Consider the following 57,671-nt stretch of genomic DNA (forward strand, 5'->3'; position numbering starts at 1 on the left):
GTGATTTGGAGCAGTATTACCAAATTGACCCTAAAAACAGCTGGATGCTGGAAGCGGCCAAGAAGAACCTGCCTATCTTCGTACCGGGCTGGGAAGACTCTACCTTGGGTAACATCTACACCGGGCACGTAATCTCCGGCGATATCAAGAATGTGCATACCATGAGAACCGGTATCCAGTACATGATGGAGTTGGCCGAGTGGTACACCCAAACCGCGACTGAGGAGTCTACCATTGGTTTCTTCCAGATTGGCGGGGGTATTGCCGGTGACTTCCCTATCTGCGTGGTGCCTATGCTGCACCAGGATTTACAGCGCACCGGGGTTCCGTTGTGGGGGTATTTCGCCCAGATCTCTGACTCTACCACCAGCTACGGCTCTTACTCCGGCGCGGTGCCAAACGAGAAGATCACCTGGGGTAAACTAGGCATTGAAACGCCTAAATACGTGATTGAGTCTGATGCTACCATTGTGGCACCTTTGGTGTTCGCAATCGTGCTGGACATGTAATACATCCAATAGCTTATTACCAGAAAAGGCGGAAGAATCTTCCGCCTTTTTTTATGCACTCTCGTGTTACTATTTCAATAAATTTTAATAACTTGTATGTAAGACACCATTGACGTACGCTTGAAACTCACTGGTAATCATGCTGATACAACACCTTCACCTTTTTGCCAGGAACTTAGCCAAACAGCGGTTTTTTTACACCCAAACCCTGGGGCTTGCCTTGGTGCAGGCTTCACCTACTTCTTTTACCATCCAAACGCGATCTTCCCACATAACCTTTACCCAAACCACCGAAGCGGAAGCTCTGCATTACCATTTTGCCTTCAACATCCCTGAGAACCAACTAAGCCAGGCCAAAACCTGGCTGCAGGCCCGCACCAGTTTGTTAATGAAAGACGGCGTGGACCAGTTTGTGTTTGCTCCTGGCTGGAACGCGGAAGGAATCTACTTCCAAGATCCAGAGGAGAATGTCTTGGAATTCATCTGCCGCCATAACCTGGCTACTACTTCTGCAGCGCCCTTCGGCCCGGAAAGTATCCTAGGCGTGAGTGAGATAGGCTTGGTAGTACCTGAGGTATCTTCAGCGGTTCATGCGTTGTTCCAGATGACGGGCTTACGGGTTTGGCAGGAAGCAGGTCCAGACTTCAAAGCCGTGGGGGATGAAACGGGCTTGTTTATCGTGGTACAGGAAGGCAGAGTGTGGTTCCCGACCCAAATACTAGCCCAACCTATTAACCTCAGGGTGACCTTTACGCAGCACGGCAAGGAGTATCAGCTACAAGGGGCAGAAGGCAGTATTCAGATCACCGAATTAATTCCGGAAAAGGAGGAAATACTGGCCTGATGCGTGATTAGCCTGTTTTTTCATTTTCCGCTAAAATTTTAAAACCTTCCATGATTGCAAAATCGTAAGTAACGGAGATACAGAATTTTAAACACGAAAGAAAAAATGAGAAAGCACTACCTTCTGTCAAAAATCCTTCTGGTAATTGTAATGGGCGCGTTAAGTAGCTGCCTGGGTTTCGGACACCGCAAATTTGGTTCAGATTACAGTTACGCGGGTGCTTTCCATAAGTACCGGACCTTCAATTTCATCACCCACGCCTCTGAAGAAGACAGCACCACCCTTAAGAACTACGAAGTGCTGAAGAAATACATCAGGGAGCGGCTGGAGATTCAGGGGTACGAGTACAGTGACAAGAAACCGGATTTGCTGGTGAGTTACTACATCTATTACAATGACCTGAACATGAAGGGATACGAGCAGGAGGAGTTTGACATTTGGCTCGTGAACAACGAGGAACCCAACAACAAAGAGCATGAGGCGTACCGGCCCATTAAAATGTACATGAGCCAGGGCACCCTGCTGGTGACCTTGCTGGACCATAAAAAGCAGAACGCCGTGTGGCAGGGCTATACCTCCGGGGTACTCTCAGACCCTTCCACCGAGAACACCGCCTACCTTAACCGGGCCGTGAGGACCATCTTTGACCAGTACCGCGTATTCCGGAAAGGCTACCTCCGAGAGAACTCCTCGGCCAACTAAGGTCCTGCCAGGCTTTAAAAATTCTTATTCACATAAAGTGGGTTTTGCAGTCGATTTTTCTAAATCGGCCGCAAAACCCACTTTTATTTTATAGCTTGTTCCCCAAAAACAGCCCTAAAAAGAAACGTGAACGCATAGGCTTACAACCTCATTTGACAAGCCGCGTTCCTGTTCTTGAAAAAACCGATTCAGAGTTAATGACGCTTCAATCATATCCCCTAGAACCCACGGCACAAGAACGTGCAGCGGTTCAACAGGCCGTGGAAACTTATGTCCAGAATTTCTTAACCCAACTTCCTACCCTGCCCGCCTTTGTGGACACGCCGGAGAAAGGAGCCGGTCTGCTGGAAAGCCCGCTGGAAGAAACACCCATCCAGATAGAAGAGGCTTTGGGCTTGCTGCAGCGGGAGGTAGACGTACCGGGCATCAACTCTGCCTCTGGCGGACACTTGGGCTACATTCCGGGAGGTGGGTTGTATTACTCAGGCTTGGGGGATTACCTGGCCGCCGTCACCAATAAATACGCCGGCATCTTCTTCTCGGCTCCTGGCGCGGTGCGCATGGAGAACATGCTGCTCCGCTGGATGGCTAGCCTGATAGGCTTTCCGGCAGACGCCGCCGGTAACCTCACCTCTGGGGGCAGCATCGCCAGCCTCATTGCCTTGGCCACCGCCCGCGATGCCCAGAAAATCACCAGCCGCATTATCCCCGATGCCGTGGTCTACACCACCGCCCACGCGCACCATTGCCTAGACAAAGCCCTCCGGATTGCCGGACTGGGGGAATGCCCGGTGCGGCACATCCCCATGGATGCTCAGTACCGCATGCAGGCCGAGGCTTTGGAGAGTGCCATCAAAGAAGACAAAGCGGCTGGCTTGAAGCCTTGGCTCCTCATTGTCTCAGCGGGCACCACCGATGTGGGCGCGATTGACCCTTTGAACGAACTAGCCCAAATTACCAGAGAACACGGGCTGTGGTACCACGTGGATGCCGCTTACGGTGGGTTCTTTGCGCTGTCACCTTCCGGCAAACCAAGGTTAGCGGGAATTGAAGCAGCCGACTCTGTGGTGATGGACCCTCATAAAGGTTTGTTTATTCCGTATGGCTTAGGCGCGGTGCTCATCAAAAACAGGCAGCAGACCGCCGAGACGCATCATTACTTAGCCAACTATATGCAAGATGCCCTCTCCGCCACAGAGGAAGCTTCCCCGGCAGACTTGTCACCGGAACTGAGCAAGCATTTCAGGGGGCTTCGGTTGTGGCTTCCATTGAAACTACACGGGGTAGCTGCTTTCCGCGATGCTTTGGAAGAGAAATTGAACTTAGCGCAGTATGCTTATCAGCAATTACAGCAAACGGCTGGCTTTGAAGCACCGGTGGCACCGGAGTTATCCGTGGTGATCTTCCGCTACATTCCAGAGGCTATCACAGACGTGAATGAGTTCAACCAGAAGCTGATCAAAGCGGTGCAGCAAGACGGTCGGGTGTTCCTTTCCTCCACCCTCCTGGATAACAATTTCATGCTTCGACTGGCTATACTTTCCTTTAGAACGCACCAGGAAACCATTGACCTGGCTTTGACCATCCTGCGGGAAAAGGCCGCGGAGTTGGAACAGGAACTAAAAGGTTAGAGAAGCTCTGCCCAATTAAAGTTTTGGCGATGAGGTTTACTGGATTGGATTATTTGGTGGTAGAGAGTTTGGTGACATCCTTCGTCTCCACCTCCACTAAGGGGAAGACACCGTTTTTCAGGAACAGGTCACCGTTTTTGGTAAGCAGCGTAAGGTTGTCCAGCTCTACCTTCCATTGGTAGTTTTTATGGTTCAGATACACCATGGCCTCGGCCACCATCTCAGGCGTGGTATCTCCCAGCGCCAGGGATAAGTGCGGCATCCAGACCTCAGGATGGTAATAGGGGTTGATCTCGTTGCTTAGGAGGCAGACCGCCTTGTAGAGCTGGTTATGGAAATGGTTGACGTTGGCCGTCCGGAGGACCGGGATGTACAGCACCGGTTTGTCGCCGGGGAAAATGCCCAAGCCGGTGGTATTGATCCGGAACCGGCAGCAGATACCCGCCGCGTGCCCCAAGGTCTTTTGCAGGTTGTGCAGACTACCGTCATTCACCGTAAGCCAGGTAATGTGCGGATAAGGGGTTTTCTGCACCTCTTTCAGCCCGAATTCCCGCTCTAAGCCATAAATCAGGTTGTTCATCCGATCTGAATGTTCGGCATCGAGCAAAGAAACAATAGCTACCATATTCTATAAGATTAGCGTTTTGGGCTGATTCTCCAAAATAACGACAGAAACGGTGAAACGTTGATAAAGATTGAGAAATGTTCTTCTAAACCTTGGCATTTCAGAATGAAGGTAATTTAAGGACTTGTTCATGGTGTTAGTTCATTTATAAGCCTAAGCTGATTCCTTACATAATGTTTTGATTTGCGCCCTTCTTTAACAAAACTGCCATAAAACCCCCTGCCCACTTTCCTTTCCTCCCAGCTATTCTCTCCGGATTGCGGCACGATTCCCAATGGTTTTGTGTTAGACAGAAGCCAACTTTACCCTTAAAGCACCTCGGTTGGAAAAGGCGGACGCCGATTATTTTCAAAGTGTTACCTTTGCCCTCCGATACTATTTGATCCATGATTTCCATTAACAACCTCAACTTCCATTTCGGGAGCCGCACGCTGTACGAAGACGCCAACCTGCACATCAAACCCAAAGACAAAATCGGGTTGGTGGGCCTGAACGGGACCGGTAAATCCACGCTGCTGCGCCTGCTGGTTGGCGAATACAAGCCTGATGGTGGCAGCATTCAGATGAGCCGCGACACCACGCTGGGTTTCCTGAACCAGGACCTGCTGTCTTATGACACCCACGAGAGCATCCTGAACGTGGCCATGCAGGCGTTTGAGGAAGCCATGACCCTGCAGCGCCAGATTGACGAGGTGCTGCACGAGATGGAAACGGATTACCAGGACGAGCATATTGACAAACTGGCCCGGCTGCAGGAGCATTTTGAGGCGCTGGACGGCTATAACATGCAAATCAAGGCCGAGGAGATTCTGGAAGGTCTTGGATTTACCACGCAGGAGTTGCAGCAACCCTTAAAGACGTTTTCCGGAGGATGGCGCATGCGCGTAATGCTAGCTAAAATCCTTTTGCAGAAACCCTCCCTCCTATTGCTGGATGAGCCTACCAACCACTTGGACTTACCTTCCATCAAATGGATTGAGAATTATCTCAGCGCCTATGAAGGTGCCTTGGTGATCGTTTCCCACGACCGCGAGTTTCTGGACCGGACGACCAACGTGACCGTAGAGGTTTCCGGTGGTAAACTGAACGTGTACGCCGGCAACTACAGCTTCTACCTGGAGGAAAAAGAACTCCGCAACGAGATCCAGAAAGGCGCCTATGAGAACCAGCAGCAACAGATAAAACAGGCTGAGCAGTTTATCGCCCGTTTTAAGGCAAAAGCCACCAAAGCGAAGCAAGCCCAAAGCCGCATGAAGGCGCTGGACAAAATGGAGCGCATTGAAGACGTGGCCGCCGATGCTCCGGTAGTGAATTTCAAGTTCCAGTTCACCGTGCAGCCCGGCCGCAACATCCTGCGCTTGGAGAACGTGGCCAAAAGCTACGGCGAGAAGCTGATCTTCAAGAACACCCACGTGAACATTGAGCGCGGCGACAAGATCGCGCTGATTGGGGCGAACGGAAAAGGAAAGTCCACGCTCATGCGTATCATCGCCGGAGATGAACCTATCAAAGGCGAGCGCCAGCTGGGCCATAACGTGATCATGGCCTTTTACGCCCAGCACCAGTTGGAAAGCCTGAACGTGGAGAACGAGATCCTGCAGGAGATGGTACAAGCGGGCAGCCGCCGCACCGAGATGGAGTTACGCGGCGTACTGGGTTCCTTCCTTTTCACCGGCGATACCGTGTTCAAGAAGATCAAAGTCCTTTCGGGGGGTGAGAAAAGCCGCGTGGCCCTGGCCAAAACGCTGATCTCCGAGGCCAACTTCCTTCTGCTGGATGAGCCTACGAACCACCTGGACATGCAATCGGTGAACATCCTGATCCAGGCGCTGGAGCAGTACGAGGGTACGTTTGTGGTCATCTCCCACGACCGGTACTTCGTGGAGAACGTGGCCAACAAGATCTGGTACATTGAGGACCATGAACTGAAGGAATACCCCGGCACGTACCACGAGTACGAGTACTGGATGGACCAGCGCGAGAAAACCGGCAAACGCCAGTCGGCGCAACCGGCCGCCGCCGCAAAAGCCCAGCCTAAACCTAAGCCATCGGCTAGTCAGCAGCAGGAGTTGGAGCAGGAACTGAAGAAGATCAACCAGAAACTGAAGCAGATTGAAGGCCTGGTGAACGATCTGGAAGGCAAACTCAAGAACTGCGAAAGCAAACTGGCCCTGCCCAGCACCTACTCAGACCCGAACGCGTTGCACGAAGCCACGCAGCAGTTCAACAAAGTCAAAGCCCAACTGGACAAGGAACAAACCACCTGGGAACAACTCATGGAACAGGTAGACGAGCTGGAAAGCCAACTCAAATAAAGATCCAAGAAAACCCCATCGCCCTAAAAGGCCGGTGGGGTTTTCTTTTAGGCCTGTTTTTATAAAATTGGCTTATAAACAGATTTTGCGGGCAAGGGTTGCAGATGGTTCATCGTTTAGAAGAGAAGTTTGCTTAAACTTGAAACCACGAAAACCTTGGCCCCGCGTTTAGCAGTATCTCACCTGAACCCGGGCGCCATCGCCTCCTTTTGAAACCTATTACATGATACAAAACCCAAACTGGAAACACTGCCTCCTGGCTTTTGCGATAGCAGCTTCTTCTATTACCGGCTGTGTGCCGGTGGAATCTACGGGCACCGGAGGCGCAACTACCTCGGGCACCGGTTCCGTCAGATTTGAAGATGCTGTCTACGCGCAGGATGTCCGGTCTGTGCAGTTCTATTCCAGAAGCCTCAACGTGGGCGATGTGCTGGCGCCGCCGGTGGTGCCCATTGACCAGTCCAGTCCGTTGGTGCTGGAGTTTGACCGCATGACCGCTCCCCGGAGCCGCGCCGTGGTGAAATTCTACCACTGCAACGCCGATTGGCGGCCCTCGCAACTGCAGCCGCTCCAGTATGTGCAGGATTACAATGAGTTCTACATCATGGAGGTGGAGCCCTCGGCGGGGACCAAGGTGCCGTACTGGCATTACCGCTTTCAGCTGCCGCGCGTGAAAATCAGCGGAAACTACCTCATGGAAGTCACCGAGGAAGGCGGCAACCTGCTCTTGAGCCGGCGTTTCTCCATCTTTGAGGAGTTGGTGAACGTAGGCCTGAAACCCGTGGCCACCCCCGGCGCCGGCGACCGCTACGTGCGCCAGCAGCTGGACTTTAACATCTTCTACGCGCAATACCCGCTGGTGAACCCGGCCCAGGAGATCAAAGTGGTCATGCGCCAAAACCACCGTTGGGACAACGCCAAATACTTCTCCCGCCCTACGTTCATTCAAGATTCGCAGCGGCGCCTGGAGTACCAATTGTTTGAACCCGAGCAGGCGTTTCTGGGCTTGAATGAATTCCGGGCGATTGACACGCGCAGTGAGCGTTTCAGCGGTTTTGGGGTGGAGCGCCGCGATGTCTCGGCTAACCCAGACCGCGTGTACGCCATCACCGGCCGCAGCCGCGCCCGTGAAGCCTACAGCACCCAGCCCGACGCCAATGGTAAGTTTATTTTCGGGAGCCGTGAGTACGGCAACGCCCCTCTCAATGCCGATTACCAGCAGGTCACCTTCTCGGTCCAGGCTTTAGAACCAGCCCCCGGCCCCGTGTACATCTTCGGAGGCCTTTCTGACTGGCAACTGCAGGAGCCTTTCAGGATGACCTACGATGCCGAGAAGCAGGCGTACACCGGCACCGTGTTGCTCAAGCAAGGCTACTACAACTACTATTTCGCGATGAAAGGCGCCAACGGCCAACCAGACCCATGGTACTTTGAGGGCAGCCACTTCGCCACCGAGAACGTCTACGATGTCCTGGTCTACTACCGCCCCCCCGGGTCCCGCGCCGACCAGATCATCGGATACTCCACCATCCAGTTCAATCCGCAAAAATAAAAACAGCAGCGCCTATCTTTTTCAAGAAAGGCGCTGCTGTTTTAGGGTAGTTCTAGGGAAAACGGTTCTAAAACAAACCATGTAGCGGCGTTACACCGTAACGCCGTGGTTCTTCTCTGCAGCTTACATACAAACCCTGGAAAAGATTATATGAAAAGAGGCTTGCGGGACTGGAAGCAGTTTGTTTCATGGATACACGGCGTTACAGTGTAACGCCGCTACAATGGGCTGTTTTCATAAAAACAGGCTTAAAATGGTTATCGGCTTTTAGCCGCCAGATAGGTAGCCAGTTTCTGCACCAGGACTTCGTTGATACGCACGTAAGACTCCTGGGTCCAACCGGCGATGTGGGGCGTCAGAATTACCCTTGGATGCTCCATTAAATACGTCAGTCTTTCCTGCTGGTCCGAAGAGAGGGTTTTGAGTTTCTCGTTTTCCAGCACGTCCAAGGCCGCACCCAGCACTTGTCCGGTTTTCATGGCGTCTACCAGGGCCGCATGGTCCAACACCTCGCCGCGGGCGGTATTCAGCACCCACAGCGGATTCCGGAATCTGGCCAGCATTTGGGCATTCACGAAGTGGTGATTCTCTTTGGTGTACGGGATGTGCAGACTCAGCACCTGAGCCTTCTCCTGGATTTCCTCCAAAGAAGCCAGCCGCACGTGCGGGAAAGGGTTCTCTACCGGCTCTTTGTCATAGGCCAGCACCTCGCAGTCGAAGCCCATCAGCCGCTTGGCGAAGGATTTTCCCATGTGGCCGTAGCCAATGAGCCCGACGGTTTTGCCGCCGATTTCCTCGCCCCGGTTGTCTTCCCGCAGCCATTGGCCTTCGCGGATCTGGCGGTCGCCGCGGGTAATTTTCCGGAACAGCGCAAGCAGCAGGCCCAAGGTATGGTCGCCCACGGCATCGCGGTTGCCTTCCGGGGCGTTGATCAGGGTGATGTTGCGGGCTTCCAGCACGCCATCGTCAATGTTGTCTACGCCGGCGCCGGCCCGGGCCAAGATCTCTAGGTTGGGGGCATGTTTTAGAAAATCGGCCGTGATTCGCATTTTACTGCGCACCACCAGCATTTGGTAATCTTTAACCAAGGCGGGGACTTCTTCCTTTTTCACATCCGGCACATAGGTCACCTCCACCCCCAGGTTTTCCAGCATGGGTAGCAGGCTCTCGTGCATCAGGTCAATTACAAGGCAACGGAAAGGAGAAGTAGCGGATGAGTCCATAGCAAAGGTGTTCAGGCCCAAAAGGCCGCAAGCGTTTCGACAGGTTTAAAGATTGAGCAGCAGGTGCGCTACCAAGAAATACACGGCCAAGCCCAGCAGGTCATTGGCGGTGGTAATGAAGGGCCCGGCGGCTACGGCCGGATTCACCCCGTACTTATCCAGAATCATGGGGGTGACCGTGCCCATGAACGAAGCCAGCAGCACCACGCTGAACAGCGCCACGGCCACTACCACCGACAAGGTGACTTGCACGCCTAACAGCAGATTGAACCCCAACACCAGACTTGACATGACCAAGCCGTTGATAATGGCGACCAGCAGCACCTTCACTATCCGGGAGGTGAAATTGTCAAACAGGATAGTTTTGTTGGCGAGCGTCTGGATAATGATGGACGAGGATTGGATGCCCACATTTCCGCCGGTGGCTGTGATAAGTGGCGTGAACATGGCCAGCGCCGGAATAACAGAGATATCACCCTCGAACAACCCTATAAACCGAGCGCCCAGCAAGCCACCCACCATGCCTACCATGAGCCAGGGCAAACGGGCGCGCGACAAACGGAATACGCTGTCGTCTTCCTCAATGTTCTCGGTGATACCGGTCATCAACTGGCGGCTGAGCTCGGCCTGCTCCTGGATCACGTCAATGACGTCATCGATGGTGATACGGCCCAGCAGACGACCCTGTATGTTAACCACCGGGATGGCGTCCAGGTCATATTTCTGCATGACGGCGGCTACTTCCTGCTCATCTTTGTAAGACTCAATGGAAATGACATCGGCATCGTAGATCTGGGAGATGGGCGTGTGATCGTTGGAGAGCAGCAGGGTTTTCATGCCCAGGCGGCCTACCAGTTTGTCGCGGTCATCCACCACGTAGATGGCGTAGACTTTCTCCACTTCCTCGGCTTGGCGGCGGATTTCCTCAATGCACTGCCCCACGCGCCAGTTCAGGTTCACTTTGATCAACTCCTTCGCCATGAGACCACCGGCGCAGTCTTCGTCATAATGGAGGAGCTCGATGATATCGGCAACGTGTTCCTGGTCTTCCAGCAGAGCGATGATCTCTTCTTTGCGCTGCACGGGCTGCTCATTGAGCAAATCCACAGCGTCGTCAGAATCCATCTCTCCGATGTAGCGGGCAATCTCCTCAATGGTGAAGTTCTTAAGGAAATTGGTGCGCACGTCAGAGTCCAGGTCGCTGAGGATCTCGGCACCCACCTCGGCGGGCAACACGTCCATCACGTACTTGCTCTGCTCGGTGTTGAGCTCGTACAAGACGGTGGTGATGTCCACGGCGTACATCTCCTCCATGTTGGAGAGAATGAACTCGGCATCGCGGCGCTCAATGGCGTCCTCTATCTGGTCAATGAACTCGCGGGTGATTTCAGACTGCATGCTGCTGGATCAGAAGGGTCAGGTTGATAAAATCGGTGACGGAAAGCTGCTCGGCGCGTTTGTCAAACAGGGTGTCCTGGGCTACCTCTGCGGGTAAGTTAAACGGCTTCAAACAGTTCCGGAGGGTTTTACGGCGGGTGGCAAAACTTGCTTTCACCACCTTAAAGAATAGTTTCTCGTCGCAGGGCAGTTGGGCCACCTCGTTGCGCGTGAGCCTGATGACCGCGCTTTTCACTTTGGGCGGCGGGTTAAACACGTGCTCGTGCACCGTGAACAGGTACTCAATGGTATAAAACGCCTGCAGCAGCACGCTCATGATGCCGTAGGTCTTGGAACCGTGCGGCGCGGCAATGCGCTCAGCCACCTCTTTCTGGATCATGCCCACCACCTCGGGCACCTGGTCGCGGTGGTCCAGCACCTTGAAGAAAATCTGGCTGGAGATGTTGTACGGGAAATTCCCGATGACGGCAAACGGGCCGGTGAACAGCGTTTTAAGGTCAGTTTTGAGAAAATCGGCGAAAAGCACGCGGCCGTCCAGTTGCGGAAAATGCTCGTTCAGCCACGCGATGGACTCCCGGTCAATGTCCACAATGGTAGTCTTGTATTCGGGGTGATTTACCAAAAACTGGGTCAAAACGCCCATACCAGGGCCCACTTCCAGCACTTCCTGTATCCCGTTGGGCAGGCGCAGCGCCTCCACAATATTTTGGGCGATGTTAAGGTCAGTAAGGAAATGCTGACCCAGGTGTTTCTTGGGCTGGACGGGCTTCACTGGTTTTGGTTTCCGTTTGTTAAGGCTATATTGCAGCTCAAAGATACACATCTTATGCGCACAGAACTGACCTACGCTGCAACATTACCCGCGAATACCAGTACCGCCGTGCTGGTGCCGGGCCGCGAGCATCTCCCCGAGGAACTTTTCTCCGCCGATGAGCTAACGTACATCCACCGCCAACTGGAGCTGAAAAGCACCCTGGTGGGCATCAATAAATTCACGCACCAGCTGTACCTGGTGGTTACGGAGCCCAAACGCAAAGGCACCGAAACCCAGGAAGCCCTCCGCAAAGCCGGAAACGCCCTGCACCAGCGCCTACAGGCCGACAAAGTGGACCACGTGGTGCTACTGGACGGCGCTGACGGTGAGGCCTCCCTGTTTGTGGCCGAGGGCCTGGTGCTGAGCAATTATTCTTTCCAGCGGTACAAAACCCAGAAAGCCACCCCTCCTACGTTGACCACGGTCACTATCACAGGCGTTGGCGTGTCGCAGACCCAGGTAACCGATTTGGCCAACTTACTGGAAGCGGTTTACAAAACCCGCGACCTCATCAACACCCCGCCCAACATGCAGACGCCAACCCTTCTGAGCGAGCAGATTCAGGAGATGCTGGACGGTTCTGGGGTTACCACGGAGGTGCTGGATCTGGTGCAGATTCAATCCCTGAAAATGGGCGGATTATTAAGCGTGAGCCAGGCCTCTGACGAGTCGCCCACCTTCAACATCCTGGAGTGGAAACCCGAGAACGCCACCAACGCGCAACCGGTGATCCTGGTAGGCAAAGGCGTGGTCTACGACACCGGCGGCCTAAGCTTAAAGCCCACGCCCAATTCCATGGACTACATGAAATCCGATATGTCTGGCGCGGCTGCCGTGACCGGGACGCTGTATGCCCTGGCGCATAACAAAGTGCCGCTGCACGTGATCGGGCTCATTCCGGCCACCGATAACCTCATCAGCGGCAAAGGTTTCGCCCCGGGCGATGTGATCACCATGCACAGCGGCCACACTGTGGAAGTCCTGAACACCGATGCCGAAGGCCGCCTCATCTTAGCCGATGCCCTGCACTTCGCCAAGCGTTACAACCCAGCGCTAGTGATTGACATTGCTACGCTCACCGGAGCCGCCGCTAGAGCTGTGGGACGGGAAGGCATTGTGATGATGGGTACCGCCGACGATTTGCTGAAAACAGACCTGAAACTGGCCGGGGAACTGGCGCACGAGCGCTTGGTGGAGTTCCCGCTGTGGGAAGAATACCAGGAGCACCTCAAATCAGACATCGCGGACCTCAAGAACATCGGCGGAGCCGAAGCGGGCGCTATCTCGGCGGGCAAGTTCCTGGAGTATTTCACTAACTATCCGTGGGTGCACCTTGACATCGCGGGTACGGCGTACCTGCTCAGCCCAGACTCTTACCGCGGCAAGCACGCCACCGGCAGCAGCGTTCGGTTGCTGTACCATTTCCTCACCTCACAAGCCACCGCTTAATCAATGGAGCAAAAGACCAAGCCCCGCATAGGGATTACCATAGGAGATATCAGCGGCATTGGGCCGGAAGTTGTACTGAAAACCCTTTCTGATAACCGGGTGCTGCATTACTGCACCCCAATTATATATGGCTCCGCCTCGGCGGTAAACAAATACCGTAAGCTGCTGGGGCTGGAGAACTTCAATTTCCAGACCATTCAGTCTTTTGACCAGCTGCACCCCAAAAAGACCAGCGTACTCAACTGCGTGGAAGAGGAGATTGAGTTTACGCCGGGTACGCCTACTCCTGCCACCGGTGCCTTGGCCCGCGCGGCGTTGCTGCGTGCTGCCCAGGACCTGAAGGACGGCCACATCCAGGCGGTGGTAACGGCTCCTATTGACAAAGACAACACCCAGGGCGAAGGCTTCCAGTTCCCGGGCCACACGGAGTTCTTCACCACCTATTTCAATGCACCAGAGAGCCTGATGTTCCTGGTAGCCGATGGGTTCAGGGTAGCTACCGTGACAGGGCATTTGCCTTTGAAAGAGGTCGCGAACCAGATCACCCCGGAACTGCTGATCCGCAAGCTTACCATCCTGGACAACTCCCTGCGCCGGGACTTCGGTATCCAGAAACCCCGCATCGCAGTGCTGGGCCTGAACCCGCACGCCGGCGAGAACGGCTTGTTGGGCACTGAAGAAACCGAGATCGTAATTCCGGTCATTGAACAGTTGAAGAACAAAGGCAACCTGGTGTTCGGCCCTTTCCCGGCCGATGGGTTCTTCGGGACGCGCAGTTACCAGAAGTTCGATGCCACGCTGGCGCTGTACCATGACCAGGGACTCATTCCGTTTAAAACATTGGCGTTTGAGCGCGGCGTGAACTTCACCGCCGGGCTGCCCATTGTGCGCACCTCCCCTGACCATGGCACCGCCTATGACATCGCCGGCCAGAACCGGGCCGACGAGACCTCGTTCCGCGAGGCCTTGTTTGCTGCCGTGGACATCCTACGAGCCCGTACAGGCGTGTAAGCATATATAATAAGTAACCCAAAAGCGTTTCGGGGCTGTTTTCTGTAAAACTGCTTTGAAACGCTTTCGTGTGAAGGACCAAGGTCTAGAAATCAAGTCGGCTATTTGCGAATAAAAGCCGTATGACTGACGGGAGAACTCCGGAAAAGCCAAGTGCCCCAAGGTATCTTGCTCACAATGAACTACTCCTGTTTAAGTGCTGTTTTCCCCGAGACAAGCCCGAAACGGCTATTTATTAACCAGTGCAAAAAAGGCATTTGTATTTTATAATTCAGATATTCTTGCTAATTTTGCGACTTGCAAAAAAAGAGGCAACGTGAAGGAGATTAAAAAATACGATATCAACCTCGTGAAGCTTGGCAACAAAAGCCATAGCTATGAGTTTGAGTTGGACAACCGCTTCTTTGAGTTGTTTGAGCAGGAGCTGATCCTGGGAGGCAACTTAAAGGCAGAGGTAGTGCTGCATAAGTCGGAGCTTCTTTTGCAGTTCGATTTCCACATCAAGGGAACGGTTCGCCTGACCTGCGACCGGAGCTTGGAGGAATTTGAGCATCCCCTGGAAGTAGAGCAAACCCTGCTCCTACGCTACGGTCCGGAGGATTTGGAACTGGATGTGAACGTGCTGCAGGTTACCCCTGACACCCAGTACATCAACATCGCCCAGCACCTGTATGATTACATTGGCTTGGCGGTACCCATGAAGAAACTGGCCCCCAGGTTTTTAGAAGAAGACCAAGAGAGAGAGGATGACCCAGAGGCAGAAGGCCTGCTGATCTACTCTACCGGCTCTGACGAAGATGATGAGGACGGCAATGACGATGATGACGAGGACGGTCCTGTAGACCCGCGCTTCGCCGCCCTTAAAAAGTTAAAATAAGTTTATAACCAATTTTGTAATAATTACCTGAGATGGCACATCCTAAGCGAAAAATCTCCAAAACCAGAAGAGATAAGAGAAGAACGCACGACAAAATCACTCCAAAAGCGATTTCTATCTGCCCTAACACCGGCGAGGTGCACCAATACCACAGAGCGTACGTGGTAGACGGCGATCTGTACCACAACGGTAAAGTGGCCATCAAAAATTATACCTCTGTTGCCTAGTAAAGCTTGCCTAGACAGGCTTTATTTTAGTTACTTGTAGGATAATTTACGAAACACGCTTTACATGAAAATAGCTCTGGATGCAATGGGAGGCGACTTCGCCCCCGAAGCAGTTGTAGAAGGCGCACTTTTAGCGGCTGAGACTTTGACGGATAAGGTTGAGATTTTCCTCATTGGAGACGAAGATACTATCCATAAACTCCTGCAAAAGCACGGCTACAAAGGTTCCAGAGTAAAGGTTGTTCACGCATCCCAGGTAATTGGGATGGGTGAACACCCTACCAAAGCCCTCACCCAAAAACCAGACTCCAGCATTGCGGTAGGGTACGGCATGCTGGCAACCAAAAAGGTAGACGCTTTCTGCAGCGCCGGCAACACCGGGGCCATGCTGGTAGGCGCGGTCTTCAGCGTGAAGCAGGTAGAGGGCATTCTAAGGCCAGCACTGGCCAGTTTTGTACCAAAGCTCACGGGCGGGTACGGCGTCATGCTGGACGTAGGCGCCATTGCCGACTGCAAACCCGAGATTCTGGAGCAGTTTGGCGAAATTGGTTCTATCTGCGCAAAATACCTCCTGGACATCAAGAAGCCCCGCGTGGGCCTCATGAACCTGGGCGAAGAGGAAGGCAAAGGCACCATGGTGACCCAACCCACGTACAAGCTCCTCAAAGAAAACACCTCCATCAACTTTATCGGGAACATTGAAGGACGCGACCTGTTCAACGACAAGGCCGACGTCATTGTGTGTGACGGGTTCACCGGTAACGTGCTCCTCAAAATGGCAGAGTCTATCTATGACATCCTGCAGGAGAAAAAGATGTCTGATCCATTTTTTGACCGCTTCAACTATGAGGCGGTAGGCGGCAGCCCTATCCTGGGCGTCAATGGCAATGCGGTCATTGGACACGGCGTCTCCAGCCCTACCGCTATCTGCAATATGCTGCACCTGGCCAATAAGATGGCGGAGTCGCATATTTCAGAAAAATTCAAGAAACACTTTAGCGCCTAGGTGCGCCCCTTCACCAGACTTTCCTTCAGAACGATATGAGCAAAATTACCGCCGCGATCACCGGTGTGAGCGGATATGCCCCCGAGTACGTGTTAACCAACCAGGAGTTGGAAACCATGGTAGAGACGAACGACGAATGGATCGTTAGCCGCACGGGAATCAAAGAAAGACGCATCCTGAAGGGCGAAGACCAGGGCACCTCCCAGATCGCCATTCCGGCCGTTCTGGACCTCCTTAAGAAAACCAACACCCAGCCAGAGGAAGTAGACCTGCTCATCTGCGCTACCACTACCCCAGACATGGTGTTCCCGGCCACGGCGAACATCATCTGCGCTGAGGTAGGTGCCGTGAACGCGTTTGGCTACGACCTGCAGGCCGCCTGCTCGGGGTTCCTGTTCGCGCTGGCTACCGGTGCCCAGTTCGTGGAGACCGGCAAATACAAGAAAGTCATCATCGTGGGTGCTGATAAAATGTCGGCCATTGTAGACTACACAGACCGCGCCACCTGCATCATCTTCGGGGACGGAGGCGGCGCTGTGATGCTGGAGCCCAACACCGAGGGACTTGGCGTACAGGACAGCATCCTGAAGTCTGACGGAAGCGGCGCCCAGTTCCTGCACATGAAAGCCGGTGGCTCGCGCCGTCCGGCCACGCAGGAAACGCTGGACAGAAGAGAGCACTACGCGTTCCAGGAAGGCCAGCAGGTATTCAAGTTTGCGGTGAAAGGCATGGCCGACGTGTCTGCCGAGATCATGGAACGGAACAACCTCACCGCCGACGATATTGCCTGGCTTGTACCGCACCAGGCAAACAAACGCATCATTGACGCCACCGCCAACCGCATGGGCGTGGGCCCTGATAAAGTCATGATCAACATCCAGAAATATGGCAATACCACCAGCGGCACCATTCCTTTGTGTCTGTGGGAGTATGAAGACCAACTCAAAAAGGGCGACAACGTGATTCTGGCCGCTTTTGGCGGTGGTTTCACCTGGGGATCCATTTATCTGAAGTGGGCCTATGACCCCAAGTAATCGCCTCGTTTTTAAGGCACTTTTCTAAAATAGATCAAAAAATTCGGCTATCTTTGGCCGAATTTTTTTATGTCCAATCGGGAGAAACCCGCAGGCATCTTAAACCGAAACACACTACAAACTATGGCAACTACCGCTGATTTCCGCAACGGGCTTTGCATTGAATTTAACGGTGACCTCTGGCTCATCTCCGAGTTTCAGCACGTGAAACCCGGCAAAGGTCCAGCCTTCGTCCGTACCAAATTAAAGAACATCAAAACCGGCAAAGTGGTGGACAACACCTTCACCGCCGGTGTGAAAGTAACCACGGCCCGCGTGGAGCAGCGCCCGCACCAGTACATCTTCAAAGATGACTATGGCTACAACTTCATGGACATGAATAGCTTTGAGCAGGTGACTTTGAATGAAAAACTGGTACCTTTCGCTGACTTGATGAAAGAAGGCCAGGAAGTGACCATCCTGTTCCACGCCGAAACCGAAACTCCGCTGACCGCCGAACTTCCTACGTATGTAGAGCTCACTATTACGTATACAGAACCCGGCATCAAAGGAGACACCGCTACCAACGCCTCTAAACCAGCCACTGTAGAAACAGGCGCGACTATCTCGGTTCCCTTGTTTATTGGGCAAGACGAAAAAATCAAGGTAGATACGCGTACCTATACCTACGCCGAACGAGTAAAATAAAACTATGAAAGCAAAGGAAATCCAAGAACTGATTGATTTCATCGCGAAATCGGGCCTGAACAAAGTTGACATTGAGACAGAAGAGTTCAAGATCTCTGTAGAACGCGAGGCGAGCCAGAAAGTGAAGTTTGTGCAAGGTGGTGCTCCGGCCCCTCAGGCGCCTGCTCCGCACCTGCCTGCCCCTGCGCCGCTTCCGGCTGCCGCTCCTGCTGCGCCAGCCGCCCCGGCCCAGCCCGCCGCTGATGACACCAGCAAATACATCACCATCAAAGCGCCCATGATTGGTACCCTGTACCGCTCTGCCAACCCAGAGTCACCGGCGTTTGTGAACGTGGGCGACGAGGTGAAAAAAGGCCAGGTGATCTGCATCATTGAAGCCATGAAACTGTTCAACGAAATTGAATCTGAGGTATCTGGCCGCATTGTAAAAGTACTGGTAGACAACGCCAGCCCGGTGGAGTACGACCAGCCGTTGTTCTTGGTAGATCCTAGCTAATGTGCTAAAACTGTAATGTGCTGATGTGCTAATTTTTGTGCGGAGGGATTGCTTTAAGATCAATCTTATACTTCCTTCCTCCCAATCATTGGTTTATCAGCACATTATTTTTATGAATCATTAGCACATGAGCACATCCAACAATTAGCACATTAAACTACATGTTCAAAAAAATACTGATTGCCAACCGTGGCGAAATTGCGCTGAGGGTTATCCGGACTTGTAAAGAAATGGGAATTAAAACGGTAGCCGTCTATTCTACCGCCGACAAGGAAAGCCTGCACGTGCGCTTCGCGGATGAAGCGGTGTGTATCGGCCCTGCTCCGTCTTCCCAGTCTTATCTCAACATCCCTAACCTGATTGCGGCCGCGGAGATCACCAACGCCGATGCCATTCACCCGGGCTACGGTTTCCTTTCTGAAAATGCCGAGTTTTCCAGAATCTGTGCCGAAAACGGCATCAAGTTCATTGGCGCAACCCCGGAGATGATCAACTCCATGGGAGATAAGTCCTCCGCGAAGGAATACATGAAGAAAGCCGGCGTGCCCACCATCCCAGGTTCTGAGGGTTTGTTGGCTTCTGCCGATCAAGGCAAGAAATTGGCGGCCAAGATCAAATATCCGGTGATTATCAAAGCCACGGCGGGTGGCGGTGGACGCGGCATGCGCATCATCAAATCGGCCGATGAGTTTGACAAAGCTTGGAACGATGCCCGCCAGGAAGCCAAAGCCGCTTTTGGCAACGACGGCATGTACCTGGAGAAATTCGTGGAGGAGCCGCGTCACATTGAGATTCAGATTGTGGGGGACCAGTACGGTGCCGTTTGCCACTTGTCTGAGCGTGATTGCAGCATCCAGCGCCGTCACCAGAAACTGATTGAGGAAACCCCTTCGCCGTTCATCTCAGATGAGTTGCGCGAGCGCATGGGCCAGGCGGCCATCGCCGGCGCCAAAGCCATTAACTACGAAGGCGTGGGTACCATTGAGTTCCTGGTGGACAAGCACAAGGATTTCTACTTCATGGAGATGAACACCCGTATTCAGGTGGAGCACCCCATCACCGAGGAAGTAGTGAATTATGACCTGATCAAAGAACAGATCAAGGTGGCCGCTGGCATTCCCATCTCAGGCAAGAACTACTACCCGCAAATGCACGCCATTGAGTGCCGCATCAACGCCGAGGACCCGAAAGCAGGTTTCCGCCCGAGCCCCGGTAAAATCAACGTGCTGCACATCCCCGGCGGACACGGGGTTCGCGTAGACACGCACGTATATGCGGGTTACACCATCCCGGCCAACTATGACTCTATGATCGCGAAGCTGATTGTGAGTGCGCAGACGCGGGAGGAAGCCATAGTGAAGATGAAGCGCGCTCTGAGTGAGTTTGTGATTGAAGGCGTGAAAACCACCATTCCTTTCCACCTGGCCATGATGGACGACAAAAACTTCAACGAAGGTGATTTTACCACCAGCTACCTGGATACCTACGATTTTGCGAACGTTTAGGAACGTTCGTTTATAAAGCAGAAAAGCAGCCTCATGGGCTGCTTTTCTGCTTTATAAACGGCTTACCGTCAAAAAGAACCGCCTGTTTCTAGCCTATTTTAAGAAAACAAGCTGAAAACGGGCGGTTTTACATATAAGGGAAAGCTTATTTCACCATAGATTCTTTGGCAACCATCTCGTCCAGTTCATTGAACCATTGCTCCCCATATTTCCGGATCAACGGCTCACGCAGGAACTTGTAGACGGGCACGCCTAACTCTAGCCCGAAGGAACAGGCCGGGTTGCAGATTTCCCAGCGGTCATAATTCAAAGCCTCAAAACCATCGTACTTGGTGATTCTGATGGGATATAGGTGGCAGGAGATAGGCTTCTTCCAGGAGATTTTACCGTCCAGGTAGGCCTGTTCAATGGCGCACTTGAGGGTGAGGTTTTCGTCATAGATGGCGTAGGCGCACTCGCGGTCCCCGATGGTGGGCGTGCTGTAGTCGCCTTCAAAGTCCTCCACAAATAGGCCTTGTTCATTAACCGCTTGAATGCCCTCCTGAGACATATAAGGCATTACGTGTTCGTAGGCATCGGCTAGGAGGGGCAGTTCGTCTTTGTCAAGGGGGGCGCCCAGGTCACCTTCCACGCAGCAGGCGCCTTTGCATTTCTCCAGATTACAGACAAAGAACTTGTCTTTGAGGTCATCTGAGAGAACAGTATTTTGTAGTACAATCATGAGCTAATTCTTACAGCAGAAAGACAAAAGTACCGCTATTTAAGTTCGGGGGCAAAAAGGGAATAAGAATATTAAAGCCATTGCCAAGAGCGTTTTCAGCCTCTTTTGTAGCAAATAGGTCAAAACGGAAACCTGGCTCCTCCTTTGGTTCAGCCTTGGCCACAGATTGGTAACATTCAGCCAAATTGAATTACCGCAAACTGTGTTAGCCATGGTAAATACCGTGACACCTTACCCAAGTTCCAGCTATAATACACCCTGCGGTCTTATGACTTTCCTACCAAGTATGGCACTCATTTATCATTTAACTATACTAAGATGATTTTGTGGTTTAAAAATGATAGATTGGGTTTTCATATATAGATTTTGTTCAGATGCCCCCTGCCCTGCTGCCTATACTGAAGGTGAAGCTACTTTTCTTTGCGCTCCTTCTTTTCGCCGTTTCTTTTGATGGATTGGCTCAAACCGTCCAATCTGCCTCCCCTACCCCGCAAAACCAGCCCAGCTACCCCATCAGCCTTTACCGGCAGGCCACCAAAACCGAGTCGCACCTGTTGAACGGACCCGAGTACGTGGACTACCGCAAGGTGAACCGCGTGGGGCATCAGTTCTTTCTGCAAGACCAGAAAGCCCCGGGCAGCGTGCTCTATGATGGTTCCTGGTACCATGACGTGCCCATGTTGTATGATCTGGTTTTAGACCAGGTGGTGATTGTTTCCAACGGCTTCTTGATGCAGAAATTGATCCAGGAGAAAGTAGATGCTTTTGTGTTGGGTAAACACCTGTTTGTAGCCGTGACGGCGCAGGACTCTGCCAGTAATTCCGCCCTACCTGTGGGGTTCTATGATGTACTCCACGACGGCAACACCAAACTGCTAGCCAAAAGAATAAAGCTGAGGACCTTTGCCATTGAGGAAATGAAGGAGGTGGAGCATTATGATGTGGAGGACAAGTTCTTTGTGAAGAAAGGCAATGGCTATCACCAGGTTAGCGGCGGTAAATCGGTGTACAAGGTGTTTGGCGATAAAAAGAAAGAGCTGAAGAAGTACGCCCGTGCCCAGAAGCTGAACTTCCGGAAGGCAAGGGAAGCTTCCCTCCTGGCCCTTGTGCTACAGTATGACGCCCTCCAGAAATAACATGAACCTAAGTTCCTTCACCGCTAAGACCTTTTCCCTCTCCCCTTTTGCTTGTATGAATCACCTTTACCGCATCGCGTTTTTCCTTTTAGTGTTGCTCCTGTCGGGGAAAACGGTTTGCAGCGCCCAGGTTGTCCCGGAGACGTTCCTGACGGTGGACCTCAAGCAAGCCCCTTTCCAGGATTTGATTAAGGCGGTGGAAGCCCAAAGCAAGTACCGTTTCTATTTTGAACCCGAGACGGTGGATAGCTTCCTGGTTTCGGTGCAGGCCACGCAGCAGCCGCTGAGCAGTATTTTGGAGAAAGCAGTAAGCGGCACCAACCTGAAATTCGCCATCACAGAGCAGGGCCATGTGCTCTTGACCCAAGGCAAGGACTTTATGGCCAATCTGCCTGATGGCTTTTTCAGAAGAGATACACCAATAAACAGCAGTGGGCAACGTCTGGCCGCAGCGGGCGCAAACACCAAGCCGTACGTAGCTGGGGAAACATCCCGGAAGAAAGCCGTCTCAGAGGCCAAACTCTATGAAATTGGGGTAAAACGCGAAAACGCCACCGGAAACGCCAACCTGGCCGGTCACCTCCGCGATGCCAACTCCGGGGAGCCAATTATCGGGGCCTCGGTGTACATACAGTCGCCATTACTGGCCACCACCACAGACCAGTATGGATACTTCTCCCTCACCCTGCCCGTAGGCCAACACGAACTGCTCATCAGGGGCATCGGGATCAAGAACTCTAAACGCCGCCTGGCTATCTATTCAGACGGAAAGCTGGACATTGAGGTAGAAGAAGACGTGCGATCCCTGAAAGAGGTGCTGGTAGAGGCCGAGAAAGACCGCAACGTGGCCGGCATGCAGATGGGCATGGAGCGCCTGGACATGCGCGCCATCAAACAGGTGCCGACGGCTTTCGGGGAGACCGATATTCTGCGGGTGGTGCTCACCTTGCCGGGGGTAAAATCGGTGGGAGAAGGCAGCACGGGCATGAACGTGCGCGGCGGCTCCACCGACCAGAACCTCATACTTTTCAACGATGCCACCGTTTACAACCCCTCGCATTTGTTCGGGTTCTTTTCGGCTTTCAACCCCGATATCGTGAAAGCGGTGGAACTACACAAAAGCAACATCCCGGCCCGGTACGGCGGACGCCTTTCCTCGGTGTTGGAGGTGACCACCCGTGACGGGAATAAGAAGAAGCTGGCTGGTTCCGGTGGAATCGGGCTGCTAACCAGCCGCCTGACCTTGGAAGGCCCCATTAGCAAAGACAAAACCTCTTTTTTGGTGGCCGGCCGAAGCACATATTCAGACTGGCTGTTAAAGAAGCTGCCCCAGGAGACGTTCAAGAAAAGCTCAGCCTCGTTCTACGACCTCAATGCCCAGATCAACCACGAGTTCGACAGCAAGAACACGCTGTACCTTTCGGGGTACTTCAGCAAAGACAAGTTCCGGTTGGGCAGCGACTCCCTGTACAACTTCACTAACCGGAATGCGAGCGTAAAATGGAAGCATATCTTCCACAACAAGCTGTACAGTGTGCTTACCGGTGGCTACAGCCACTACGGTTATGGCGTGAATGCCGAAAATAACCCGGTAAACGCCTCGAAAATGGCTTTTGAAATGAACCAGGTGAACCTCCAAGCCGATTTCAACTACTTTTTGAGCAGCAAACACACCGTTGACTTCGGGGCCAGTTCCATCCTGTATAACGTGTCGCCGGGCAGTCTGCAGCCAGTGGGCTCTGAATCCTTGATTACCCCGGATGTGCTGCAACGCGAGAAAGCCCTGGAGAGCGCGGTCTACGTCTCTGACCAGATAGACATTTCGCCGCGGTTCTCGCTGTACCTGGGCCTTCGGTATTCCATGTTCAACGCTTTGGGGCCGCGGGAAACCTACCTTTATGCGCCTAACGTGCCCAAAACGGAAAGCAGCATCCTGGACACGCTTTCCTACGGATCAGGCAAGTCGCTGGCAACTTATCATGGGCCCGAGTACCGGCTGTCGGCTAGGTTTGGACTTACGGACCATTCTTCGGTGAAGATGAGCTTCAACCGGATGCGCCAGTACATCCACATGCTTTCCAATACGGCTACCATGTCCCCTACCGATACCTGGAAACTGAGCGATGCGAACATCCGGCCGCAGGTGGGCGATCAGGTAGCATTGGGCTATTACCAGAACTTCCGGGCCAACACCGTGGAGTTCTCGGTGGAAGGTTACTACAAAAAGATGAAGGACTTCCTGGATTACCGCAACGGGGCCACCATCATCCTCAACCATCATATTGAGACCGATGTGGCCAATGCTGAGGGCAAAGCCTACGGGGTGGAGGTCATGCTGAAGAAACTCACCGGCAAGCTCAACGGCTGGGTGAGCTACACCTACTCCCGCACGCTGGTGCGCCTGAACAACCCAGCGGTGTCTGAGATCATCAACCAGGGCAACTGGTACCCCAGCAACTTTGACAAACCGCACGATGTCACGCTCATCAGCAATTACCGGTTCAGCCAGCGGTTCAGTACCTCGCTGAATTTCACCTACAGCACCGGAAGGCCCATCACCTTGCCCATTGCCAAGTACACCGACGGCAACGTGCAGCGCATCTTCTACTCAGACCGCAACCAGTACCGCGTCCCTGATTATTACCGCGTGGACTTCGCCATGAACATTGAGGGAAACCACAAGGTGAGGAAACTGGCCCACAGTTCCTGGACTTTGGCCGTGTACAACCTGACGGGCCGCAAGAACCCTTACTCGGTGTACTTCCGGTCAGACAACGGAAAAATCAAAGGCTACAAGCTCTCCATCTTCGGGCAGCCCATCCCCACCATTACCTATAACTTCAGATTCTAATGCGTTTTCATATAATCAGCCTCAAAACAGCTTTTTACTGGCTCTGCCTTCTTTTTCTGGCTGCCTGCGAGGAACCCTACAACCCCGAGGTAATTGAAAGCTCCAATAAATTTCTGGTAGTGAGCGGCTTCATCAACAGCAACGGCCCTACCACCATCCTGCTGTCGCGCACCCAGAACCTGTCAGAGTCCAGCGCACCTCAAAAGGAAACAAACGCCACCGTAACGGTGGAGGAAGAAAACGGCGAGAAATTCCCGCTAATGGAAATCGCCGCCGGCACCTATTCCAGCAACGCCTTGGCCCTGAACCCAGCCAAAAAGTACCGCCTGTTCATCAAGGCCTCAGGAAAAGAATACGCCTCTGAGTATGTGACGGTACAACAGACCCCGGCCATTGATGCCGTGACCTGGGAGGCTGCCTCAGACGGCTTGCAGATAAAAGTGAGCACCCATGATGACCGGAACAGCACCCGCTATTACCGCTGGGAGTACGAAGAATCTTGGGAGTATTTGTCTTTCTACCATTCGGTGATTGAGTACGTGAACGGGCAGATCATGGACCGTACCCCAGATAAAATGATTAACCTCTGCTACCGGTTCAATAATTCCACCAGCATCCAGATTGGCAATACTTTGAAGTTGAGCCAAGATGTGGTGAGCAATTTCCCTCTGGTGAAGGTCCCCGCCAACTCAGACAAACTGGACCGCAAATACAGCATCCTGGTAAAGCAGTATGCCCAGACAAAGGAATCATACGAGTACTGGGAAGCCCTCCGGAAGAACACCGAGAGCCTGGGTTCCCTCTTTGATCCGCTCCCCACCCAGCTTACCGGCAACATCCGCTGCCTGACCTCGCCGGAAGAGCCCGTCATTGGGTACGTGAGTGTCTCCTCCGTCACGGAGAAAAGAATCTTTGTCACCGATACTGAGTTGCCGCCCAGCTACCGGGCACCTTCCCCCGCCTGCTCTTTTGACACCGTGTTCCTGGGCGAGGAAGCCGCGTATTTCGGCGGTGGATCCAACATTCCCATAGACCGCATCATAACTAACGACAGGGTATTGATTGGGTACGGGGGAGCTTCTAAACCTTGCGTGGATTGCCGCACTTTGGGCACCACCGCCAAACCCGCTTACTGGGAATAACAAATGGTCAGCATGAATTCACCAATGGAACATACACAATCATTGTCGGCCTGCAGATTTCTGAAAACCCGTTTTGGCGCTCCTTTCAGGAAAACAGGCTATAAACTCGCCTTCGCTTTAAGCCTCCTAGGCTTGGCTGCGGGCCAGAGCATCGCGCAAACCAAATCTTTTCCCAGGTTGGTTTACGAGTTTCAGGAGCACGGCAAAAAAGCCTTCCAGGAAAAGGTCTTCCTGCATTTGGACCGGCCGGCCTACGCCTGCGGCGAGACCATGTGGTTCAAGGTGTACAACGTTGATGGCATGCGTCACCAACCTTTAGATATGAGCAAAGTGGCCTACGTGGAAGTCTTGGATGCCGGCCAAAAGCCGGTACTCCAGGGCAAAATCTCCTTAAAAAAAGGCACCGGTAGTGGATCGTTGGTATTGCCGGTGACGCTGGAGCCGGGTAATTATACCGTGCGGGCCTATACCAACTGGATGAAGAACTTCAGCCCCGCCTATTATTTCCAGCAGCCCGTTACCATCATCAACACCTTCCAGCCACTGGGTTTGAAAAGTGCCGCAGACACCGCTGCCTACGCGATTCAGTTTTTCCCTGAGGGCGGAAATCTGGTGCAGGGTCTGCCCAGCAAAGTGGCCTTCAAAGCTACCAACAGCAAAACCGGCAAAGGCGCTTCCTTCCAGGGCGAGGTGCTGGACAAAGCAGGGAAAGTAGTTGCCAGTTTCCAGCCTGCAAGATCCGGAATCGGCAACTTCAGCTTCACGCCCTCGGGTGCCGGGGAATACACGGCCGTGGTGAGGTTTGCCGGCGGGAAAACCATCCGGCAGAAACTGCCGCAGGTGCAGGCACAGGGATTTTCCCTTAGGGTAGAGGAAAGCAAACCGGGTCAGTTACAGATTACGGCCCAAGGCAACCAACAAGAGCCAGAACAGCTGTATCTCTTGGGCCATACGCGCGGCACGGTAGCGGTAGCTGCCACGGCCACCCTGCAGAACGGCAAGGCTTTGTTTTCGGTGCAGAAAGATTCGATGGCGGCCGGCATCACGCATTTCACGCTTTTTAACGGACAGCACAAACCCGTAGCTGAGCGTCTTTTCTTTACCACTCCCACCCGTGGGCTGGAGATTGAAACCACATTGAGCAAGCCCCAGTTCGGGCCGCGTGAGAAAGTCACCATGGACTTGCTCACGCAAAGCAAGCCAGGTACTCCTACTGCCGCTAACCTTTCCCTGGCCGTTTTCCGCAACGATAACCTCCAAGCCACTGACCCTGCCGATATCAGAGCCTACCTCTACTTGACCTCAGATCTGAAAGGCACGGTGGAGAACCCATCGGCTTACTTCACCCAAACCGGTCCGCAGGCCGAGGAAGCCCTGGACAACCTGATGCTGACGCACGGCTGGAGCCGCTTCACCTGGGAGGAGGTGCTGAATCCGCAAATAACCAATTACGCATTCGTGCCGGAATACGGCGGGCACCTGATCCGGGGAAAAGTCACCCACAGCATCACCGGCGCCTCCGTCAAGGACATCAGGACGTACCTGGCGGCACCGGGCCGAAACGTGCGGTTCTACAGCAGTGTCAGTGCCCCAGACGGCTCCGTGTTGTTTGAGGCCAAGGACTTCTTCGGGCCCAAGGAGGTAGTGGTGCAGACCAATTGGCTTAAAGACAGCACCTACCATTTCCAGCTTTTAAACCCGTTTTCTGAAAAACAGGCTGAAAACAACCTTCATGCCTTGGACCTCAGCGAGAACCTGAAAGAAGCCATTCTGCTGCGCCACCACGATGTACAGGCCCAGAACATCTACTTTGAGCGAAACCTGAACCGGTTCAAAGCCCCCGGCATTGACAGCATTTCCTTCTACGGCAAACCAGACCAGCAATTCCTGCTGGACGACTTCACCCGCTTTAAAGTAATGGAGGAGGTGATGCGGGAGTACGTGCCCGGCGTGATGGTGCGGAAGCGGCGCGATGGGTTCCACTTTCTGGTGATGGACCTGACCAACGACCGGTTTTTCCAGGAAGACCCGCTGGTGCTTCTGGACGGCGTACCGGTTTTTGACATAGACCAGATCATGGCCTTTGATCCGCTCAAGGTCAGGAAACTGGAGGTGATGACGGGCAAATACTACAACGGTTCTCTGGTGTCTAGCGGCGTGGTGAGCTACACCACCTATAAGGGCGACCTGGCCGGTTTTCCGGTAGATACGCGCGCCCTGCTGCAGGAATACGAAGGCCTCCAGCTCCAGCGTGAGTTCTACGCCCCTACTTATGACACCGAGGAGCAGAAACTCAGCCGCCTACCCGACTGGCGCAACCTCCTCTACTGGTCCCCGGACCTGACCACCGAGGCCACCGGCAAAGCCACCGCCCAATTCTACACCGGGGACCAGGCCGGTACTTACACCGTGGTGGTGCAGGGCCTCACCAAAGACGGTTTGCCCGGCAGCAAGATAATTTCCTTTGAGGTGAAGAAACCGCTGTAGAGAATAGGGCCGGTCGTTTAGGGCAAGATATTCAGAAACCAGGCTGAAAACGGAGTCAGGAAATGCGACTTTATTCCGTAATTTTGTGTTCTCCCTGAAGAAAGAATATTTGTGAGCATGGATTACCTGAAACTCCTGAATGAGTCACAGCGTGCAGCTGTTTTAAATACTGAGGGCCCCTGTATGATCATTGCGGGTGCGGGCTCGGGCAAGACCCGGGTGCTAACCTACCGCATCGCGCATTTGCTGGAAAAGGGGATTGATCCGTTCAACATCCTCTCCCTCACCTTTACCAACAAGGCGGCCAAAGAGATGCGCGGCCGGATTGAGAAAGTGGTGGGCCCCGAGGCCAAGAACCTTTGGATGGGAACCTTCCACTCCGTTTTCTCGCGCATCCTGCGGGCAGAGGCCCAGAAGATTGGCTATCCCAGCCACTTCACCATCTATGACTCCGATGACTCCAAAACCCTCATCCGGAACATCGTGAAGGAGATGAACCTGGACGATAAGCTCTACAAGCCCAACATGGTGCTGGGGCGGATCTCGGCGGCCAAAAACAAACTGATCTCCGTGGCCCAGTACCTCAGAGACCCGGCCATCCAAGCTGATGACGAGGCAGCCCTGCGCCCGAAAATAGGCCAGATTTTTAAAATCTACGCTGAACGCTGCTTCAAGGCGGGCGCCATGGATTTTGACGATTTGCTCTTCAACACCAACGTGCTCTTTAGAGACCACGTGGACGTGCTCAACAAGTATCAGCACATCTTCAAATACGTGATGGTGGATGAGTACCAGGATACAAACTATAGCCAGTACCTCATCACCCGCAAACTCTCTGCGAAGGACCGTAACATCTGCGTGGTGGGTGACGATGCCCAAAGTATCTACGCCTTCCGCGGCGCCGATATCCAGAACATCTTAAACTTTGAGCGCGATTACCCAGAGCTGGAGGTGTTTAAGCTGGAGCAGAACTACCGTTCTACCCAGCACATTGTGAAGGCGGCCAACAGCGTGATCAAGAACAACAAGGCCCAGCTGCGCAAAAGCGTGTTCTCTGAGAACGAGGAAGGCCAGCTCATTGACGTGATCAAAGCCAGCTCTGACAACGAGGAAGGAAAACTGGTGGCGCATGCCATCTTTGAGGAGAAGATGAACCACCACCTCTCCTACGAGGATTTTGCCATCTTGTACCGCACCAACGCCCAGTCGCGGGCGATGGAAGAGGCCCTGCGCAAGATGAACATCAAGTACCGAATTGTGGGCGGTCTGTCATTTTACCAGCGCAAGGAAATTAAGGACTTGATCTCGTATTTGCGTCTGGCCATCAACCACAACGATGAGCAAGCCCTGCGTCGCGTGATCAACTATCCAAAGCGCGGGATTGGAGATACGACCATTGAAAAACTCATCGTCACGGCCAACGAGACCAACCACAGCATCTGGGAAGTGGTGAGCCACGCGAACCAGTTGGTAGGCGGACGCGCCGGGGTGGCCATCCAGGAGTTTGCAACCAAGATCAAGAGCTTCGCGGTCATTGCCCAGGAGAAAGACGCCTTTGAGGCCGCTACCTACATTGCCAAGCACTCTGGGCTGGTAGATGACCTGTACGCTGATAAATCTGTGGAAGGACTGGCCCGCTACGAGAACATCCAGGAATTGCTGAATGCGATCAAGGAGTTTGTGGACGATCCGGAGAAAGAAGACAACTCGCTGGCCCTGTTCCTGCAAGACATCGCCCTGCTCACCGATACGGATACGAAGAAAGAGGAAGAAGGTGAGTACGTAACCATGATGACCATCCACTCGGCCAAAGGTCTGGAGTTCCGGAACGTGTTCATCGTGGGTATGGAAGAGAACCTGTTCCCGAGCCAGATGATGCTGCAGTCGCGCGCTGATTTGGAGGAGGAACGCCGCCTGTTCTACGTGGCCATCACCCGCGCCGAGAAAAAGCTGACCCTCTCCTACGCCACCAGCCGCTACCAGTGGGGGAACCTGCGGGCCGCCGAGAAAAGCCGGTTCATTGATGAGATTGACCCTACCTTCCTGAACTTCAAGTTTGGCGATGAGCGCGGGCCGTTTGAGAAAGTATTGCAACGCAAAACCCCGGTGGCGCAGCTCATCTCCCCGGCCAAAAAACCTGCCGCGGCCCCTTCCTACAATCCGCCTGCGGACTTCACCCCAAGCGACACGTCTAACCTAACGGCCGGGATGCGCGTAGAGCACCCTAAGTTTGGGTTTGGCACCGTCACCAAGATGGACACCCAGGGCAATTCTACCAAAGCCATCATTGAGTTTGAAGGCGTGGGCGAGAAAACCCTGCTCCTGAGCTTTGCCAAGCTGCGCATTCACGCGTAACGCGTCGCACGTAGCGGGTATCAGGTAGCAAGAACATCGCTAATACAAATACAGAGAGAACATCCAATCCGTTTTAGGCCTCCATTTCTAAAAAAAGGCCTAAAACGGATGTTCTTTTGTGATGATACTTGGTGCACGATACGTGATACGAACAAAAAATTCCTAATTTTGACTTTGCAACATATTCCATCACATGGTAGCCAGTTCCACATTTAAACAAGAGCTTTTGCTGCGGGAGTACGGCCGCAACGTGCAGAACATTGTTCAGTACATCCTCACGGTAGAAGACCGGGGCAAGCGTACGCAGTTGGCGCAATTGCTCGTGAACCTTATGGGTCGCCTGAACCCCAACGTAAAGGACATTCAGGATGCCCAGCAAACGCTCTGGAACCACTTGTATGTGATGTCTGACGGCAAACTGGAGGTGGACGCGCCTTTTACCCTGAGCGCCATGGAATACCTCAATGACAAGCCGCAGCGGGTAGATTACCCTGTGCAGAACCCCAGGTTCAAGCACTACGGTACCAACCTGGAGCGCCTCATTGACAAAGCCAAGCAGATCAGCGATCCGCAGGAACGGGAGGCCGCCATCATCTCCATCGGGAAACTGATGAAGGTGCTGTACCGCACCTACAACAAAGACAGCGTGACCGATGAGGTGATCCTGGAAAACCTCCGCGACCTGTCTAAAGGCGACCTGGATTTGGATGCTTCGCTCCTGGAAAAAGGAAATCTGTTTGAAAGTACCGTAAAGGCGCCGCAAGGCCCCGGTAACAACTACCAGAACAACAACCAGAAGTACAAGAACAACAACCAGAACAAAAATCAGAATCAGAACAGAAGTAAGAATAAATAAGAACGCATGGCTTCTTTTGAAGTAATAGGCGGCCGTACTCTACACGGCGAGATTATCCCACAGGGAGCAAAGAACGAGGCGCTGCAGATTCTGTGCGCCGTGCTTTTAACCGCTGAGCCGGTTATTATCTCCAATATTCCCAACATCAGGGATGTAAACAAGCTGATTGAGCTTCTAAGTGACATGGGTGTTCAGGTGGAGCAGACCGCGCCAGACACGTATATCTTCACCGCCGCAGACGTTAACCTTGATTACCTTACCTCAGATAAATTCATTGAGCAGGCCCGCGCCATCCGCGGATCAGTGATGATTCTGGGACCGATGTTGGCCCGCTACGGGGTTGCCAAACTGCCGAAACCTGGTGGAGACAAAATTGGGCGCCGCAGACTGGACACGCACTTCCTGGCCTTTGAGAAACTAGGCGCCAAGTTCACCTACGATGCCAACGACAGCTTCTACCACCTGGAAGGCAAAAACCTGAAAGGCACGTACATGCTGCTCGACGAGGCCTCCGTGACCGGAACCGCCAACATTGTGATGGCCGCCGTGCTGGCCGAAGGCATCACCACTATCTACAACGCCGCCTGCGAGCCGTACCTGCAGCAGCTTTGCAAAATGCTCAACCGCATGGGTGCCAAAATCAGCGGCATCGGGTCTAACCTGCTCATCATTGAGGGCGTGGAGAAACTGGGCGGCACCGAGCACCGCATGCTGCCAGACATGATCGAGATCGGATCTTTCATCGGCTTGGCCGGGATGACCGGTTCTGAGATCACCATCAAAGACGCGCAGATCCGTGAGTTGGGCCTAATCCCGGACACGTTCCGCCGCCTGGGCATCAAAATGGAATTCCACGGTGATGACATCTTCATCCCGGCGCAGGACCGCTATGAGATTGACACCTACATTGACGGCAGTATCCTGACCGTTTCTGACCATACTTGGCCAGGTTTCACCCCAGATTTGCTCAGCATCGCGCTGGTGGTGGCAACCCAAGCCAAAGGAACCGTGCTCATTCACCAGAAAATGTTTGAGAGCCGCCTGTTCTTCGTGGACAAACTCATTGACATGGGCGCGCAGATCATCCTCTGCGATCCGCACCGTGCCACCGTGATTGGCCATAACAGAGAGGTATCGCTGCGCGGTATTTCTATGACTTCTCCGGATATCAGAGCTGGGGTAGCCCTGCTCATCGCCGCGCTTTCCGCCGAAGGCCGCAGCGTGATCCACAACATTGAGCAAATTGACCGCGGGTACCAGAACATTGACGGTCGCCTGAACGCCTTGGGTGCCCAGATCAACCGTATCTAGTTCATTCAAGAAGCGGAGCAATCCGTTTTCAGCCCATAAATCAGAAAAGGAGCCTAAAACAGGTTCCTTTTCTGATTTATGGGCTGTTTTATTTAAAATGCATTTTTTTAGGCGTAGAACAGCTTATTGCCCGTTGCTTTTCAAAATTTTTACACAGGAAAATGGGCAGGCAAACGCTTCATCTGGTCTTTATATTGTTCTGTTTTGACGGGTTACCTTTTTGAGGCAGAAAGGATTAAGGTGAAAGATAAACCTATGAAAAAGAACCTCTCCCTTCTCTCCCTCCCCTTCTTGATGAGCCTTTCCGTGCTGTTCAGCGGGTGTGCGGCCAAAGAATCTGCGTCTGTCACAGAAGACGCAGTGCAGCAAGTCTCACCCGAAAGTGCCCCGGCAGCCGACAACGCCACGGCAGACAAATCAAAGCCTAAACAGGATCGCGTGATTCGGCAGGCCGAGGTGAAGTTCCAGGTGCAGGACTTGGCGGCCAGTACGCAGCGGGTTGAAGCTGCCGTGGACGAAATGGACGCTACCCTCGCCAACACCACCCAGCACCAGAGCGATGACGCCAAAACCACCAAGTTCGTCATCCGGGTGAAACCCGAGAACTTCAAACCGCTCCTGCGCCAGCTGCAGAAAGAGAGCGTGATATTGGACGAGCGCACCATCACCACCGAGGACGTAGGCATGGAGTATGTTGATCTAGAGGCTCGGAAGAAAGCAAAATTGGCCGTGGAGCAGCGGTTCATGGGTTTGTTGAAAGAAGCCAAGAACATCAAGCAGATCTTGGAGGTAGAGCGCGAGATACAGGTAGTGCGCGAGGAAATAGAAAGTGCCGAGGCCCGGCTGCGCTTTCTTCAGAACCAGACTTCTTACAGCACCATCAGGTTGGCCATGTACCAGGTGATTCCGGCGCCGGTGGTAGAGGAGCCGTCCTTTGTGACTAGACTGGTAGAGGCTATGAGCACGGGTTGGGAACTGTGGCTCTCCCTGATTGTGGGGTTGTGCTATATCTGGCCGGTTTGGCTGGTAGTGCTGGGCATTTTCATCTTCCTCCGGAAGCGGAATCTAGCCTAACCGTTTCACGCCTATTTTAAGCAAAAGGCTGCCAAAACATAATTTGGCGGCCTTTTGGTTGAGATGTGAGAAAAGATAAAATATTACTTACTGCTGATGCAACTATGCGCCCGGCGAAAGGGTCCTCCTCTTGTAAGCTCACCGTTAAACCCACCCTCCATGAACAAAACGTTACTTAAAACCACTTTCCTGGGCCTGGCAGGTTCCCTGCTGATGCTCACCAGCGCCTGTGAGAGCCAGGACCCTACCCCGGAAGACAATACCCCCAACCTCCGGCCGCTCACGGCTCAGGAAATAAAAACCGTGGCTGGCTCCAACGAGTTTGCCTATAAATCCTTCGCGCAGATAAGCCAGATGGAAGAAGGCAAAAACGTCTTTATCTCGCCGCTGAGTTTGAGCATGGCTCTCACCATGACCTACAATGGGGCCGCCAACGGCACCAAGGAAGCCATGAAACAAACGCTGGGCTTTGGGAATGCCTCTGACGAGGAAATCAACCAATCCTTTAAGAGCCTGTCTGAGTTATTGGTGGGCATAGACAAGAAAGTGGAATTCACCACGGCCAACTCCATCTGGCTCAACAACCAATATGAGTTGCTGGCCCCGTTTGTGACCACAAACCAGAACTACTTCCAGGCCACCGTGAAGCCGTTGGACTTTGCTTCGTCTGCCGCCAAAAACGAGATCAACAACTGGGTGAACGACAAAACTAAGGGCAAGATCAAAACCATTGTGGATCAGGTGACGCCAGACCATGTGCTCTTCCTCATCAACGCCATCTACTTCAAAGGCGCCTGGGCCAACCAGTTTGACAAACAACTGACGGCGTCCAGAACTTTCCGGTTAGAGAACGGGGGTACCATTTCGCACCCCTTCATGACCCTCCTGAAAGGTAAGTACCTCTTGTACCAGGATGCCTCTAAACAGGTTATTGACTTACCCTACGGAAACGGCCAGTACAGCATGACCATGATTGTGCCCTCGGGCCAGCGCACCGTTAAGGACCTGATGCCGGAGTTGTCCCACGCCAATGTCACGCAATGGCTAGACAAAGCCGACTCTTCTTCCCTGCAGCTGCAAATGCCCAAGTTCAAGCTGGAGTTGAAGTACGGCGATAACCTGAAAGAGACCTTGAAGAACCTGGGGATGGCCGTGGCCTTCACCGACCAGGCTGATTTCAGCAACATTAACAAAGGCGGCAATCTCAGTATCTCAGAGGTGAACCACAAGACCTTTGTGGAAGTGAACGAGGAGGGAACCGAAGCCGCGGCGGCGACCTCCGTTGGGATATACGTTACCTCGGTGCCGCTTTCCGTGACGATTGACAAACCCTTTGTTTTCCTCATCCGGGAGAAATCAACCAACGCCATCCTTTTCATCGGTAGACTGATGGAACCGAAGTAAAAGCCTTGCAGAGTTACTATAACCCAAAACAAAACCCCGTTTCAAAGCCGTTTTTCTAAAAATGGCTTTGAAACGGGGTTTATCTTTAGGTGGTTTGCTACAGAAAGCAAGATGCAATCCGCCACTCACTCACTCACTCACTCACTCACTCACTCACTCACTTCTTTCTCTTTCCGGCTGCCCCGGTACAACTCATATTTAAACAGGCGGCATTCAATGGGTCCGTTGTAGAGCGGAATACGGCGGGAAGGTTTTAGCCCGATGTGTTTGGCGGCTTCCAGGTTTCCGGTGAAGATGGCTGCATCCCAATCTTGGAAATTAGCTTTCAGCGTATCACCTATCATTTTGTAGAGGCCGTTGATCTCGCTTTCTTCGCCAATCCGTTCGCCGTAGGGTGGGTTCATGACAATAATCCCTTGGTCAGTGGGTTTTACCGCTTCCTTGAAGTCAAGTTCTTTGATGCGGACGTACTGCTCCAGTTCGGCGTACTCCAGGTTTTGGAAAGCGGCTTCCACAAAGTCAGGGTCCACGTCAGAGCCATAGATATCTACTTCCACCTCCAGGTCTTCTTTGGAGAGGGCATCCTGGTACACGCGTTTGTAGAGATCAGCCTCATAATCTGGCCAGCGCATGAAGCCGTAGTCGCGGCGGTACACGCCCGGCGCGATGTTATGGGCAATCATGGCCGCCTCAGCCAGGAACGTTCCCGAACCGCACATAGGGTCATACAGCGGCGTGCGCTTGTCCCAGCCGCTCAGCAGCAGAATACCGGCGGCCAGTACCTCGTTCAGCGGCGCCACGTTCGTCTGCTGGCGGTAGCCCCTGCGGTGCAAAGAGTCGCCCGAGGAGTCCAAGGCCAGCGACACGATGTTCTCGTGCATGTGAAGGTTGATCCTTACATCGGGGGTGGTCACGTCAATGTTAGGCCGCCGGCCGGTTTTCTCCCGGAACTGGTCCACAATGGCGTCTTTGGTCAGCTGCGATACATATAAGGAGTGCTCAAACGTGGACCGCGACACCACCGCATTGATGGCGAAGGTATCGTTCAAGCTCATGTACTTGTCCCAATCCAGTTCGCGCACCTTCATGTAGAGCTCTTTCTCGTCACGGGCCTTGAACTGGGCAAAAGGCTTCAGAATCCTGATGGCCGTGCGGCAGCAAAGGTTGGCCTGGTAGAGCAGGTACTGGTTTCCGCTGAAGGTAACGGCCCGCACGCCCGGTTTCACGTACTGCGCCCCCAGATCGCGGAGTTCCTGGGCCAGCACTTCTTCCAGACCCGCCAGGGTAGTTGCCGTCATATTGAAATTACCCGATGATTTTGCTTTGGCCATGGTGCGGAGCGTTGAGTGATGCTTCAGTTGAATGAGGGCGCAATTTCGGAAAAAAAGCAGGCACCACCGCAGAATTTGCTTTTATGGCTACTGCAATTTGTTTTTTTATCTTTTGTAATCTGGCCACTGGGCTTGGCAGACGGAAAAAACTTAAACTTTTAGGCTGGGATGGCTTACCGCACAGAGATAATTCTTAATATTGGTAATCAAGGAAAATCCTTCTAAACCTAGCTATGTCAAAAATCATGTCTTCGGCTTCTTCGCCTAGTCAGGTGCAAGCCCCCCAAACAAACTATACCCGGGCCATGGCCATTATCGGGGCGCTGTTCTTTGTTTTCGGGTTTGTGACCTGGCTCAACTCCGTCCTGATTCCCTATTTAAAGATCGCGTGCGAACTCACCAACTTTGCGTCTTACCTAGTGGCTTTCGCGTTTTACATCGCTTATCTGGTGATGGGGGTACCGGCGGCCTGGCTTTTGAAGAGAACCGGCTATAAAAAAGGCATGTCCGTGGGGCTGCTCATCATTGCGGCGGGCGCTTTGCTCTTTATTCCGGCGGCCATGACGCGCACCTACGCGCTCTTTCTGTTGGGTTTGTTTGTCCAGGGAACCGGGTTAACGGTGCTGCAAGCGGCGGTGAACCCTTATATCTCCATCATCGGGCCTCCCGAGAGTGCCGCCAAAAGGATCAGTATCATGGGTATCTGCAACAAAATGGCGGGTTCAGCGGCTCCTTTCATCTTGGGCAGTATTGTGTTGGCCGGCGCCGATGAATTAGTGGCCAGCCTAGCCACCATGAATGCAGCCCAGAAAGCCGCCGAGTTGGATGCCCTTGCCTCCCGTGTGATCACGCCTTACCTGGTGATCATGTCTGTGCTGATTGCCTTATCGGTGTTCACGTACTTCTCGGGCCTGCCTGAGGTAGACACGGACCAGGAAAGCGAAACCGTGGCCGCTGCCAACACCGGAAAATCCACCGTGTTCCAGTTCCCCCATTTAGTCATTGGGGTGATTAGCTTGTTCCTCTACGTGGGCGTAGAAGTGATGGCCGGTGACACCGTGATCAGCTACGCTGCCAGCCAAGGTATTCCGCTGTCCGATGCCTCCCGATACACCACCTATACGTTGTGGGCCATGATTTCTGGTTACGTGATAGGCATCATTGCAATCCCTAAATTCATCAGTCAACACAAGGCGCTTCAGATCTGTGCTGTTTTAGGCGTGATTTTCACGTTAATGGCCATTTTCACCGAGGGAAATATTTCCGTATTCAGCATCTCATTGCTGGGCTTGGCTAACTCCCTGATGTGGCCCGCCATTTTCCCGCTGGCCATCGCCGATCTGGGACGGTTCACTAAAATTGGGTCCTCGCTCCTAATCATGGGGATTGCCGGGGGCGCCTTGCTGCCGCTTCTGTACGGTTTCCTGGTAGATGTCCTGAACCCGCAAAGTGCTTACTGGATGATGATTCCTTGCTACCTGTTCATCTGGTATTTCGCGGCGCTGGGCTATAAAATCAGGACCAGATAGCCAATCGTTGATTTACGGCCGATTTTAGGAAATCAGGCCATAAACAGGAAAGCCACCTCTGACCGGGGTGGCTTTTCTATTGCCATCTTCCGCTGATGGTTTCTGTATTCATTTCCGTACTTTTGCGCGTACATTCCAATGTCAGCCCATGAAAATTGAACGCGACGCCTCGCTGCAGCCTTACAACACTTTCGGAATAGACGCAAAAGCCACCCTGCTGGCCGAGTTCACCTCGGTAGAGGAACTGCGGGAACTCCTCCAAAACCCCGAGGTACAAGCTTTGCCCAAGTTGATTTTGGGCGGCGGAAGCAACGTGCTTTTCACTCAGAATGTAGAAGCAACTGTGCTGTTGAACCGCATTAAGGGCATCACCCAAACCCCGGAACCAGACGAAAAACACGTGTTGGTGACCTCGGGCAGCGGCGAGACCTGGCACGAGCTGGTGCTGTACACGCTGGAAAATGACCTGGGCGGCATTGAGAACCTGTCGCTGATTCCGGGTACGGTGGGTGCCGCTCCGCTGCAGAACATTGGCGCCTATGGCGTGGAGTTGAAAGACACCTTTGTTTCTTTGGAGGCTCTGGAAATGGCCACCGGCAACGTGGTGACGTTCAACAAGGAGCAATGCGGCTTTGGGTACCGCGAGAGTGTGTTCAAGAAAGAAGCGAAAGGCCAGTACATTGTCACTTCGGTTACCCTCCGGCTCACGAAAGAGCATACGTTTAACACTTCCTACGGCGCTATCCAAGACACGCTGGCGCAGCAGCAAGTAAGGGATCTGAGTTTGAGAGCCATCAGTGAGGCCGTGTGCCACATCAGGAGAAGCAAACTCCCGGATCCTACCCAGATTGGGAATGCAGGCTCCTTTTTTAAAAACCCCGAGATTGCCCAGTCCATGTTTGAGATGCTGCGCGCCCAATATCCCGGCATCCCGGGCTACCCGGTAAGCCCCGAGACGGTGAAAGTGCCGGCCGGTTGGTTGATTGAGCAGTGCGGCTGGAAAGGGAAAGTGCTGGGCAACCACGGCGTCCACAAAGACCAGGCCTTGGTACTGGTGAACTACGGTGGCGCCGCCGGCAACGACGTGAAGGCCTTGGCCTACGAGATCATCAACTCCGTGGAGGAGAAGTTCGGCATCACGCTTACCCCGGAGGTGAACATCATTTAAGGTGTTTGCAGTTTTTTAACTCTGCAAGAGTAAACCGTTACAATGTAATGGCGCTACAGTTTACCAGATAATGTAGCGACGTTACACCGTAACGTCGTTCACGGTACATCATACAAAAAAGGGGAGCTAGTAAAAACTGGCTCCCCTTTGCTTTAGATATGTTTCAAGCCTGTTTTCAGAAATTCAGGCCTAAAATAGGTTACTTCAGTACGATGATGGATACCCCATCCCCGCCGCGCTCAATGTGTTCATCGGCGACGCTGGCCACTTCCCGCAGGGTGCGCACGTAATCCCGGATGATCTGCTTGAGGATACCGTTTCCGCGGCCGTGGATGATCTTCACCTCAGGCATGCCCAGCATGATGGCATCGTCCATGAAGTTCATAACCGTGGTCAGGGCTTCCTCCGCGCGTTGGCCGCGTACGTCCAAGTTGTACTGGAAATCAGCCATGCGTTGGGTAACGTCCAGACCTTTGGAAGGTGCGGTGGCCGTGGCCAGTTCCTTCTCTTTCTTGGCCTTCTCGCGTACCACGTTCGGGTCAGGGCGTTCCAGTTTCTCCAGCTTCACAATGGTTTTAAGCCCGCCAAAACTCACTTCCGCCGTTTTGCCTTTGATCGCCAACAGTTCCCCCACCGAGTCCTGCCCGATCAAGGCTACCCGCTCGCCCGGCTGTAATGGGCCGGTTGGTACTGAGCCGTTGCGCTTGAAAACTGGTTTCGGTTCTGGCGTGAGTTTCTCTTTGAACGTCTCCAATTGCTGACGCGCCGCTTTGGTTTGCTCCTTATCGGCTTGGCTGCGCTTGATCTGCTCAATGGTGCTCTCAATCTGCTGGTTCGCGTCTTTCAAGAGCAACTTTGCTTGGCCTTTGGCAGTCCGGATGATGTCCTGCTTACTTTCCTCCAGGTGCTGTTTCAAGGCGGTGTATTCCTCCACCTGTTTCTGCAACTTACGTTCGTGTTTGGCCACGGCGGCATTCTTGCGCTCCAGGTCGGTTTTCTCCTGCTCCAGTTGTTCCAGCAGTTTGTCGTAGCGAATCTTCTCCTTCCCTACCAGCGTACCGGCCTTTTCAATGATGTTCTTCGGCAAGCCGATCTTGCGGGCGATCTCCAGCGCGAAGGAAGAACCCGGCTTTCCTATTTCCAGTTGGTACAGCGGCTGCAGCTCGGCAGGGTTATAGCGCATGGCACCGTTCACAATGCCTTCGTTTTTCTCGGCGAAGTTCTTCAGGTTGGTGTAGTGGGTGGTGATCACGCCAAACACCTTTTGCTGGTGCAACTGCCCCAACACGGCTTCGGCAATGGCCCCACCTAGGACCGGCTCCGTACCGGTACCGAACTCGTCAATGAGCACCAACGATTTCTTATCCGCGAGCAGCACAAACTGCTTCATGTTCTGCAAGTGCGAGCTGTAGGTACTCAGGTCATTCTCAATGGATTGCTCATCGCCCATGTCCAGGAAAACGTCCCCGAACAAACCGGCCTCAGACCCTTCATCCACCGGAATCAACAAACCGCACTGCAGCATGTACTGCAACAGACCAGCCGTTTTCATGGCCACCGATTTACCCCCGGCGTTAGGTCCTGAGATCAGCAGGATGCGCTGCTCCTGGTCCAGATCCAGCGACAAAGGCACGGCTTTCTTGCCTTGTGCCTGCAAGGTCAGGTGCAGAATAGGGTGACGCGCGTTCTTCCACCTCATCACCGGGCGCTTGTGCAGCTCCGGCATGATGGCGCCCAGTTTGTTCGCCACCACAGATTTGGCCCGGATAAAGTCCAGCAAAGCCAGAAATTGGTAAGCTTTGCGCAAACCTGGTAAATGGTGGCGCACCTGGTTGGTGACCGCGGTCAACAAACGGATCAACTCGCGGTGGTAGGCGTTCTCCAGGTCTTTGATGTCGTTGTTGAGCTCGAATACGCTCTCCGGCTCCAGGTACACGGTTTGACCCGTGGCCGATTCATCGTGGATGAGGCCTTTGATGCGGCGCTTGTACTCGGCAATCACCGGGATCACCAAACGACCTCCTCTAATGGTAGGCTCCGCGTCACCGGGTGTCCAACCTTCGTTTTTGGCGTGGCGCAGGATGCTGCTGATAGTTTTTCTAAGCTGCGTCTGCTGGCCAATCAGGTCACGCTTCACGCGCTGCAGTTCCGGCGAGGCATCATCCTTTACATTGCCGTTGTCGTCTACCAGTTTCTCCAAAGCGGCGACCAAAGACCGGTCTACCTCCACCCCTTCGGTCAGGGCTTTCAGAGCAGGGTACTCGCCTTCCTCAGACTCCACAAAGAAGCCCAAAGCCTGGCGGATCGCCCGTAGCGACATCTTCACCTCAAACACCCCACGTACCTCCAGGAAGGCACCTTCCAAAGCGGCGCGGTTCAGGTGCTCCGTGACGTCAAAATAGTAGCTGGATGGAAAATCTTCCCCCGACCGCAGGATGTTGGCAAACTCATGGGTTTGCTGCAGCAGGCGCTGCACCAAGTCAAAGCGGTCCAGGAAGGATACCCGCTCCACGAATCTCCGCCCCAGTGGACTTAAACAGGCCTCAGATACCATTTCTCTGATTTGGCTGAAGCCTATCTTCTGTTCAAAATTTGATGGATATATCAAGTCTTTTCTTTTTCTAGTTTTATTTTCGTTTCAAGCCCAATTCTGCAAAAATAGCTTAAATACGGGATTGGTCAGGATTATAGAACATCGGCTACTCAATGTATGTTCCTTTAAGCCTTAAGAATTCTTCTAAGCTTATTTTGTTTAACATATTTAACAAGCCAAAGACACCAACCTCAAAACTTCTCCTCAATCCCCAGCCCAAATAAAGCGTAGTCGTACTTTACCGGATCAGTGGGGTCGAACTGGCGGAGGTTCTGGGTGAGTTCTTCGGCCATGGCCCAATCTGATTGCACACGTTGGATCAAGCCCAGCCGGCGAGAGACGCGCTGCACATGCATATCGCAGGGACAAACCAAATCCGCGGGCGACATGCGGTTCCAGATCCCGAAGTCCACGCCTTGTTCATCTTGCCGCACCATCCAGCGCAGGTACATATTGATTCGCTTACACGCTGATTTTTTGGCGGGCGTGGAAATGTGTTTTCGGGTGCGGTGCGGGGCCTCAGGCAGGGAGAACACCAAATTGTAGAAGTGCTCCAACCTGCCCTTTTGGAAAGAAATAGGTTCTGTAACGTCGCCCAGAAACGCTTGCTCCAGACTTTCATGCTGTTCATAGAACCACCGGAAAAAATACACCAGGTAGAGCAGATCGGTATCGTTGAAGGTGCGGTGTTTAAACCCCAATAAGTTTTTCAAGTCCTCGTCCTGGTGCTGGGTGATGAACTGGTACGGGGCGTTGTCCATGCGCTGCAGCAGTTCCCGGCATTTGTTGATGATGGTTTTCCGTTGACCCCAGGCCAGAATAGACGCAAAGAACCCCGCAATCTCAATGTCCTGTTTCTGGGTGAACAAATGCGGAATAGAAACCGGGTCGTGCGGGATAAAGTCTAGGGTGTTGTATTTCCGGTAGCGGTCTTCCAGCAGGTTTTCCAGTTGCGCAAATGAATAGGACATGGATTCGATAAAGGATAAGGAATTTAGAAGCAGAACAGAGACAGACAAGGTTTACAGCTTCTGCCAGAGATAAGTTGGTCTTGATTTTCTGGATCAAACTTGTTCTGTTTCCAGTCTATTTTCAATAAATCAGCTTAAAAACAGAAGAGGCAAAAGACGGAGCCCAAGTGGTTTCCGTTTTTTGCCTCTTTTGGTAAAAGGAGGAGAAAAGCGCTTACGGCATGTAGGATACTTCTACCCGGAAGCGTTTGTCAACGGCGCCAATCTGCTGGCAGGCTTTTCTGGAAAGCTTCACCACCACTTTGTCATTGTCGCCGGTGGCGGGCAGTTTTCCTATCACGCGCACGTACACGGTTTGGTCATTCATAGGGTTTTTCACCGCCATAATGGTTCCTACCGGGGCCGACTTGTGCAAAGCCAAAAATTTGTTCGCATCGGTGCGGGTTTCAATCTGCTCGGCCATGCCGCCCTCGTTTACCCGGGTCACGTACTCAGAAGTCTTAGAAGCCGGTTTGTCATCGTCGGCATCAGCTTTATCGGCTTTTTCGGCTTTGGCCGAGGCGGCGTTGTTCGTTCTGGACGAAGTGGCTACCGGGGTTGCTGGGCTGGAAGCCGGCGTGTTGGCGGCTTGCTTAGGCGTGGTCACTACGTCATCAGACTCAGGTACGTACACTTTGGCGTTGGCAGCGGCGCCGGCCGGGGCTTTTTCGCCGGTACCCACAATCAGTTTCTGGCCCACTTTCACGGTGGAGGCGGTGAGCTTGTTCCACTTCTTTATGTCGTCAATGCTAACCTCGTGCTGGTTCGCGATGGAGAACATGGTTTGGCGGGCTTGCACCGTGTGGATCTTGTTTCCTTTGGCGTCTACCTCGTAGGTGCGGTTGGCTGCCGGGCTGGCCACCGTCTCCGCAGGCTTGCTGGTAGTAGTAATGTTCGCGGCCGATGCCGTGCCGCCGCCGTTCGTGGGAATGAGAACCGTCTGGCCCACAATCAGGGCTTTGTTCACGTTTTTGTTCGCGGCCACAATCTTGTCCACGGCTACCGCATACTTGCGGGCCAGGCCGTAGAGGGTTTCGCCGGAGGTTACTTTATGGGTGATGTAGGTTTTTCCGTTCTGGATTTTAACCCCGGTTGAATCACGCGGGAACAACGTCTCAGCGGAGGCGGCGCCGTATGATACCATGAGACAACCCAAAACAAACACAAACTTCTTTAACATGGACTCTACTTCGTTTAATCAATTACAAACATAGGGGGAGTTCAAAACTTACCTATTTTCAGAGGTTTTCTGCCCCAGAGAATACGTTTCTCTACTTCAGAAAGGCGGCTCCTGGTTCTTAAACAGCGCGTTGAAAGGCTGAATGACCTCTCAAGAATCTGCTAAGAGGGTGTAAGTTACCAAAAAAACCGAAAACCTTCTGTCTTCCTTTTCCGTTTAGGGCTCCTCCCAAACTACCTTCTTCCCACTTTATACTGGAAAGACATTCCCTCTAATAACTGATTTTTGCCCTAAAACTGATATACCACCTTGTATTCCTCGTTCAATTTGAGCGCAGCTTCAAATTTGTTGCCAGTCTTAGGCGAGGTGAAACCTTTGATCTTGCCGGTCTTGCCTTTCAGGATCAGCGCCTGGATCTGGCTCTCAGATAACGTCTTGCCGTGCAGCTCAAACGGCACCATAAACTGGCACCCTTCCCTGAACCGGCTACAACCATAAGCGGTCTTTCCTTTGAGCATCTGGCCCTGGCTACACTTGGGGCAAATCATGACCACTGGCTTCTGCTCTTTGACTTGGGCCTTCTCCAGTTGCAGTTCATGCGCGGGCGACAACACAAAAGCGGCGTCATACTTCTCGCCGGAGACCTCGTCTACAAAGCCTTTCACCACCGGGCTTTTGCCCTTTTTCAAGAGCGCCTGCACCTGTTTCTCTCCCAAGGGTTTGCCCTGGAAGGTCATAGGCAGCCTGAACGTGCAACCCTCCCTGAAGCGGGCACAGCCGTAGGCTTGGCTTCCTTTCAAAATGGAACCGGTACTACAAGCCGGGCAAGTGCCTAATCCACCCGCGGGAGTTGGGGCGTTTTTAGCCTCTTTTTTTGGTTTCTCCCCTTTTTTGGCGGGCTCTTTCTCCGTGGCCTTGGCGGCAGTTTCGGTGGGCTGCAGGGTAACGGTCTTGTTGTCCTGCTTTACCTCCTGCACCATCTCCCACACCAGGCCTTTCAGTTCGCGCAGGAAATCATCGGCGGAAAACTCGCCGCCTTCAATCTGCCGAAGCTTTTTCTCCCACTGACCTGTCATCTCCGCGGACTTGAGGGTGGGGTTCTTGATGACCTGGATCAGGTCAATGCCCATCTGGGTGGGTAATATTTTCTTTTTCTCCTTCCGGATATAGTTGCGTTTGAACAGCGTCTCAATGATGGCAGCCCGGGTGGAAGGCCTCCCGATGCCGTTCTCCTTCAGCGCCTCCTTCAGCTCATCGTCTTCCACCTGTTTGCCGGCGGTTTCCATGGAGCGTAGAAGCGTGGCCTCCGTGAAGTCCTTGGGTGGGCTCGTGGATTTCCGCTCCAGCAAAGGTTCATGGGGGCCGCGCTCGCCGGCATCAAAGTGCGGCAGCACCGCCAGATCCTCTTCTTTCTCCTCGCCTTCGGCGGAGGATTTGGCCGCTGGTTTGGGAGCCGACGTATTTTCCTCGGGACCGTAGACCACACGCCAGCCGGGTTCCAGGATCTGCTTTCCTTTGGCCCGAAACGCGTGCTGCGCCGCCTCTCCGTTCACCACCGTGTTGCTCACGATACAGTCTGGGTAAAAAGCTGCGATAAACCGTTTGGCCACCACATCAAACACCTTCGCCTCGGTCCCGAACAGCCCTCTGGCCTCCGATCCCGTTGGGATGATGGCGTGGTGATCCGTGACTTTGTTGTTGTTGAAGACCTTCGCAGATTTCCTGATTTTCTTGCCCAACAGTTCCTGCGTAAGGTGCTGGTACCCGGTGAGGCCGCTCAGGATGCCGGGGATTTTGGAATAGATGTCATCGGGCAGGAAAGTGGTATCCACGCGCGGGTAGCTGACTACCTTTTTTTCGTAGAGGCTCTGCACCGTCTTGAGCGTTTCATCCGCTGACATCCCGAATTTATTGTTGCATTCCACCTGCAGCGAGGTCAAGTCAAAAAGCCGGGGCGCGCTCTCGGTGCCTTTCTTCGTCTCTACGTCCTTGATCTCGAACTCCGCGGGCCTGATCTGCTCCAGAATAGCCTGGGCTTTGGCCTCGTCTTTGAACCGGCCCGAGGTACTGCTGAAGGTGACCTCGCGGTACACGGTCTTCAGTTCCCAGAAAGGCTCAGACTTGAAGTTCTGGATCTCCAGGTGGCGGTGCACGATCATGGCCAGCGTAGGCGTCTGCACGCGGCCCAGGGAAAGCAACTGCCGCCCCTGCGCGTATTTCACGGTGAACAGGCGGGTGGCGTTGATACCCAGTAACCAGTCGCCTATGGCGCGGCTTTTGCCAGCCTGGTACAACTGGTCAAACTCGCGGCCATCGCGGAGTTGCGCGAATCCCTGCCGGATGGCTTCCTCGGTCAAAGAGGAAATCCAGAGGCGTTTGAAGGGTTTCCGGTATTTGGCCTGATGCAGCACCCAGCGCTGGATCACCTCCCCTTCCTGCCCGGCATCCCCGCAGTTGATGACTTCCTCGGCTTTGTCCAGCAAAGTTTGGATAACCTTGAATTGCTGCTCCACGCCCTTGTTGCTGATGAGTTTAATGTCAAAACGGTCTGGTACCAGGGGCAAGTCTGGCAGGTACCAGCGCTTCCAGTTGGGGTTATAATCATCTGGTTCGCAGAGCTGGCAAAAGTGCCCGAAGGTCCACGTGACCTGGTACCCGTTGCCCTCAAAATAGCCGTTCATCTTGGTTTTGGCACCAATCACATGGGCAATTTCACGGGCGACACTGGGTTTTTCGGCGATGCAGAGTTTCAAGGCTATTTATCAGAAATTGGGTCTAAAACAGTCTGCAAAGGTACGCAAATTAGGGGGCTATCCCAATTCTGGGCAAGCAGAACGCATATATCACTTTACCTATGTATTAAGATTTTATCACAACTCCATCGATTTCCTTTAACAATTACTTATCAACCAGTTATCCCCTCTGCCATACCTTACATCCGTTAGGTTTTTACACCTCATTTTGGGATTTATACTAAACAAGGCCAAAATGGACTCGTATACATTAACCGGTGCTCTATGGGGCATCACTTGAATCCATCATTCACCTTAAACTTTAAACAACTATGAGAAATCACGGAATGGGGTACGATGCGTTTAACTCGTATCGCTCTGGAAACGAGAACACTAGTCGTAGTGAGTGGGGCAGCTTAGGCAACCGCACCGAGGGACAAGGAAATAAAGACTATCAATCTTACGGAAGCAATAACCGCGGAAATACCGGAGACAGGGGCGAAAGCAACTTCACCAGCCAAGGGGGTTCCGTTTTCAGCGGTAACCAAGGCGACAGACAAGAAAACCATTACAGCAGCCAAGGCTCTAACTACGGCGGAAACCAATACCGCTCTGGAAACCAAAGCGACCAAAACAGAGGCAGCATGGGTGGCCAGCACGGCAGCTCCAGCGGCTGGAGCGGACACTCCATGCAAGGCGGCAACCAGGGATCATCCATGCAAAACCGCGGCGGGTCTAATTACGGCCAAAGCGGCTCTTCTATGGGCGGCTCCAACTACGGCTATGGTTCGTCTATGGGCAACCAAAGCAGCATGAACCAAGGCGGATACGGATCTTACGGATCTGGCTCAAACCAAGGTTCTTCTAACAACCACCAAGGCTCTTCTAACTACGGGTCACGCGGCGGCTCTAACTACGGCCAAAGCGGCTCTTCCAACACCGGAGGCTCTTCTCAAAACATAGGTACTTACGGCGGCGCGCGTTCTGGCTACGCTGGTTCTTCTTCCGGAAACTCCATGGGAGGTGCCATGGACAGAGGAAACGCCTATGGCAACTACGGTAGCTCCAATGACTTCAGAGGCTCAGGCTCAGGCTACGGTTCATCCAACTACGGGAGCCAAGGCGGACAACAGTCTGGGTCCAGCAACTACGGCGGATCTTTTGGACACAGCGGGTCTTCGTATGGGGGCAATACTGAATCTAATTACGGGCAGTCTTCCAGAGGCGGTTCTGGATATGGAATGAGCAGCGGCTCAGGCATGGGCTCCTCCTCTGGCATGAACAGAGGCTCCGGTTCCAACTCTTGGGACAGAGACAATGACCGTCACTCCAGTGGCACCTCTAACATGTACGGCACCAACAACCAAAGCAACTACCGCAGCGGAAGCAGCAGCGGCAACAGCAGTTGGATGAACGATGACGATAACGACCACGCCCGCTTCAGCCACGGTAACGCCAACGAAAACCGTTATTCAGATGACTACAGCCATCCGTCTAACATGAACCGCGGCAGAGACTATGACCAGAACCGGTATCAGAGCCGCCACAATGACGACAATGATGACAACAACCAGGGCGAAGGCTTCTTTGAAAGAATAGGCCACGGCATTAAAGACGCCTGGAACAGCATTGCCGGCGACGATGATGATAACAACGACAACAACCGCAGAAATTCTGCCGGTGGACCTCCCTACAACTACGGCGCTGGATCTAACAACGCCGGGTGGTAATCCACCTCTTTTATTAAGGGATTGAAAAAAGAAAGCCCCGCCAATATGGCGGGGCTTTCTTGCTCAACACTAAAACAGTTACAGGAACAATTAATTTGGGGATAAGCAGTTAGTCTTTGCATGCCTTAGGTAACCGAATTCGGGTGGCCTAGTGCTCTTTCAGATTCTTAAAACTTTTCAGAATGTCTTACTTCAGCTGATGCAATGGAAACCTGTTTCTTCTGTTTTTAAGGAAGTTTAGAGAATAGAGGCTTAAATCAGGTTTCTCGATTGCCTCTATTCTCTAAAGTTTTGCTGGTCTCCGGAAACGCTGGCTTTCATCAATAATGAAAATGAATCCAGCCGCGCGTACCCGGCGCGCACCTGCTAGTGCATATCTATTGTTTTCACCCCGGGGATATCGCGCAGCGTAAGCCGGATATCTTTCTCGTGGGCTACCGTTCTGAAATTCTGGATGGCTTCCAATACATCATAGTCAATATAAGTAGACTGGGAGCCGTCAATCACCACGTCACTGTTCTCGGGCAAATGATCCAAGGTAAGGGCCACGCTGGCTTTGTTCAGGAAAGACACGTTCTCGCTAAGCTTGATATGGATTTTATCTTGCCCGTTGTGGCTTTCACGCTTGTAGAAGTAAGGTGATTTGTAGTTCGCCTTCAGGATGTAGAATACCCCCACCACTAAACCAATGCTGATTCCTTTCAGAAGGTCGGTAAACAGGATGGCCAGGATGGTGATGATGAACGGCAGGAACTGGTCCATGCCCAATTTCCACTGCGTTTTGTAAAGAACCGGCTTGGTGAGTTTGAAACCTACCATGAGCAGGACGGCGGCCAAAGCGGCCAAAGGAACCAATCCTAACACATCGGTGAGGAACAGAATGCTCAACAACAAGAACACCCCGTGGAAGAAGCTAGAGAGTTTGGATTCACCCCCGGCATTCACGTTAGCAGAGCTACGCACAATTACCGCGGTAAGCGGAATACCACCAATCAGACCACTGATCATGTTACCCACGCCTTGGGCTTTCAGCTCACGGTTGGTTGGGGTGCGGCGTTTGTGCGGATCCAGTTTGTCTACGGCCTCAACACTCAGCAAGCTTTCCAAGCTGGCTACAATGGCCAGGGTAATGGCAATCACCCAGACGTTGGCATTGGTGATGGCTGCCCACTCAGGGAAACGCAACTCGTTCAGAAGTGAAGCCGGACCTGAAATCTCCGGCAGGTTCACCAGGTGAGAATCGGCGATGGCCAGGGCTGGGTAGGAATTCTGGAAAAGCACATGCAACCCGATGGACACGATGACGGCAATAAGGGCACCGGGAACCAACTTGAGAATGGAATTACGCTGGATAAACGGCCGCTCCCACAGGATCAGGATAGCCAAAGAGACAATACCTACAATCAGGGAACCTACCTGCAGTTTGTTACTGAAGGCGTAGCCAATCTCGGAGAACGTGTTGCGTCCATCGGACTGGAAGAAGTCCAGGTCACCCAGGAAATCATTATCAGCGCCCAGGAAATGGGGAATTTGCTTCAGGATCAGGATAAGACCGATGGCGGCCAGCATGCCTTTGATCACCGAGGACGGGAAGTACAACCCAATGATACCGGCTTTCACGAACCCCAGGATCACCTGGAAAACGCCACTCAGCACCACGGCCAAAAGAAAGACCTCAAAGCTTCCCAGGGTTTGGATACCGTTCAGAACGATGACGGTCAAGCCGGCGGCCGGACCACTCACGCTCAACTGTGACCCACTAAGCCACGACACCACCAAACCACCGGTAACGCCAGCAATCAGACCAGCGAAAAGCGGTGCCCCAGAAGCTAGGGAGATGCCCAAACACAAGGGTAGCGCCACTAAAAACACCACCAGTCCCGCGGATAGGTCTTTCCCTACCGTACTAAATAATCCTCGCTCTTTCATAGTTCCTGTTTCTTTGCCAAGTTGCAATTCTGGCAAGCTATTAACCCTTTTAGTGAAATCTATTCCACAAAAGTCACAGATTGAAATTAAGATCGAATTAAAACGAGATTAAAATTTGATTAAAAAGAAAAATTATGAGGAAAACAGCTGAGGCAAAATGCAATTAGAAACAAGCTGTTTTAGAACCGTTTATCTAAAAACAAGCGCTAAATAGATAAATTAGAATGAGTTAAAAATTCTCTAAGGTTCTTATAAGAAACCACCTTAGCATCAAAAAAAACCGTTTAAGGGCCAGATTCAAAAAACTGGCCCTTAAACGGTTTGCTTCTCATAGAAAACGGAAGCGGTAACGAACGTCACCAGACAGAAAGTGACTTCTCAGATCTTGAAGACCTCGTAGAGTTTCGGGAGCGTGATCGTGACCTCGGTGCCTTGGTTCAACTGTGAGTACACCGCTATGGAGCCCTTGTGGAGCTGGATGATCTTCTCCGCCAACGGCAAACCGATGCCATGGCCGGAGATATCGCGCACGTTCTCGGCCCGGAAGAAAGGCACGAACACCTTGCGAACGTCTTCCGGCGCCATACCGATCCCGCGGTCACGCACCCGCAAAACCAGGTTCTTCGGCTTTACCTCTATGGAGGCGGAGATGGTTTTATTCTGGCCCGAGAATTTTCCGGCGTTCTCCAGGACGTTCACGGTGGCAATGAGCAGCAGCGCCTCGTTACCCTTGATGATGAGTTCGTTTTCGTCCTCAGGCATGTCAGTGAATTCCACTTCCACCATCATGGCCGGCTGCCGTTTGCGGGCCTCTCCGCAGGCCTGCCACACCAGTTCATCCAGGCGCAACTCACTCATCTGCACTTTAGACGAATCTGAGCTGGCCTGCACCATTTGCAGCAGCCCGTTAGAAAGTTGGGTCAGGAGTTGGGCATCTTCCAGGATGGACTGCAGCACCCGTTCGTACTCCTCGGGTTGGCGCTTGTTCATGAGGGCCACCTGCAGCTCGCCAATCATGGCGGTGAGCGGCGTGCGCAACTCATGGGAAGCGTTGGACACAAAGGTTTTCTGCACCTCAAAGGCTGTTTCCAACCTATCCAGCAAGTTGTTGAAGGTTTTAGCCAACAGGGCTACCTCGTCTTCCCCATCGCCTTGGCTTAAGCGGCGGTGCAGGTCTGAGGCGTTTATTTTCTCCACCTCCGAAACCACTTTCAAAAAAGGATTAAGGGCGGCCCTGGAGAAAGCCATGCCGCAGAGCACCACAATGATCATGGCCATCACGAAACCCGTGATCAACAAGGTGCGCAGGTGGTACAGCTTGCTCAGGTTGTACAAGTCAATGGAAGAGGCGAATACAAAGTGCACCTGCCCGCGGTGCAGGTAGCGCATGCCCACCATCTGGCGGTCGCCTTTTTCCATGTGCACCTCCCCTTCCTTTTTCAGGAGCTCTAAAAGCCGCGGAGGCACCTCCACGGTCTCCTCCCCTTCGCTGAAAATAAGGTTCTGATTCTGGTCAAAGACTTTCACCACCTCGCGGGGCAGCATCTGGAAGTAGAGCCGCTGGTCCAGGGCGTGCTGCTGTTGGCTTACGGTATCCGCGTCCAGCACGTAATGGGCGGTGGCGTAAGCCCGGTTGAGGATGCGGCCGTAGAAATCGTTCTTGCGGTAAAGGGCGCTGAAATAATACACCGACAAGGAGAAGAAAAGCAGGATCCCGGTGAAGATCACCGTGAACCGCAGCGTAAGAATGGTCTTGATTTTCATTTCTACTCCATCTCCTTCATCACGTACCCCATGCCCACTAAGGTATGAATAAGCTTGGGCGAAAAATCCTTATCAATTTTTTTCCTGAGGAAGTTGATATACACATCTATCACGTTGCTCCCAGTATCAAAGGACGTTTCCCAGACCTGCTCAATAATGTCTACGCGGGAAACGACGCGTTCTTTGTTGCGCAGGAGGTACTGCAACAAGGCAAATTCCCGGGCAGTAAGCGAGATAGGCGTGCCTTTGCGTTGCACGGTCTTTTTCTGCACATCCAGCTCCAGGTCGGCAATTTTCAGCACCTCGGTGCCCACGCTTTCCTGCGACCGGCGCGTCAAGGCCCTGATGCGGGCCAGCAGTTCCTGGAACTCAAAGGGTTTGACCAGGTAATCATCGGCGCCGGAGTCCAGGCCCAGGATCTTGTCATCGGTAGAACCCAGCGCGGTGAGCATGAGGATGGGTACAGTCAGGTTCTGCTGCCGGATGAGCTTACAGACCTCCACCCCGTTCATGCGCGGCAGAATCACGTCCAGAATCACTAACGCGTATTCATTCTCGGTGGCGAGTTTGGCCCCGTAAAAGCCGTCGTAGGCCTGCTCCACCTCGTACATCTGCTCCTCCAATCCCTTCTTGATGAAAGCACTTACTTTGGGTTCGTCTTCAATGAGCAGTATTTTCATGGTTCGGGGTTCAAGATGCTGGACTACAAAAGTAGGGAGAATTTGACACAGACGAAGGTCACTAGTGCCAAATAAGACTTACGGATACTAGAAGCCTGCTTTACAGCTTTTTCATTTGGGGGCTAATTTTGTAAAATCAGACGTAAAATGAGCCTAAGGTATCTTAGGAAGGTATTGATTTCCGAAAGCGCCAGCGTGATTATCCGTTCAGGCTTTCGGCTGTTTGGGTTTGGAGGTCTTCCAAATAAAACCGTCCAGAAGGTAGTGCGTCATCTGGGGCAAGGCCAGCAAAGGCACTAAGATCGACAAGAGTAGTTGATCCTCTATTTGGGGCAGCATCTGGAAAGACGAAAACACCTGCGGGTGCTCACGCCAAACCAAGGCATCCCACAGCCCCTCCTCCAGGTAGGCTAGTACTACCACCAAGCCGATAAAAAAGCCCACCCCTGTCAACCCCATTACTAGCTGATATTTCCAGTTGGTTTGCCGATGGGAACTGGTGCTGTTTTTCTGCTTCTTTCTGGAAATCCAGACCAATGCGAGGTAGGGAATGCCATGGGAGACTACGTTAAAAGTGGTAAAGATCAGGTCGCCGTTGTACTGAACAATGCCTATGTACCAGGCCAGAAACGTACCCATGATGACCAGATTTCGGGGCAGGTTAAACCTTCTGGTTTGCCAGTACACCCATGCTTCCTTCAGCAGGTACACCAAGAACAAACCGATATTCAGAAAGGCCACCCAAGGCGCAGCGGCAGGATAGGCCAGTCGGACAAAATCATCCTCCACAAACCAGTTGAAATGGCGGCTTCCTTCCAGGTGCCAGTACAGCAAAGGAAGCAAGGTAGCCGCATACACGCAGATAGAGTCGAATAGGTATTCCCACTTAGGCCTTTCTTCCTGACGCGAGTACAGCCGCATAAAGCCGTATTGCTGCCGCACAAAGTGGTACACTGCCAGGTAAGCCAATACGCGCCAGAACACGCCCTCACCAAGAGAATACAGTAGAATTCCGCCAGCATAGGCTATAAAGGGAACCCAAAGCAGTAATTGGCGGCGTTGCTGCAGCGTCTCTTTTTCAAAATATGTCCGGAACAAAGTGCTGTACACGTGGCCTACGTCAATGAGGAGAACCAGCAAAACCCAGGCGGGTACCGGCAAACTTTTCACATGTTGCTGGAAAAAGCCCGGAAACAGCATGATGGCCAACAGACAGAGAAAAGGCGGCGACAGGATAAACCAAAAGTCTACCTTAGCCGATTGGAGCCATGGTTGTTTCTGGCTGAGCATGGGCTAGGTTTTCAGAATTTGGTTGGCTGCTTTTATGCCCTGGTAAAAGGCCTCCTCAAAAATGGAGATCCCGCTCAAGTCTGAGTGGGCAAACACAATGTTTCCATTTATTGGGGTAGCGGCCTTTTCCCGGTCCTCTCCCCAGATGAAACCCGGCGTAGGTTTGATCATGCCGTGCCCCCACACCCAGACATCCAGCTGCTCCACTTCTTTTCTGATGGAGGGGTGCGCCTTCTCCAGTTCCTGCAGTACCACCTCAGCCCAATCCTCCTGTTTTCTGGTGAACACCGCTTGGCGGGAAGTCGGAGACGAATCTGCCACCGGGTAGTAAAACGTAATTACCTGCTTCTCAGGGAATCCTTTCACGCTTTGTTGCTGCGCATTAACATACCCCAAGGATCGGCTGCCATAGATGACATTATCCCAGCTAAGCGGGGTTCCTTTGCCCCCAGGCACTTGCTTCAAAGTAAGGTTTGCCACCACCCAAGGAGCATAAGTAAAAGCCTTGCTATTCTGTTTTCCGGCTTCTTTTGGGATTTTAGCCAATAAACGCTCCCTTACAAAGTGGGGCGTTGCCACTACGCACTTTTTCGCCATAAGCCTAGTAGGCTGATCAGTGGCAAGGTCCAGGTAATCTATAAGCACCTGCTTTCCCTGTATTTCCATATTGTACACCAGGGAACCGGTTCTTATGTCTGGGCAGGCCTGCGCTCGTAGTCTTTCCGCGAGCCAATGGTTTCCTTGGGGCCAGGTGAGTACCCGATGCGCGTCTGAATTTGCGGCCTGTGCTTTGCGGGCGGCAAAGTAATGGATCCCGGCCCAGGCCGAGACTTGCTCAATGGTTCCCCCAAAATCATCCAGGCAACAATACTCCACGTACCACCGCAGGTAAGGAGAATCTAACTTTTGTTGGTACAGCCATTCCTGCATGGTGAGCTTATCCAAATCCCGGAAGGTGGCATCTGCCGAAGACTTGTCAAGGGGTATGTCAAATGCGAAGCGACCGTCTTCTCCCTTCGCCTCCTTCATCTCCTCCATCAACGCCTGAAACTTATCTATTTGCTCCAGGTCAGGCTTGGGAACGCTCCAGTTGGGCACTAATCCCTCTTGCCAGTACCCATTGATGAACAGGCGCTCTTCGGGGTCAAAGCAGAGGTGGTATTCATTATAGATGGGCAGACCTGCTGCATCATACCCGGTGATAACCTGTACTTCTTCCAGGAATTTCAGCAGTTCCGTATTGGTGTTATTGGGCAAAGGCAGGTAGTGCGCTCCCCATGGAAAGGCAGAAACTGCGTTTTGTCCAGACTGGCTGTTCCCGCCCGTGCGGTCTTCCAGTTCCAGCAGGCAAACCTTGGCTCCGGAGTTCTGGGTGAGCCACCGAGCAGCCGATAACCCCGAAACACCGCCACCAATCACCACCACCTCTACTTCTTCGGTTTTGGTGGGTACGGTTTTGAGGCCGGTTCTGAGCAAATGCCCTGCTTTGAAAGATGGACCGAACAAACGGCCAGTGATTTGCCTCTTTTCCTCTCCGGCACAACTACCCAAAGAAGCACCGCCCAAGGCCAAGCCTCCCAACGCCAACGCACTCTGTTTTAGGAAACGTCTCCTCTCCTCCCGCTCTGCCATCTAATTGATATAGCTGGCCCACTCGTCCTCAAAATAGCGGACCAGGGCCTGGTTGTTTAACTTGTTGATTTCGGTTTGGCGGGCCGGCATGTCTTTGGGGAACGTGCGCATCTGCTCAAAGGTAGGACCATCAAGATAGCGTAACTGCGCCAAGAATTGGCTGTTTACGTGCATCTTCTTCTCAGGAGAAGCCAACACAAACCCCCAATCACCGAAAGAAGGCACGTGGGCATGGTAAGGCATGGTAGTAAAACCACAACTTGCCAAGGTATTCACCACGCACCAATAGGCATTAGGGGCCACAAACGGAGACGTAGCCTGGATCACCGCCGCTCCACCGGGCGCAATCGTCTCCCGAAGCACTTTGTAAAAGGTATTGGAATAGAGTTTCCCAATGGCGTAGTTGGCCGGGTCTGGGAAGTCAATCACCACGAAATCGAATTGTTCCTGGTTGTTTTTAAGCCACTGAAAGGCATCGGTGTTGATGACCTGTACTTTCCTGGACAATAAAGCCTGTTGGTTCAGATTCCTGAGGACTTCATGGCTGGCAAACAGCTTGGTTACGGCCTGGTCTAAGTCTACCAGCACTATTTTCTGAACCCCAGGGTATCTTAGAATCTCGCGCACCGCCAACCCGTCGCCCCCGCCTAGTACCAGAACTTTCTTAGGGTTCTGGACTGAATTCAAACCGGGGTGCACCAGCGCCTCATGGTACCGGTATTCATCTGAGCTACTGAACTGCAGGTTTCCGTTCAAAAAAAGCCGGAACTCGCGGTCGTTTTTGGTCAGCACAATCTTCTGGTAAGGCGACTGCACCGAGTAAATGATTTTGTCTGCGTACGAAAGGCTCTCAGTGTAGGCCAAGATACGGTCGCTCATCACAAAACCAGCCACCAAGGCCACAATGGCGGCGGCACAGGAGGCGCGCAGAAAATATATCCACCTGATTTCCTTACTGAAGTAAAAACAAAGCCACAACGCCACTCCCGCATTGAGCAGCCCGAAGAAGTACGAGGTGCGCAGCAAGCCTAAATGCGGCACCAGCAGCAAGGGAAAGATCACCGAAGCCAGCAAAGCCCCGATGTAGTCAAAGGTAAAAACCTTGGAAACCAGTTCTTTGAATTCAAAGCGGTCTTCCAGAATGCGCATGATCAGGGGAATCTCCAGCCCCACCAAGATACCGGTCAAGGAAACCAGCATGTACAACACAATCTGGAAAGACGCCACGCGGTCAAACAGCAGGAACAGGATAGTGGAACTGAATCCGCCTACCACGGCTACCAGCACCTCTACCTGGATAAACCAGGCAATCAGGTTCTTGTTGAAGAACCTTGAGAGGTAGCTTCCAATCCCCATGGAGAAAAGGTATACCCCAATAATGGTAGAGAACTGGGTAACGGAATCTCCCAGCAGATAACTGGCTAACGTACCTGCCACCAACTCATACACCAACCCGCATGTTGCCACCACAAACACTGAAAAGAGCAGCAACACCTGTACGTTTACTCGCATGAAAAACTCTGATTACCCGTGTACAGATGCGCCAATGATAATGGCGATGGCGATGATGAAGGCCGCAAAGATGGTGGCCAGGGCCATGTTCTGTTTCTCCAGAATTTCTTTCCAGAGGTTCTCCGGGGTAACTTTCTCCAGGAGCCAGAACGTAAAAAATAGAATGGCTATACCAATAAAGGAGTACAGCAAGGAGGCCGTCACCAGTTTGTAGTTAATGAGTGATTCCATCGTTTTTATTTATGGTAAAAGGTATGTCTTCTGTAGCCGCCGGAAGAACCGCTTGAGCCACCTGCTTCAGATTCTTCTTTGTCATCACCTAAGAAACGGGTACCGGTTAGCCCCGCAT

45 protein-coding genes (2 of these 45 running past the window's edge) are annotated in these 57,671 nt (G+C 52.9%); 27 read left to right on the forward strand and 18 right to left on the reverse strand.

Going from position 1 to position 57,671, the window contains the following annotated elements:
* From FOA19_RS15435 to FOA19_RS15450, 4 genes are all read left to right on the forward strand, one after another.
* Positions 1–509, forward strand: the 3' portion of a protein-coding gene (locus tag FOA19_RS15435) for a deoxyhypusine synthase family protein (protein WP_149091670.1). The gene continues 463 nt to the left of window position 1, outside the view; only the last 509 of its 972 coding nucleotides appear in the window; its start codon lies beyond the left edge, outside the window; the stop codon is at positions 507–509.
* Positions 510–648: 139 nt separating this feature from the next.
* Entirely contained in the window at positions 649–1,353 is a 705-nt protein-coding gene (locus FOA19_RS15440; RefSeq protein ID WP_149091671.1) for a VOC family protein, read from the forward strand.
* Between the two features lie 105 nt (positions 1,354–1,458).
* Positions 1,459–2,055, forward strand: coding sequence for a DUF4136 domain-containing protein (locus FOA19_RS15445; RefSeq protein ID WP_149091672.1), 597 nt, complete (start codon positions 1,459–1,461; stop codon positions 2,053–2,055).
* Positions 2,056–2,315: 260 nt separating this feature from the next.
* Positions 2,316–3,686: a pyridoxal phosphate-dependent decarboxylase family protein gene (locus FOA19_RS15450; protein WP_223808923.1), complete on the forward strand. Its 1,371-nt coding sequence runs from the start codon at positions 2,316–2,318 to the stop codon at positions 3,684–3,686.
* A 49-nt stretch (positions 3,687–3,735) separates the two neighbouring features.
* Here the strand turns inward: FOA19_RS15450 and FOA19_RS15455 are convergent, their stop codons facing one another.
* Complete coding sequence (locus FOA19_RS15455; RefSeq protein ID WP_149091674.1) at positions 3,736–4,311, reverse strand: 2'-5' RNA ligase family protein; 576 nt, start codon at positions 4,309–4,311, stop codon at positions 3,736–3,738.
* Positions 4,312–4,697: 386 nt separating this feature from the next.
* On the opposite strand from FOA19_RS15455, the gene FOA19_RS15460 reads away from it, so the two are divergent.
* Both FOA19_RS15460 and FOA19_RS15465 read left to right on the forward strand, forming a co-directional pair.
* Positions 4,698–6,626, forward strand: a complete 1,929-nt coding sequence (locus FOA19_RS15460) for an ABC-F family ATP-binding cassette domain-containing protein (protein WP_149091675.1) — start codon at positions 4,698–4,700, stop codon at positions 6,624–6,626.
* 223 nt (positions 6,627–6,849) lie between these two features.
* Positions 6,850–8,178 (forward strand): type IX secretion system plug protein, encoded by a 1,329-nt coding sequence (locus FOA19_RS15465; RefSeq protein ID WP_149091676.1) that lies wholly within the window; start codon positions 6,850–6,852, stop codon positions 8,176–8,178.
* Positions 8,179–8,435: 257 nt separating this feature from the next.
* On the opposite strand, the gene FOA19_RS15470 is transcribed toward FOA19_RS15465, so the two are convergent.
* The 3 genes from FOA19_RS15470 to rsmA are packed head-to-tail and all read right to left on the reverse strand — an operon-like array spanning position 8,436 to position 11,571.
* Positions 8,436–9,401, reverse strand: a complete 966-nt coding sequence (locus tag FOA19_RS15470) for an NAD(P)-dependent oxidoreductase (protein ID WP_149091677.1) — start codon at positions 9,399–9,401, stop codon at positions 8,436–8,438.
* A gap of 45 nt (positions 9,402–9,446) precedes the next feature.
* Positions 9,447–10,799 carry a magnesium transporter gene (gene mgtE / locus FOA19_RS15475; protein ID WP_149091678.1) on the reverse strand — a complete coding sequence of 451 codons (1,353 nt, stop codon included), beginning with the start codon at positions 10,797–10,799 and terminating at the stop codon, positions 9,447–9,449.
* Positions 10,789–11,571, reverse strand: a complete 783-nt coding sequence (gene rsmA, locus FOA19_RS15480) for a 16S rRNA (adenine(1518)-N(6)/adenine(1519)-N(6))-dimethyltransferase RsmA (RefSeq protein ID WP_149091679.1) — start codon at positions 11,569–11,571, stop codon at positions 10,789–10,791. The genes mgtE and rsmA overlap by 11 nt, the downstream gene beginning before the upstream one ends.
* A 54-nt stretch (positions 11,572–11,625) precedes the next feature.
* Between rsmA and FOA19_RS15485 the strand changes: the two genes are divergently transcribed.
* The 9 genes from FOA19_RS15485 (at position 11,626) to accC (ending at position 19,905) form a co-directional block, all read left to right on the forward strand.
* Positions 11,626–13,062, forward strand: coding sequence for a leucyl aminopeptidase family protein (locus FOA19_RS15485; RefSeq protein WP_149091680.1), 1,437 nt, complete (start codon positions 11,626–11,628; stop codon positions 13,060–13,062).
* 3 nt (positions 13,063–13,065) lie between these two features.
* The gene (gene pdxA / locus FOA19_RS15490) at positions 13,066–14,073 is read left to right on the forward strand and encodes a 4-hydroxythreonine-4-phosphate dehydrogenase PdxA (protein ID WP_149091681.1); all 1,008 of its coding nucleotides are present in this window, start codon (positions 13,066–13,068) and stop codon (positions 14,071–14,073) included.
* 316 nt (positions 14,074–14,389) lie between these two features.
* On the forward strand, positions 14,390–14,950 hold the full coding sequence (locus FOA19_RS15495; protein ID WP_149091682.1) for a YceD family protein: 561 nt from the start codon (positions 14,390–14,392) through the stop codon (positions 14,948–14,950).
* Between the two features lie 32 nt (positions 14,951–14,982).
* A complete protein-coding gene (rpmF, locus tag FOA19_RS15500) occupies positions 14,983–15,177 on the forward strand; it encodes a 50S ribosomal protein L32 (RefSeq protein WP_062544815.1) in 195 nt (64 codons plus the stop codon).
* 64 nt (positions 15,178–15,241) lie between these two features.
* Positions 15,242–16,183, forward strand: coding sequence for a phosphate acyltransferase PlsX (plsX, locus tag FOA19_RS15505; RefSeq protein WP_149091683.1), 942 nt, complete (start codon positions 15,242–15,244; stop codon positions 16,181–16,183).
* 35 nt (positions 16,184–16,218) lie between these two features.
* Positions 16,219–17,217 carry a beta-ketoacyl-ACP synthase III gene (locus FOA19_RS15510; protein WP_149091684.1) on the forward strand — a complete coding sequence of 333 codons (999 nt, stop codon included), beginning with the start codon at positions 16,219–16,221 and terminating at the stop codon, positions 17,215–17,217.
* A gap of 123 nt (positions 17,218–17,340) precedes the next feature.
* Positions 17,341–17,904: an elongation factor P gene (gene efp, locus FOA19_RS15515; RefSeq protein WP_149091685.1), complete on the forward strand. Its 564-nt coding sequence runs from the start codon at positions 17,341–17,343 to the stop codon at positions 17,902–17,904.
* Between the two features lie 4 nt (positions 17,905–17,908).
* Positions 17,909–18,400, forward strand: coding sequence for an acetyl-CoA carboxylase biotin carboxyl carrier protein (gene accB / locus FOA19_RS15520; protein WP_149091686.1), 492 nt, complete (start codon positions 17,909–17,911; stop codon positions 18,398–18,400).
* A 161-nt stretch (positions 18,401–18,561) separates the two neighbouring features.
* Positions 18,562–19,905, forward strand: coding sequence for an acetyl-CoA carboxylase biotin carboxylase subunit (gene accC, locus FOA19_RS15525; RefSeq protein ID WP_149091687.1), 1,344 nt, complete (start codon positions 18,562–18,564; stop codon positions 19,903–19,905).
* Positions 19,906–20,050: 145 nt separating this feature from the next.
* On the opposite strand, the gene FOA19_RS15530 is transcribed toward accC, so the two are convergent.
* The gene (locus tag FOA19_RS15530) at positions 20,051–20,626 is read right to left on the reverse strand and encodes a DUF3109 family protein (protein ID WP_149091688.1); all 576 of its coding nucleotides are present in this window, start codon (positions 20,624–20,626) and stop codon (positions 20,051–20,053) included.
* 374 nt (positions 20,627–21,000) lie between these two features.
* Here FOA19_RS15530 and FOA19_RS15535 point away from each other — a divergent pair, with 374 nt between their 5' ends.
* The 9 genes from FOA19_RS15535 (at position 21,001) to FOA19_RS15575 (ending at position 35,242) form a co-directional block, all read left to right on the forward strand.
* Positions 21,001–21,762 (forward strand): hypothetical protein, encoded by a 762-nt coding sequence (locus tag FOA19_RS15535; protein ID WP_223808924.1) that lies wholly within the window; start codon positions 21,001–21,003, stop codon positions 21,760–21,762.
* 55 nt (positions 21,763–21,817) lie between these two features.
* The gene (locus tag FOA19_RS15540; protein WP_149091690.1) at positions 21,818–24,613 is read left to right on the forward strand and encodes a TonB-dependent receptor; all 2,796 of its coding nucleotides are present in this window, start codon (positions 21,818–21,820) and stop codon (positions 24,611–24,613) included.
* The gene (locus tag FOA19_RS15545) at positions 24,613–25,755 is read left to right on the forward strand and encodes a DUF4249 domain-containing protein (protein WP_149091691.1); all 1,143 of its coding nucleotides are present in this window, start codon (positions 24,613–24,615) and stop codon (positions 25,753–25,755) included. The genes FOA19_RS15540 and FOA19_RS15545 overlap by 1 nt, the downstream gene beginning before the upstream one ends.
* 24 nt (positions 25,756–25,779) lie before the next feature.
* Complete coding sequence (locus FOA19_RS15550) at positions 25,780–28,242, forward strand: hypothetical protein (RefSeq protein ID WP_149091692.1); 2,463 nt, start codon at positions 25,780–25,782, stop codon at positions 28,240–28,242.
* Between the two features lie 117 nt (positions 28,243–28,359).
* Positions 28,360–30,597 (forward strand): ATP-dependent helicase, encoded by a 2,238-nt coding sequence (locus FOA19_RS15555; protein ID WP_149091693.1) that lies wholly within the window; start codon positions 28,360–28,362, stop codon positions 30,595–30,597.
* A gap of 193 nt (positions 30,598–30,790) precedes the next feature.
* Positions 30,791–31,453: a DUF4290 domain-containing protein gene (locus tag FOA19_RS15560; protein ID WP_149091694.1), complete on the forward strand. Its 663-nt coding sequence runs from the start codon at positions 30,791–30,793 to the stop codon at positions 31,451–31,453.
* A 6-nt stretch (positions 31,454–31,459) separates the two neighbouring features.
* The gene (murA, locus tag FOA19_RS15565; RefSeq protein WP_149091695.1) at positions 31,460–32,764 is read left to right on the forward strand and encodes a UDP-N-acetylglucosamine 1-carboxyvinyltransferase; all 1,305 of its coding nucleotides are present in this window, start codon (positions 31,460–31,462) and stop codon (positions 32,762–32,764) included.
* Between the two features lie 255 nt (positions 32,765–33,019).
* Complete coding sequence (locus tag FOA19_RS15570; protein WP_149091696.1) at positions 33,020–33,838, forward strand: DUF4349 domain-containing protein; 819 nt, start codon at positions 33,020–33,022, stop codon at positions 33,836–33,838.
* A gap of 159 nt (positions 33,839–33,997) precedes the next feature.
* Complete coding sequence (locus FOA19_RS15575) at positions 33,998–35,242, forward strand: serpin family protein (protein WP_190300422.1); 1,245 nt, start codon at positions 33,998–34,000, stop codon at positions 35,240–35,242.
* Positions 35,243–35,391: 149 nt separating this feature from the next.
* On the opposite strand, the gene FOA19_RS15580 is transcribed toward FOA19_RS15575, so the two are convergent.
* Positions 35,392–36,573, reverse strand: coding sequence for a THUMP domain-containing class I SAM-dependent RNA methyltransferase (locus FOA19_RS15580; RefSeq protein ID WP_149091698.1), 1,182 nt, complete (start codon positions 36,571–36,573; stop codon positions 35,392–35,394).
* Positions 36,574–36,806: 233 nt separating this feature from the next.
* On the opposite strand from FOA19_RS15580, the gene FOA19_RS15585 reads away from it, so the two are divergent.
* Both FOA19_RS15585 and murB read left to right on the forward strand, forming a co-directional pair.
* Positions 36,807–38,102, forward strand: a complete 1,296-nt coding sequence (locus tag FOA19_RS15585; protein WP_149091699.1) for a sugar MFS transporter — start codon at positions 36,807–36,809, stop codon at positions 38,100–38,102.
* Between the two features lie 148 nt (positions 38,103–38,250).
* Positions 38,251–39,270: a UDP-N-acetylmuramate dehydrogenase gene (gene murB, locus FOA19_RS15590; RefSeq protein ID WP_149091700.1), complete on the forward strand. Its 1,020-nt coding sequence runs from the start codon at positions 38,251–38,253 to the stop codon at positions 39,268–39,270.
* A 199-nt stretch (positions 39,271–39,469) separates the two neighbouring features.
* On the opposite strand, the gene FOA19_RS15595 is transcribed toward murB, so the two are convergent.
* The 4 genes from FOA19_RS15595 to FOA19_RS15610 all read right to left on the reverse strand — a co-directional run bounded on the left by FOA19_RS15595 (position 39,470) and on the right by FOA19_RS15610 (position 46,806).
* A complete protein-coding gene (locus tag FOA19_RS15595) occupies positions 39,470–41,878 on the reverse strand; it encodes an endonuclease MutS2 (protein ID WP_149091701.1) in 2,409 nt (802 codons plus the stop codon).
* Between the two features lie 176 nt (positions 41,879–42,054).
* Positions 42,055–42,834, reverse strand: coding sequence for a TIGR02757 family protein (locus FOA19_RS15600; RefSeq protein WP_149091702.1), 780 nt, complete (start codon positions 42,832–42,834; stop codon positions 42,055–42,057).
* A gap of 214 nt (positions 42,835–43,048) precedes the next feature.
* A complete protein-coding gene (locus FOA19_RS15605) occupies positions 43,049–44,053 on the reverse strand; it encodes a septal ring lytic transglycosylase RlpA family protein (protein WP_149091703.1) in 1,005 nt (334 codons plus the stop codon).
* 290 nt (positions 44,054–44,343) lie between these two features.
* Positions 44,344–46,806, reverse strand: coding sequence for a type IA DNA topoisomerase (locus FOA19_RS15610; RefSeq protein WP_149091704.1), 2,463 nt, complete (start codon positions 46,804–46,806; stop codon positions 44,344–44,346).
* A 311-nt stretch (positions 46,807–47,117) separates the two neighbouring features.
* Between FOA19_RS15610 and FOA19_RS15615 the strand changes: the two genes are divergently transcribed.
* Entirely contained in the window at positions 47,118–48,515 is a 1,398-nt protein-coding gene (locus tag FOA19_RS15615) for a hypothetical protein (protein WP_149091705.1), read from the forward strand.
* A gap of 366 nt (positions 48,516–48,881) precedes the next feature.
* On the opposite strand, the gene FOA19_RS15620 is transcribed toward FOA19_RS15615, so the two are convergent.
* From FOA19_RS15620 to FOA19_RS23415, 8 genes are all read right to left on the reverse strand, one after another.
* A complete protein-coding gene (locus FOA19_RS15620; RefSeq protein ID WP_149091706.1) occupies positions 48,882–50,444 on the reverse strand; it encodes a SulP family inorganic anion transporter in 1,563 nt (520 codons plus the stop codon).
* A 378-nt stretch (positions 50,445–50,822) separates the two neighbouring features.
* On the reverse strand, positions 50,823–52,208 hold the full coding sequence (locus tag FOA19_RS15625) for a HAMP domain-containing sensor histidine kinase (protein WP_149091707.1): 1,386 nt from the start codon (positions 52,206–52,208) through the stop codon (positions 50,823–50,825).
* 2 nt (positions 52,209–52,210) lie between these two features.
* Positions 52,211–52,888 (reverse strand): response regulator, encoded by a 678-nt coding sequence (locus FOA19_RS15630; RefSeq protein ID WP_149091708.1) that lies wholly within the window; start codon positions 52,886–52,888, stop codon positions 52,211–52,213.
* 207 nt (positions 52,889–53,095) lie between these two features.
* Complete coding sequence (locus FOA19_RS15635; RefSeq protein WP_149091709.1) at positions 53,096–54,178, reverse strand: hypothetical protein; 1,083 nt, start codon at positions 54,176–54,178, stop codon at positions 53,096–53,098.
* 3 nt (positions 54,179–54,181) lie between these two features.
* A complete protein-coding gene (locus FOA19_RS15640) occupies positions 54,182–55,810 on the reverse strand; it encodes an FAD-dependent oxidoreductase (RefSeq protein WP_149091710.1) in 1,629 nt (542 codons plus the stop codon).
* Complete coding sequence (locus FOA19_RS15645) at positions 55,811–57,322, reverse strand: polyamine aminopropyltransferase (RefSeq protein WP_149091711.1); 1,512 nt, start codon at positions 57,320–57,322, stop codon at positions 55,811–55,813.
* Between the two features lie 12 nt (positions 57,323–57,334).
* Positions 57,335–57,553, reverse strand: coding sequence for a DUF350 domain-containing protein (locus FOA19_RS15650; protein ID WP_149091712.1), 219 nt, complete (start codon positions 57,551–57,553; stop codon positions 57,335–57,337).
* Positions 57,554–57,558: 5 nt separating this feature from the next.
* Positions 57,559–57,671, reverse strand: partial view of a hypothetical protein gene (locus FOA19_RS23415; RefSeq protein WP_190300423.1) — the 3' portion only. The gene runs 64 nt beyond the window's last position; only the last 113 of its 177 coding nucleotides appear in the window; its start codon lies beyond the right edge, outside the window; its stop codon occupies positions 57,559–57,561.

This window comes from Rufibacter hautae, from assembly GCF_008271695.1.
GTDB classification, from domain to species: domain Bacteria; phylum Bacteroidota; class Bacteroidia; order Cytophagales; family Hymenobacteraceae; genus Nibribacter; species Nibribacter hautae.

Coding starts and splice junctions, on each gene's coding strand:
- FOA19_RS15440 (WP_149091671.1), top strand. CDS start 649: ATGCTGATACAACACCTTCACCTTTTTGCCAGGAACTTAGCCAAACAG.
- FOA19_RS15445 (WP_149091672.1), top strand. CDS start 1,459: ATGAGAAAGCACTACCTTCTGTCAAAAATCCTTCTGGTAATTGTAATG.
- FOA19_RS15455 (WP_149091674.1), bottom strand. CDS start 4,311: ATGGTAGCTATTGTTTCTTTGCTCGATGCCGAACATTCAGATCGGATG.
- FOA19_RS15460 (WP_149091675.1), top strand. CDS start 4,698: ATGATTTCCATTAACAACCTCAACTTCCATTTCGGGAGCCGCACGCTG.
- FOA19_RS15465 (WP_149091676.1), top strand. CDS start 6,850: ATGATACAAAACCCAAACTGGAAACACTGCCTCCTGGCTTTTGCGATA.
- FOA19_RS15470 (WP_149091677.1), bottom strand. CDS start 9,401: ATGGACTCATCCGCTACTTCTCCTTTCCGTTGCCTTGTAATTGACCTG.
- mgtE (WP_149091678.1), bottom strand. CDS start 10,799: ATGCAGTCTGAAATCACCCGCGAGTTCATTGACCAGATAGAGGACGCC.
- FOA19_RS15485 (WP_149091680.1), top strand. CDS start 11,626: ATGCGCACAGAACTGACCTACGCTGCAACATTACCCGCGAATACCAGT.
- pdxA (WP_149091681.1), top strand. CDS start 13,066: ATGGAGCAAAAGACCAAGCCCCGCATAGGGATTACCATAGGAGATATC.
- rpmF (WP_062544815.1), top strand. CDS start 14,983: ATGGCACATCCTAAGCGAAAAATCTCCAAAACCAGAAGAGATAAGAGA.
- plsX (WP_149091683.1), top strand. CDS start 15,242: ATGAAAATAGCTCTGGATGCAATGGGAGGCGACTTCGCCCCCGAAGCA.
- FOA19_RS15510 (WP_149091684.1), top strand. CDS start 16,219: ATGAGCAAAATTACCGCCGCGATCACCGGTGTGAGCGGATATGCCCCC.
- efp (WP_149091685.1), top strand. CDS start 17,341: ATGGCAACTACCGCTGATTTCCGCAACGGGCTTTGCATTGAATTTAAC.
- accB (WP_149091686.1), top strand. CDS start 17,909: ATGAAAGCAAAGGAAATCCAAGAACTGATTGATTTCATCGCGAAATCG.
- accC (WP_149091687.1), top strand. CDS start 18,562: ATGTTCAAAAAAATACTGATTGCCAACCGTGGCGAAATTGCGCTGAGG.
- FOA19_RS15530 (WP_149091688.1), bottom strand. CDS start 20,626: ATGATTGTACTACAAAATACTGTTCTCTCAGATGACCTCAAAGACAAG.
- FOA19_RS15535 (WP_223808924.1), top strand. CDS start 21,001: ATGCCCCCTGCCCTGCTGCCTATACTGAAGGTGAAGCTACTTTTCTTT.
- FOA19_RS15540 (WP_149091690.1), top strand. CDS start 21,818: ATGAATCACCTTTACCGCATCGCGTTTTTCCTTTTAGTGTTGCTCCTG.
- FOA19_RS15545 (WP_149091691.1), top strand. CDS start 24,613: ATGCGTTTTCATATAATCAGCCTCAAAACAGCTTTTTACTGGCTCTGC.
- FOA19_RS15550 (WP_149091692.1), top strand. CDS start 25,780: ATGGAACATACACAATCATTGTCGGCCTGCAGATTTCTGAAAACCCGT.
- FOA19_RS15555 (WP_149091693.1), top strand. CDS start 28,360: ATGGATTACCTGAAACTCCTGAATGAGTCACAGCGTGCAGCTGTTTTA.
- FOA19_RS15560 (WP_149091694.1), top strand. CDS start 30,791: ATGGTAGCCAGTTCCACATTTAAACAAGAGCTTTTGCTGCGGGAGTAC.
- murA (WP_149091695.1), top strand. CDS start 31,460: ATGGCTTCTTTTGAAGTAATAGGCGGCCGTACTCTACACGGCGAGATT.
- FOA19_RS15570 (WP_149091696.1), top strand. CDS start 33,020: ATGAAAAAGAACCTCTCCCTTCTCTCCCTCCCCTTCTTGATGAGCCTT.
- FOA19_RS15575 (WP_190300422.1), top strand. CDS start 33,998: ATGAACAAAACGTTACTTAAAACCACTTTCCTGGGCCTGGCAGGTTCC.
- FOA19_RS15580 (WP_149091698.1), bottom strand. CDS start 36,573: ATGGCCAAAGCAAAATCATCGGGTAATTTCAATATGACGGCAACTACC.
- FOA19_RS15585 (WP_149091699.1), top strand. CDS start 36,807: ATGTCAAAAATCATGTCTTCGGCTTCTTCGCCTAGTCAGGTGCAAGCC.
- murB (WP_149091700.1), top strand. CDS start 38,251: ATGAAAATTGAACGCGACGCCTCGCTGCAGCCTTACAACACTTTCGGA.
- FOA19_RS15600 (WP_149091702.1), bottom strand. CDS start 42,834: ATGTCCTATTCATTTGCGCAACTGGAAAACCTGCTGGAAGACCGCTAC.
- FOA19_RS15605 (WP_149091703.1), bottom strand. CDS start 44,053: ATGTTAAAGAAGTTTGTGTTTGTTTTGGGTTGTCTCATGGTATCATAC.
- FOA19_RS15615 (WP_149091705.1), top strand. CDS start 47,118: ATGAGAAATCACGGAATGGGGTACGATGCGTTTAACTCGTATCGCTCT.
- FOA19_RS15620 (WP_149091706.1), bottom strand. CDS start 50,444: ATGAAAGAGCGAGGATTATTTAGTACGGTAGGGAAAGACCTATCCGCG.
- FOA19_RS15625 (WP_149091707.1), bottom strand. CDS start 52,208: ATGAAAATCAAGACCATTCTTACGCTGCGGTTCACGGTGATCTTCACC.
- FOA19_RS15630 (WP_149091708.1), bottom strand. CDS start 52,888: ATGAAAATACTGCTCATTGAAGACGAACCCAAAGTAAGTGCTTTCATC.
- FOA19_RS15635 (WP_149091709.1), bottom strand. CDS start 54,178: ATGCTCAGCCAGAAACAACCATGGCTCCAATCGGCTAAGGTAGACTTT.
- FOA19_RS15640 (WP_149091710.1), bottom strand. CDS start 55,810: ATGGCAGAGCGGGAGGAGAGGAGACGTTTCCTAAAACAGAGTGCGTTG.
- FOA19_RS15645 (WP_149091711.1), bottom strand. CDS start 57,322: ATGCGAGTAAACGTACAGGTGTTGCTGCTCTTTTCAGTGTTTGTGGTG.
- FOA19_RS15650 (WP_149091712.1), bottom strand. CDS start 57,553: ATGGAATCACTCATTAACTACAAACTGGTGACGGCCTCCTTGCTGTAC.